Here is a 57,671-nt window from a genome sequence, read left to right on the forward strand (position 1 = left end):
AGATCATCATATTGGTTATCGCCATCAAAAAAATTTAGGCGGCCTGCGGCATACACATGCCGATTCGATTAATATGGCTTGGCACAATAGCTCGTTCCGCGGATATGCCGACTATATGCAAACAAAAGAATTTGAAGATGGGATAAAAGAACTTATTGAAATTGCGCATGAAAAGATCGTGGTAATTATGTGCAGCGAAGCTGTTCCATGGCGATGTCATCGATCCTTGATTGGTGACGCGTTATTAATCCGAAAGATCGATGTTGAAGATATTTATAGCATAACATCAAGTAAACCGCATACATTAACCCCTTGGGCTTTGGTACAGGGAACAACCATAACATATCCAGCGATACCGGAGAAGAATGATGTCTAAAAATTTTAAAATTGGCGATCTTGTAGAATGGAATTCAGAAGCAGGATTGGTGCGCGGTAAAATCAAAAAAAAGATTACATCCGAAATCATTTTTAAAGGTTATACGGTTCACGCCTCAAAAGAGGAACCGCAGTATTTGATAGAAAGTACTAAGACAGATCACTTAGCCATGCATAAAGGCTCTGCACTCAGGAAGATAAAGAAAGAAAAATAGAGACCTAAATGTCACTTTAAAATGTTCTGTTAGGCTGAAAGCAGGTTTCAAAAAAAACATTCAATTGTTATCTCTCTCTGCTATCAATAAATGGGGTGCAATTTCAACCGTCGACAGATTATCGACGGTTCATATACTTCGCCAATACCCCTAACTATTCCCCCCCCAACCCATCATCATTTAAGTCCATTCGCATAATTTTCAAACAAAGTTGCATGTGGCTCCCAGAATTGTTCACCATTTCTCAAATCATCTTTGATGATTGAATCGATTGCTTCCAGAGCTTTGATGGCCGCTTGCTTATTATGAGTTTTTTCAACCGTCATTTGAATGATCTGTATGTCATGCCTGATGCCAAAGTATTGTATCACTTTAGCTTGCATGGTATTAAGAAACGTTATATTACACACCAAAAAAATTCCATATGCTACTGCCATGCGCGCCCATTTATTTTCAATACGTTGAGTTTTGCCCAGAAGCCAAAATAAGAGAAAGAGTAAACCAAGCGAAAGCAAGATCAACAGGTAAGATACCAGCGTTACAGAAAATGGTTGGAGACCGCCATGTTGCAGCATTAAAAAAGTACGCCCGAGCAAAAACATTTGTTGATCTGAATCCAATGTTTTAAACCAACTATCATTAATAACCAAAAGTGGGTTCTTAGTTTGAGGATGAATTCCTGAAGCAATAAATCGATTCCATGGATTAATTTGAAGCCCACTTTTTTTAGGCATTGCCACTTCGTATGGCTGTTCAAATTCAAATAACTGTGCTGCATTTTCAGTTAATGTAACAATTTCCGGTGAAGCCGGCATTAAATAGCCATCCTCGATAAAATCAACTACTTTTGCAGTTGCTTGTCCAGCCACAAACATGCAGAGAGTTAGCATTATCTTTTTGATATTATTCATACAATATCCTTTGAGTTGTTTTGTAAATTTAAACAATATAACTTTCTTTCTTCACATGAAGGATGATCGGAAAGTAATCCAAAATAAGGATTATGAGCCGGTAAATTAAATTCCTTTTCCCATCGAGCGATGATTTTGGCACAACCTTCGTACGTCTTTAGTACCTGCAATGACCGGCAATCCGCAACTTTTTCTATATGCCTGCGGTAGGCAAGTGCGATCAAGGTAGGAACAAAGAAGCTGGTAAAACCAGCAATACAACAAAACGCTCCGATTATATATTTTTTATGATGCATCGCCTGTGCAATGTTGTGAATTTTTTTGGTTAGAAGATATGAGAGTATGAGGAGTAGGGCAAGGAACAGGTACAGAAATAAATTTAAATACAGCGTATGTGATTCTTTAATATGAATCATCTCATGACCGATAAGAAACCGCTGCTCTTCTGGCGATAGATCTTCTAAAAAACCCTCACTGATAAACAAATAAGGGCTACTATTGGTAGGAATACAAGAAAAAAGCAATGGGAAATAGACGAAGGCATTATGGTATCCAAAGGTCATCATCGCCCTTTGATTCATTTTACGGATAGTGAATGGTTGCGCGACCCCTATTTCTGATGCAATCGCTCTAATTTTTTCCTCTTGGTCGGTATTCAAAGGCAATGCCCCAAAGCTCTTTTCCGTCTTTTGAGAGACATATTCATTGAGTTGTATGGCCAAATGCCTACGAAGCGCCACACACGCACAACCCCCGATAATAAGTACGGTGAAAAGAGAAAACAGTATTTTTGATTTTAAAGACATGATCAATCCCCGCAATTAGTCCCTTTATTTCAGTATAAACTCGCGCAGAGAAGTTGCAAGGGATGCATGGTGTGGGGACGTAAAAAGGACGGGCTCGCCAGTCATTTCCTTCAGAAGACAGTTATTATAATAATCTTTTCTTCCTAAATTCCCTGCCCGAACCAGACTTCAAATATTCCTCAAATGCTATTGCCCTATCTTTATTCTCAAATCCAATGTGTACAATCAACTCCCATGGCATATATTTCGCAGTGTGTGCTGTTGTTCCACTATTGTGATTAGATAGACATTTACTCAGATCTTGAGTACAACCAACATAAATTTCATTCGGATCTTGTTTTGATCTAATGATATATACATAATGCATAAATGGCTTAGTCCTCCTGCGTCAATTCAACCTCCGCTACTGCTTCGGTTGTGACTCCGGCGGACAGCCTTCGCTTTTGGTTCATTTTAATTTGCATGTCTTTTAAGAAACGGGCATGCCAGCCGTAGCTTGAAAAGGGAAGGCTGGTGTGCCCGGCTGGGCTCGAACCAGCGACCTACGGATTAGAAATCCGTTGCTCTATCCAACTGAGCTACGGGCACATATAATCAGATTATTTCAAATCATCTACTCTATCCAACTGCCTGTCCGACGTAGCTTTAGCGGAGTAGGAAGCTACGGGCACATACATTCAGATTAAACTATTTCAAATCTTTACTCTCTTCATATAAACGGCGTAGCCATACGAAGCTTTAGCGAAGTATGGGCGCAAAAGAGAATGTAAGTATACTGCAGCTCGCAGTATATCTCAACCACTTTTATCTATATTGTTCTTGCTTTTTCAGGCAATTCAAACAATTGGCTAAATTCTATTGCGAACTTAGTCAGCTTTTCACGCATTGTATCGGTAATATCTGCAAGGTGCAAAATCGCCGCATAATCATTTTCATACACCGATTTTACGTAACTCACAAATTGTGTTGCAAAAAGACACGCATTCTTAGGATCAACTGCATCCAAAAACGTACCTTGCAATAAAAACAATATTAATGCCTGATCAACAAACGAGTATGTGGTGTGTTCTGGCTGCTTTAAGAGTTCAACCGCCAGCGCACCTCGTGATAATTTTTTACGCGAAATTTCATCTAGCTCTGTACCAAACTGAGCAAAATCAAGTAACTCATGATACTGCGCAAGCTCTAAACGTAACGCCTTTGTCATCTTTTTAACTGCAGCTGTTTGTGCTGCGCCGCCAACACGAGAAACAGACAATTCGACATTCACTGCTGGCCGCTGACCACGATTAAATAACTTTGTATCTAAAAATATTTGGCCATCGGTGATAGAAATTAAATTGGTAGGAATGTATGCAGTGATGTCATCACTTTGTACTTCAACCATCGGTAATGCTGTCAAAGAACCACCGTTGATTAATTTTCCTGCACGTTCCAGCAAACGAGAGTGAAGATAAAAGACATCGCCTGGAAACGCCTCTCGTCCCGGGGCTCGACGCATCAATAACGACATTTCGCGAAACGCAATCGCATGATTACTCAAATCATCATAAATAATTAAAGCATCTCGCCCTTGCTCTTGGAAATATTCCCCAATAGTACAACCTACATAAGGAGCAAGATATTGATTCAGCACCGCTTCACTCGAATCAGCACTCACGACAACAGTATAGGAAAGAGCATCATTATCTTCTAATAACTGAATGATACGTGCTAAATTTGCCTGTCGCTTACCAATCGATACATAAATACAAAAAACATTTTTACCTTTTTGGTGCAAAATCGTATCAAGAGCAATTGCAGTTTTTCCAGTGCCACGATTACCGATAATTAATTCACGTTGCCCTTTACCAACCGGCACCAATGCATCAATAGCAATTATGCCTGTTTCTAAAGATTCATTTACGGGGCTACGCTCTATAATTTGCGGAATACGTGTCTCGACAGGACGCATCTGCGTAGTTGCAAGATCACCCAGTCCATCAAGCGGTGTTCCTACTGCATTGATCACGCGTCCACACAATTCCATGCCAACCGGAGTTTTAAATACACTTCCGGTCCGTTTTACCACTTCTAATTCTGTAACTGGACGTGCTGTATACAAAAAAAACACGGCAACAGAGTCTTCATCTAAATCAAAAATTATCCCTCTATTACCCCCTTCAAATTCAACAAGCTCTCCGTACACCGCATTATTTAAACCATGCACTTTACAAATACCATCACCAACCTGAATAACAATACCAATCTCTTGCAATTGCTCTTCAGGAAGATTTTTTATAGAACGTTCAAATAATGAGACTAAGTCTGTACTTTTAATTTCCATGTTATCCCTAAGAGGTAAGCTTGTCGCTCATACCGTTTAATTGCTTTGCAATAGAATATTCCCATAATCTTGTACCACTCTGCAATCGCATACCTGCAATCAATGTTGGATCTATGCTATGCTGATATATAATCTCAGATCCAAGTTTTCGCTGCAAAAATTGTGCAATCACTGCAACCTGTGCTGTTGGCACCGGATGAGATGTAGCAATGGAAAAAAATTCTATATTTTTTCTCTGTTTATACAATTCACTAATATCTTTCACAACAGCAGATAATAATGCACCTCGACCAGAATCAAGCAAAACATTCACGAGTTGATCCGCCTCAGGCATAACATTACATTGCTTAAATAAATCATGCATATCCTGCTTTTTAACCTCTGTATCAATATGTATCAAGGAAAGAAAAAATAAAATAGAACGATTTTTTTCTAAACAATGCCGCACAAGATCAAATCCCTGCAAATCCTTGATAGTCATACTATCTATAAAACAGTTCAAAAATGCCTTTGCGTATCGACGCGCAAGCAGCATCTCGGCAGGCTTCATACCTTCTCCTGCTGCATATATTCAATCATTTCAGTTAAAAACTCAGCCCCTTGCTGGTCAGAAGCAAACTTACTCACCAACTGTTCACGAGCGCGGTTAATGCTCGACGGCACTAATTGTCGTTGCGCTCGGTCTATAAAAAAATAGTGAGCTTTCTGCTCAGCTTTTTTTCTTAACACAGCGGCAATCCGCTCTTGTTCTTTTTCTCGTTCAGCTTGTTTTTTTGCAAAAGCAGTGCACCAATCCTGCACTTTATCGGCTAGCTCATCGGTAAGCACTTGGTATCGATTGAATCCTTGCTCAACCACCTCTTGCTGCAAAACTAATTCATCACTCGTAAGCCGTAGCTGCTCACGCTCATTTTCATCATATTTAATTTGTTGTACTACAGATGGCAATAAAGATTGCCTAAATTTGTACACCCCTAATCCAACCAAAATAAAAAAGTTAATCGCGCGAAATAATAATGAAAAAACATGAGCAGATAGAACAGTATGCGCACAATACGCAAAAATAATAACCGCACCAATTATCTTATATTTTTCATTACTTACGGACATCGCCAACCTTTTCAATTATAGATTTAGCACAACTCTCAATTAAGCGCTCTTGCTCTGGGCTAGAAAACTCTTGATTATCTAAAGGAGCTGTAATCCCTAAATAGTTTATCTCCTGATGCAAGTCAGATGGAATATTAGATCGTATTGATGTATGAAACCTCAGCCACAACTGCATTACATCTTGCTGAACCTTGATAATCGCACCCTTACGGCGCGCTATCGCACCCAATAACAACATTTCACCCGCACGATCAGATTCAACAGCAGCCATCACCGGTTTAAATAATAGCCAACGAAAAATGCTATAGGCTATAAAAAAATGGAACCCTTGCAGCAGCAAGGTACAATTAATATCCATACCAATACACCTATTCTATCAAGAATAACGTACACTAATCTTTTTACAGTGTTCTGCTTAGAACAAGCAATGCCCCAGAAATAATAAGACAAAAAATTGAAGAAGTATCGATAAGACCCATTGCGATCATCATAGTCATTCTAATCTTACTGGTCGCCTCTGGATATTTACCAGTATTTTCAACCGCACTACTTCCTACAAGACCCCCAGCAATTGAAGGACCGATACTGCCAATGCCCATGGTAAATGCAGCACCTAGTAGCGCAGCAGCCTTTGCGTAAGAGATGCCAACTTCTACGTCCATTGATATCCTTTCGAAAAATATAGTTAGGTATTTATATAAAATTCAAACGTACTATTTTTCCTATTGTAGCGTAATTATTACTAATTTTACAATGAAAAAAATCAAAAAATCTTCTTTTCAAAATAATGACCCTGATAGGGGGTTTTGTAATATAAATAAAATTTAGTAAAATAAAGGTTTGTCGTTGAAAACGATAAACTAAAAAATGCATATGAGTACACAGTATAATCAACGCTCTAAAATCGAAACCAAGAGAGAAACCATATGATTAGAAATGTAAAAAGCTGTATTCTTATTACGATTTTGCTTATTGTATCCTCAAAACCGGTCATTGCTGGGCATCAGTTTGAAGATCCACTATTCGGCAACGAAACAATTGAAAACGATCTGATTAATAATTTTTTAGATAGTACAGAATTTGACATCACCCGAGATCCAACCCCCCAAGATACCGCATCCTTACTCGTTGAACTCGGAGCGGTAGCAATCCTTCAAGAAGATTTCTTTCTCCATACCAACCCATTAGTAACACGTCCAGTAACAACACTCTCGCCATTTTACAATGCACGTATCCCCGCCTACTGCAAAACCGCTAATTTTAATTTTTTTTATAATCAGACAAGCCGAATGAATTTTACCAAAGAAAGCACGGCAATCAGCTCATATTTGGCCATTCAATCGCAATCACTTCTCGATAAGATCAATTCTTCAACCATAACCGATCTTATTAAAAAACTTAAATTTGATCTTTTTCCTGTTGACCTGCTTGCCTTATTTAAAAACACCGCGATCAACGAACGCAGAGCCGGATGCATGTTTCAGTATGATCGACGATGGGACCGGATGCGTTTTCGATCTATGACCCCACTCTACTATCTTGAACGTAATTTTTTCCTCACTGAAAATGAACGAGAAAATATTGAACGAACATTAGGAAAAACCTCAGAAGAAGATGCTTTTAATTTTGCCAAGCAGCATCTCATTTGTGACAAAGTGGGCATTGGCGACACCCGCATCATGATTGATGTCGATCTGTATAGCTGCACAGTCTTTGATAGCAAAATAGGCTTCTGCCTCACCTTACCAACTGCCTTCAGCATGGGCTCTGGTCTTATTGGTTCATCATTTAAAAAAAGTCAGAAACGACCGGTCCTTAACATTACTAACCTCTTAGCGCTTCTTGAAGGGACAACCGCACAACAAGAACAGGCAAAAGAGCTCGCTACTGCGTTTGGACTTGGCATCATTGACTCGTTATCCGCAAACCTTCTTAATGCAGAGCTCGGTAATAATAAACATCTGGGTGTTGGCGTGTATTATGAAAGCGCAACTGCTTTAGAAAATTTTATCAAAATGCCATGGGCCCGCCATTTCTCCCTGAAATCATATGGTATGCTTGAATATCAAATACCAAAAACAGAACGCCGCTATTTTGTTGCATTTGATGAGAGTCAATTATACAACAACCTCCGTCTGAATAGAAGTAAAGAGGATATTAGTAATGATATAGATAATGATCCTATTTACGCACAACAGGTACTCACCTTCCTCGAACAGCAGATTGTTGATAAATTTTATCCATTCCCCTTTGATGTACAAGTGCATCCCATCATTATGGTACATACCGTATCAAAGTTACAGTATGATGCGCCAAACTGGGGATTCTTTTTAGGGTTTGATTTTTGGCTTGCAAGCAAAGAGCAGTTAAAAAATGTTGGCATCGTTCGCACCGATAATAATCGCCCGCCAAACATTGATATTGGTAAAGCCATAAAGCCTCGTGCATATGAAAGCAAAATAATTGCCGGTGCATCATGGAGCATAAAACGGGATAATCTCGATTGGCTTTTGTCCCTGAATGGTGATAGCAGCTACTGGGGATCTGGTATTGGAAACAATTTTACGCTATCATTCAATGTAGCAGTTAATTTTTAAATCGATATTAATACAGGAGTTCCGAATGAAAAAATCTCTTATTATCTTAGCTATGACCGCAGCAACTATACACGGAATCACAACAGCAGAACCAACCAAAATCATTCTTGAATCAGAAGCGCTAAAATTTGGCGATGGAAAATCATTTGGCATCACCGGCAATCATATCGGTTTTACCTTACAAGTTGCTCGTAAATTAGACCAATTACTCTTTGGATCAAAAAACAAAAGTGGTCATTATACCGGTATCTTTACTTTTAGAGGTGAACCACACTCAATCCGTACACTAGCCCTACTAGAAAAAGAACTCTTAGCATTACCTAACCTTGATCAAGCAACCAAAAATGATCTTGCCAACATGCTTATAGAGATAAAAAATACCTTCAATGAAACAGTGCTTCCTTTCATTAAACATACGCATGGCATACGCCCTATGATTCTTACACTCATTGAAGAATCATGTCAGAAAAGAAATCGCATGGACAGCTTCCTATTCACCTGGGGAAAATGTAGAGAAGGAGCTGAGGCTGAAACAATTAACAAATCTTTCCATTCTGTTGTAGAACTCGACCGATTTGTTACTGATCTAATCGGATTTCTTACTGACTTTGCAAATAGCTGTCCAAAAGCCTACAAGCAATTTGTAGATATGGTTAATAACAAGCAAAAATAATCAAATTACATTATGAACAATCAAGAAGAATTAATTGGCATTGTTGATCGGTTTCTTTTTCAAAGCAACGACAATGGTTTTTCTGTGTTCATTTTACAGACAAAAAGTAAAGAGCCGATCACGGTCACCGGACACATGCCCAACATTCAACCCGGTCAGCAGGTTGACCTTGTTGGTTCTTGGGGTATGCATCCAAAATTTGGTAAACAGTTTCAAGCAACACGAGTCACCGCATCACAACCAACGTCTATCGCAGGTCTTAAAAAATATCTTGGGTCCGGCCTCATTAAAGGTGTCGGACCCTCTTACGCTGAAAAGCTTGTTAACGCTTTTGGCCTAGAAGTTTTAGATGTCATTGATAAAAATCCGGAAAAACTGCTCACCGTTCCCGGCATAGGCGCAGGCCGGATGGAAAAAATTATCGCTGCGTGGAAGGACCAAAAAGATATTTCCAAAATTATGGTCTTTTTGCAGGACCGTAATATCTCTACTACGTATGCAATAAAAATTTACAAACGCTACGGACAAGATTCCATCGCGCTGATTACAGAAAATCCTTATCGCCTTGTGCAAGACATCTGGGGAATTGGCTTTAAAACTGCCGACACCATTGCACAAAATCTCGGCATCGCCAAAGATTCAGCACAACGCATCACTGCTGGCATTTTACATTGCATCACCACAGAAACAAGCAATGGCCACCTCTACGTTGAACTACAAACATTAAAAGAAAAAACTACAGAAATTCTTGAACTTGAATTTGCCGCGGTAGAAAGCACAATCAAATATGCGCTACAAGATCTGTATAACAGCGATAAAATCAAAGTTATTTCACATAACCAAGAGCATTACGTAACGCTTACAAAGTATTATTACAGCGAAAAAGGAGTAGCTGAAAAAATAACTCTATTGCAATCACGACCAATACAACACAACTTCGATCTTGATGCAATTTATGCATACATCAAACAACCACGCCATGAAAACGACATTGCATTAAATGACGAACAACAACAGGGCATCATGGCATGCGTACAAAATAAAGTTACCGTTATCACCGGAGGACCGGGAACGGGAAAAACAACACTTATTAAAAAGCTGCTTGCGGTACTTGATGAGGCGAACGTTCTTTATAAACTCGCTGCTCCTACTGGGCGTGCTGCAAAACGAATCACCGAAGGAACCGGCCGCCCTGCAACCACCATTCATCGGCTGTTGGAATTTGATTTTACCAACCATGGATTCAAACATAACGAACAAAATGCACTTCAGTTACATTTTTTAATTGTTGATGAAGCATCCATGATTGATATTTTTTTAGCATATGCAATCATCCGCGCATTGCCTCATGATGCACACTTGATACTCATTGGAGACGTCGATCAATTACCATCTGTTGGTGCAGGAAATTTCCTACATGATCTTATTGCAAGCAACAAAATAGCTACTATTCGTCTGCAACAGATATTTCGCCAAGCACAAAACAGTTTGATCATTGTCAATGCACATAAAATAAATAAAGGGGAATTCCCTACCACATTTTTACCAGATTCAAAACAAGATTTTTTCTTCATTAAAGAAGAATTACCTGAACAATTACCGGTACATTTAGAACGTATTTTCACCAGCGGACTTAAAAAATATGGCATCACGAGTGACAACGCGATTGTACTAACACCCATGAACCGTGGTGGAGCGGGCACACAAAAAATAAATCATGACATACAGCTAATTTTGAATCCCGCGACTTCCGGAAAGCAAATTCCTCATCGGGGGGCAATCTACAAAATTAACGATCGCGTGATGCAAATACGAAACAACTACGATAAAAATGTATTTAACGGCGACATCGGAACGATTTATGATATTAATACCGAAGACCGCATCGTCTTTGTGGCATATGATCAACGAGTTATAGAATATGAATTTAGTGAACTTGATGAACTCGTACTCGCTTACGCAATAACAATCCACAAAAGCCAAGGGTCTGAATATTCTGCCGTTATTATCCCCATTTTTATGCAACATTTCATGATGCTGCAGCGCAACTTAATCTACACTGCCGTAACCCGTGCAAAAAAACTGTGCATTTTCATCGGGCAAGCAAAAGCACTCGCAGTCGCCATAAAAAATAGTAAAGGTGTAGAACGCAAAACATTTTTATATGAATTTCTGACCAGTCCACTCCAATGTCGATAAACGGGAGCAGAACATGAAAAAAACGATCCTTCTTCTTATACTTTCCAGTCTCACACAAATTAACCAACTCCACGCATACAACTTCACCCTCATGATCGATCCAGCAGGAGATGCTAAACATACTGGCAGAGAAATTGGAGATAGCTTTGAGCGCGGCATCACGTTGCAATGTGCAGAAAAACTAAAAACAATGATTGAAGAACGCTATCCAGAAGTCCGTGTAGTACTCACTCGTTTTCCTGGTGAAACGTTGCAACCACTGCAAAACGCAAATTTTAGTAATCGGCTTGATGTAAATTTTTATCTCAGCATTCATTTTTATCATGATCAAGCAACGCGACCATCGCTCTATCTCTACGCCTTTTCTTACGGTGATGATTTTGTTATCAAAACAACCGATTTAACTTTTTATCCCTATGATAAAGCGTATCTCATTTCTACCAACACCACCCATACGTGGGCAACGACGATGCAAAAACAGTTATCTAACGCTTCGTATCAAAAACAATTTGATTGCAAAGGATGTTTTTATCTACCGTTTGCGCCACTCATTGGCGTGAAATCTCCTGCAATTGCGCTAGAAATTGGACTCAAAACAAAACATGATTGGCAATTGTATTTAGAACCAATCATTGCAAGTATTACTCCGATTATTAATAAAGGCGTATCGCAAAATAACTCACCTATTTAGTAAGAACAAAAAATCCCCGATCGTCGTCGCGAGCCGCCGTTGGCGTGCGTGGCGATCCAGGTTAATAAGGTAATATTTATGAAACAACCGATCGTTTATATTGTTGCGAATAAAACAAACGGCACCCTGTATGTTGGAGTAACATCCGATCTTATAAAACGAATATATGAGCATAAAGAAGGTTTGATCGAGGGGTTCACAAAAACTTATGGTTGCAAATTCTTAGTATTCTATGAATCTCATCCCACTATGGAATCTGCAATATTACGAGAAAAACAAATTAAAGATGGATCACGAAAAAAGAAATTATATCTGATAGAAGGAATGAATTCCAGTTGGAAAGATTTATATGAAGATCTTTATTAGCCTGGATAGCCACGCACGCCAATGGCGGCTCGCTAAGACGATCGGGTGTCAATCGTGTTGTGGACCAAGTTCATTGACTGCAATTTTTTCAACATTAATTTCCGAATAAACCCTTACACATAACCACCATGTATAAAAAACTTATTATTTTTTCAGCAATCGCCCTCTGCATAGGCTTCATCACCTACGCCTATTTTAATCACTGGATTATTATTGCATATCCAAGATCACAAACCCATACAACTCATTCACCAATCCCTGGGTATCAGAAGAAAAAAATTACCTTGTGTTATTGGCATAACAACAATTGGCGCACCGAAAACAGCGATCTTTTATGGAGCAACAACAAAGTAGATTGCATCACCTATCTGATTCGCGCATGGCTTTCCTTACTAGAAGAAGAAACGGCGACCAATCGCTCTATCGCCTTGCAAACAGCAATCTTAACATCGTCACAACAAGAGCTGTTTCTTTCTTTTGATCGCAAGCCATTTGGCCCAGAAAGCAACACCCACACAAAATGGATGTGGATCGAAGGACTACTGAAAACAATACGTCTCAACAATCTTGATATCCAGCGCGTTACCTTTTTAGAACATCATCAACCTCTTCAGGATGACCATGTGGATTTTAGTAATCCATGGCCTATCAAAGGCTTTCTTCCTTCGTAAGGATTGCCCTCCCCTAGGAACTATTGCAATATCTACCTCCCTTTTTATACAGTTGTACGAGCATCTACTTTTTAATATCAAAAAAAAGGAGCATTTATGGTAAACATTCAACTTTCTGAAACGCACAAAGGCATTCTATGTATCGTAATGGGAGCGATTCTTCTGCTTTATACCCTTGGAATCGTGGCAATAGGCCTTTTCTATATCATTATTGGATTTGCAGTATACCTCATTGTGCAAGGATGTATGCGCACAGGACTAGATAAACAGATCAAAAAGTACATCAGCAAAAAAGAACGGGAATAACTACATAAAGGGAAAAACTATGAAGAAATCTGCTCATCTACACAAAGGCATTGGCTTAATAATAATCGGCGTACTCATATTGTTATCTATATTTCAGATAATAAGTGGTGACCATTTACTCATTGGTATTGCAGTTGTAAGCATATTACTCGGCGTTAATCACCTCGACCAATATAGGCAGGCCAAAGAGTAATCTAAACATTATATGAAAGGAAAAACTATGTTCATATCCGCAATGCACAAGGGACTCGCGTTAATAGCATTTGGAACAATCTTATTATTGAACGCTCTTGGTAGAATAAGTGGCACACATGTGCTTATTGGTGTTTCCATTATCATCATCTTAATTGGATGCAGCCTGGTTGCTCAACAAATAGTATCCAAAGAATAACCAGCAGCCTAAAGCTTATTCTTTAAACTAAGGAAAAGACTATGATCATATCAAATTTGCACAAAGGAATCGGCCTCGTAATCGCCGGAACACTCTTACTTTTGCATGCGCTTGAAGTATTACCTGCTGGTAAAGGCTATATCATTGGATTCGCTATTGCCGTAATAATAGATGGAATTTGCCATATCGGTAAATATATAATCAAGCAAAGAAAACAATAATCAGCATTAATATAAACAGGAGCAAACCATGTTTTTAATAATTGGCTTTGTTATCATGGGAATCATATTACTATTAAATGTTCTTGGTATAGTTGTGGCAGGAGTTGCCTATATTGCTATTGCTGTTGCGGCTGCTTTAATCATCATAGGACTTGTTACACCTAAATAACTATCATGTAAAAAAACATATCCACAAAATTACTTCTTACTTAAATAGGAGTGAATCGTGCTAATATCCGGAATTGGTCACATAATAATTGGAGCCATCTTGCTGCTCCATGTCTTTAATATAATCAACGCTAAGGCTTTTTTAATTGGCTGTGCAGCGTTTTCAATTGTGTATGGTTTTATCGACATTCATAGATATGTCAGACGCAAAAACAACGTGAAATCACATAAAAAGGAAGATTGAATGCAGAAACCTACTTTGTACGACGTAATAGTGTACATAGCCTTTATAGGGATCGCGCTCTCACTGTATTTTCTTGGGATCATACAAGCCGCTACTGTAATTAAATATTGCATGTGGCTTATTATAATGCACATAATCCTAAGATCGAATGCCACTCATATTCCTATAATTGCTGTTTTTACAGTAGCCGCTGGAATCATCTTGGGATTAGGTCTGTGCAATATCATACCTATCAATCATCCTATCATGAGTTATGCCTCTACCTTAGCAGGGGCAGGAACCGGAGCTATTATTTTTCTATATTTTAAGAAAAAACAATAACGCAACCACTACTTTTTAAAACTAAAAGGGAAAAATCTATGTTTTTATCTGCAACCGTTAAGGGGATAAGTGCAATAGTAATGGGAACGCTATTATTCCTCCATGCCCTTGGCATAATCAAAGGTAATAATTTTGCCATAGGAATTGCTGGGATTGGTTTAATATTAGATGGATGCGCTCACTTAATTACATCTCTCAAAGACCGCAATTAGTAAAATAGTTTCTCCCCTAAAAAACAAAAAAGGACTACCATGCAAGAACTTCCCAAAAAGATGCCAGAGCTTCCTAAAAAATATATCGGCCCTGCGTACCTAGTATTGTCCATATGCTTACTATTGATTATGACCGGATCGGTCATGGCTGCACTTTATCAATTTGCATCAGCCCTGATATTGTGCTTAATACTAAACGGATTAAGACGAATGGAACTCTTTTAATCTTTTTTCATTCAACATCGTATGTGATATCATAAGCATTAATCATCTTCTTTGTTCTTCTCCCGCTAACTAATTGTAATTTTAAGGACACCAATTATGATATTTATGGACCCAACAAGCGACCTGGGATTTAAAAAGCTGTTTGCCAACATAGCTCATAAAGAGATTTTAATTAGTTTTTTAAATAGTGTGTTGGGGCGGGCAGAAGGGGATAAAATTATTGATACTGTTTTGAATGACCCCAGTAATTTGCCTGATTCAATTAAAGCAAAAACTAGCATTGTTGATGTACGCTGTACTGATCAAAAAAATCATCAATATATTATTGAAATGCAAGTTGATTCCCAAATGCATTACGCAGCTCGCGCACAATATTACAGTTCCATCGTGCTCAGCAGGCAGCTTGCAAAAAAAGAACGATACGAAGATTTGGTTCCTGTTATCTTTGTTGGTGTACTCGATTTTACTCTTTTTAGTGGAAACTCACATTATTTGAGCCATCACTTTATTTTGGATAAAGAAACCTATGCACATGAACTTAAACATTTAGAGTTTCATTTTATTGAACTTACTAAGTTTAATAAAGAGGTAGACGAATATAGCGCCATTGTTGATAAATGGATCTATTTCTTAAAACATGCAGCCTCCTTACAAAAAATCCCTGCAACATTAAAAGACCCAGAAATTAAAGAAGCATTTGATATTCTTGAGCAGGGCAATTGGTCAAAAGCTGAATTAGAGGCGTACGATCGTCATTTGGATGATATTCGCTCCTACCATGGACAAATGGATTATGCATATGATAAAGGCAAAATTAAAGGTAAAATAGAGGTAGCACAACGACTTTTACAACTAAATACACTTGATAATTCAGCTATTGCAGAAATAACGGAACTAACAGTAGAGCAAATTGAAGAGCTTAAAAACAAGCAGAACAGTAACAAAACGGATTAAGACGAATGGAACTCTTTGCGAGACATCAGAATAATTTGCCCTTACCAACCATGCTCTGAATATGCAATTCCTTTCAAAACACAATCTATCGCCTGCTTGTGCGCAGGAATGATATTTTCAGGCAATTTGTCCAAAGGGAAAAATCGCATATCATCATGTTTATGCGGCTCATTGTTAATCGGCTTGAGTCCCGTTATATCCGCTTTAAAGCATAAGGCAACCAATGTTTCTGTATTACCTTTGCGATGAAAGGTATGCACTAATTCAAATCGTTCTTCGGGCAAATCGAGCCCCACTTCTTCTTGTACTTCACGACGTACCGCTTGTCTCGCTGTTTCTCCCATTTCTACTTTACCACCAACCATGCTGTATAAACCTGATGCAAAGTCAGCATTGTAACGACGTACCAACACAACCTCATTATTTACGCATAATAAAGCAACAGCATATAAAGTCGTCATAATCATGTGTAATCCTCTGAAAATATAAAAATTTGCTTTTGTACATCACCATCCATGTTCTGAATAAGCAATCCCTTTCAGCACACAATCAATAGCCTGTTTATGAGCGGGAACTATATTTTCAGGCAACTGTGTAATAGGGAAAAATCGCACATCATCATGCTTGCTCGGCTCATTATTAGTTGGCTTTAGTCCCGTTATATCTGCTTTAAAACAAAGTGCGACCAGGATTTCCCCTTGGCCGTCACGGTGAAAGACATGCACCAATTCAAAAGCTTCTTCTGGAATATCAAGCCCGGTTTTTTCCTGTACTGTACAACGAACGGCTTCGCGTGCTGTTTTTCCATGCTCAACTTTGCCACCAACCATGCTGTAAAGTCCAGACGCAAAATCAGTATTATGGCGTCGCGCTAAAAGAATTTCATCGTTTGCACATAGTAATGCGACGGTGTGTAAATTAGTCATCTTATCAGTTAACATGCTGCTCACTCCCTATATTTTTTATTCTCGATGATCATCACGCGATGACATCATCGGTCCTTCAACGTTACCAATACGGTCTGCTCCCACCGTATCTTTCTGAACAATAATGCGTGTTGGTACTGCAATCGTAATGCCATGCTGTCTGAGGACCTGTACAATCGCAAGACGCACATCACTGGCAATATCCCACTGGTCTAAGGTATAGTTTGAATTAATATATCCACGAACCATAAATTCAAATCCGTTCTGGGTAAAATTATCAAGACGAACAACCGGCTTAGGGCTTTTAAGAATATATTGATTTGCTGATAAAATTGCTAACAAAAGCTCTTTAACCTGCGTAGGATCTTCTTTATATCCCACGGTTACTACAATATCATTAAATGCAATAAATCCGCGTAAGTAGTTCCAGTTCGTTACCGGCTGATTAATGATCTGCGAGTTCGGTAAAATAATTGTGGTACTGTTTTTTCTGCGTAAAATAACTGACCGTGGTGTAATTTTACGCACAACGCCATTCACTTCCTCATTAATCTGCACGTAATCACCAATCTTTAATGGCCGCTGCACTAACAAAATAAAGTATGCTATAAAGTCTCCCATTGGCTCTTTTACCACCCAACCGATACCGATTGCTAACGCAGTGGTAAGACCCCAGACGAATGCAACCAAATCGATCGATTGGAAACCCAAAATAACAGCAATGATGATAATGATATAGCGCACAATACTTGAAATAGTATCCTGCACTCCTTGTTCGATTAACAAAACATCAAAGATTTTATCCAATACAAATCGATTGAGTAAGAACGCAATAATAAAGCCCATCAACACAAAAAACAAAACCTGTAATACTGAAAAGACTGAAATCTTTGCGGTCTCTGGCAACAGAACAGGCGTTTTTAGCCATCCGATAATATCTGACCATTGCCCAATAGCTGCAAGTGTACGTGGCCACGCCCAGATTTTAGCACCTATAATAGCGCCTAAAAATATAAAGCTCAGGAAGACAGCAATCACACAAAAACTGTAAATACTTTTCCCGTAATTAAACCGTTCTCGCGCAACCTCGTATTCTGTTGTAAAAAAAACGTGGTACATACTTCGTCGCAGAAAAATGTTAAGCCAATAGAAAATAGTTATCAATGCGCCTGTATACAGTAATCGAGAGAACACATAAATCACCAATTTACCAAATCCGACAAATGGATTACTCATAATAATAACGGCAACAGCCAGCATCAAAATAAGATAATAATACTGATCGACTTTCAATCGTACTAAACTCCAGACGTCCCCACGCTCTGGAATAATCCCCAAAATCTGCTCTTTGGTAAGCAAAAAAATCAACGAAATTTGTAAAATAATAATCCACAGTAAAAACAATACATCCGGCAACTCAGAATGTAGATAGCCGGCCAAGATATACGCTTTTCTAAATAATAAAATAACAATCGTTGCATATAACGATGTGCAACATATCATGATAAACCGACGTTGAAACTCCTGCGCAAAAAACAGATCATCATTATGTTTATTAAAACTTTTAAAATAATGGATAAAATGAACCGCTACATACAATAAATACGGTATGGATCCAAGATAAAATAAAACATACATATATGGATCAAGTAACAAGAAAAAATTACCAAAAATAAATATATACATCCATGGCGCAATAACCAGGTAATATGCTAACAAAAACTCAATTCCAAGCACGATTAACAAACAGATAAACCGCAGTCCTTTATATTCTCTTCCCACCGAACGTAAACGTCGCGCAACAATAGGAAGCAGTTTCCAAGCAAACCACAATACAAAAAGCAAAACCAATGCTTGAATCATAAATAAAATAAAACTAAAGGGGGCATTCTGGCTCTGCTGCACATGAGATACCGTAAAGGTAAATAATGCTTTACGCAGGTCAGATAAGAATGTCAAAATGTTTGGCACAATATTTTGAATGCCATCCCACGTAATTGCATATTCTGGACGTTGCCAAATCGTTGCTAATTCCAACTCACTCACAATGAACTTGAGCTGCTTATTTGTTTTTTGCAGTACCGCAAGAACATCTTCATACGTACTAATCAGTACGCCAATCGCTTCAAGATGCTTTTTGATAAACGTGTCTGCACTATTAAATAATGCCACAACGCCTGCGTATTCTTTTAAATCTTGCTCAAATAATGTTTCTTTTTTTTCCTGCAATAATGCTCTCATTGCAGTGCAATTTTCTTGCGCCTGCTTTTTAATCTTGAGAAGCTCTTGCGCAGAACTTAGGCGCTCTTTATAGGAAGAAATATTGGCCCAAACATCTGCCCGCATATGGTCATACTGCACGATCTCCTGCGCAGCTTCTAATTCCGATTTTAACTGCTTGGTAATAATTTTATAAAATGAACGCATGATCGCAATGTGTACCGATTCATAGCGTATTTTTTCATTTTCTAAAGTACTTTTAGCTTCAAGTCCGTTCGCTCTACTTTGCAATAACTGCACTGCATCATTAAAACTTGCAACCTCCACAAATTTACGATATCCAGCTGCAGTCTGAATCGGTTTATGTTCCCAACTATCAAGCTCTTTGCTGAGCAAAATTCCATGGTGCTCACTCAATGCTTTCAACTCACTGCTTTTTTTATTTTTATTAACTCCAATGTACTCTGCTTCTTTTGCATATTGCTCTTTTTTTACTGCAGCTTCCTGCTTTTTCTTATTAAGCTCAATAACCGCAATCGCAATATCATCTTCACTCACACGAACCGCTGGTTTAATCTCAGAAAGTACATTCTTAAGGACATCTATCTGCAACTGCTGCACAAACAATCTATTTTTAATCAATAACTGTTTATACTCTATCTCTTTTATTCGTAACGAATCCCGCTTACGCTCATCGGCATACCGCTGATCATCCAAGGCAAACAGTTCCACTTTTTGTTGTGCATCAAATCCACCAAAGTCACAACTCGTTTGCTTATTGCGTTCATCCTGACTTTTTTTATGAGCTTGCTCTGCAAGCGATACAATCTGTTTACGATTTTTCAGTTCGACCGTAATGTTTTTTTCCAGCTCTTTTAACTGCTCTGCATTTCTATTACCATCCGCAATCAACTGGTTAAGGGTCTGCAAATTATCAAATGAATGAAGGTCTACTTGTAGACCTAGCTTTTTTTTATATTCTGTCTGATTAGGATCTTTTAAGTAATCCTCTAAGAGCGTTAATAGTTGATTAAGAATAGAGCCAATACGCTCACGCAATTGCTGCCAATGGCTCACCGCATCTGCATTATCATTTATAATCAACAGTTTTTTGGCAAGAAAGGGATTCGCTGGATCAATCTTTAAATCTCGCTTAGTTGCATCCACAGCTACTTTTATTTCCTGCAATCGTGCAATGCCTTCTTCTTGCAACATCTGCTGGGAATCGTACCAAGTTTGACTCTCTTTTTTAAGTTCCGCAAACAGCTCCGTTTTTTCTGCTACTGCGGTAAAATGAATTTTCTCCCCTGCTCCACCACCAAGGAACGTTTTTTCCAATGTTTCAACTAAATTACTCGCACATAAAAAAGTTGTCTGCGTCAATAGAAATATTACTATTGCTTGTAGCCGTAGATTCATACGATCCTACTTTCGTCTAAAAAATGTATCGTTTTAAATTGTTCAATATTTGGATGCAACATAATACATCCATGCAACCATCGATCGAGTTGCGCTTCAAATCCTAAATTTATGCTTCGATGCATCATGATGTCAATAGGTTCATATGCAATCCTATGAAGATATGCAAGAGGGAAGTCGCTGTCTTCAGGATACATCCCGAAGTAAAGTAAAATTTTTGCGATAAAAAGTTTTTGATGCCAAGCCGTGACCAGCAATCCTTGTCTTGTGTATAGCTGTTCAAGTAATGCAAATAATTCTTGCGCTGGTGCTTCCATCGGTAAGAAATGAAAACAGATTTCAAGAACATGATGAAAAAATAAAATATTAATATGCGTTACATCATGTGGCAATGCAATCACTTCAGATATAGTTATCAGTCGTGATCGCTGAGTAACCCGTTGATACTGTACCAACGCTCCCAAACACACATCATAACTAGTCGGAGTACATTCCATTTTACCATTATCTTTATCAAATAAAAAAATGGTACGACTCTTGGTGAAATCTTTGCGTAATACAATACCAATCTGCTGTTTCACTACCTTTAATATCCTTTCGGCACCCTTATTATACAACCACATCTAGCCTACTTATTCTTACACAATTTCGCTACTGAAACATACTATTGCAAAAAACATTTACATATCGATACACTGTAAAAAAAATAAAGGATAATCATGAAGCAAACAAAATATATAGTTCTCCTATTCATACAGTTTTTTCTCTCCACATCGGGCGCTAGTGCCGTTGAAAAACCGCAACTCACCATCATCTGCATCATCGATCAATGGGCATATCATTATATCCCTTTGCTCCATCCTTACTTTAATGCAGCATTTAAATATTTTCTTAACAATGGCATTGTATATCATAATGCATACCATCCCCATGCATGCCCAGAAACTGCAACAGGACACGCTACTCTCAGCACCGGCACCTACGCACAAAATCATGGTATTATTAGTAATTCCTGGGTTGATGAAAATGGTAATTCTATAAAAAGCGATAAAGATAGCGCGGAAAATGCAGCAGTTTTTTCTCCCACAGAACTGTATCAATATGGAAAATCAGCTGCAAACATTATGGTTGACGGGCTCTCTGATCAGCTTGTCTTACAACAACCAACTGATCAAAAACGACATGTTTTTTCTATCTCTTTAAAAAGTCGCGCTGCAATCGGAACAGCCGGAAAACTGGGTAAAGCAATCTGGTATGATACGCCAACACGCTGCTTTACATCAAGTACTGCATATTTTAAAGAGTTACCTCATTGGATTACACAATTTAATAGCAACAAAAACCTTCAATCTCTCCATTCCATGTTCTGGAAACCACGATACAAATTAAATTCTCCTGCATATCAATTTAAAAATATTCATAATTATGAATATGCAGGCTCACCACAAATTATTGGCAAACAGATTTCTTTACAAAAAAAAGTTGAATTGCCTTACAAGGATCCAATCCAAAAAAGTCCTCTCGGCAACCAAATATGCCTCGATCTTGCTGTTGAATGCATCAACACGCATCTGCCAAAAAACAGTACTGATTCTATGGTACTTTGGTTAGAACTCAGCGCGTTAGACTATGCAGGTCATATGTATGGCCCGGAATGCATGGAAACCATCGATATCATCTACCACCTAGATAAGCAACTGCAACAATTTCTAAAACAAGTAACAAAAACAGTCGACAAAAAAAAGCTACTTTTCATTCTTACCGCTGATCATGGCATCGAGCCAATACCTGAACTACTTGCTAAAAGAGGTATTCCTGCACGCAGATTAATGCTTAATGAATGGATCGATGATATGAATAAACAACTTGCCGAAACAGTGGGAGTTACCAACGTATTATTCCCAAAAGTAGTTCCTCCGTATGTGTACTTTGACATGCAACAATTTAATGCGCTCGAGCAAGAAGAACAAAATACCATTATAAAAACAGTAAAAGAGTATCTCATGAAACAACCTGGCGTTAAGCAGGTGTGGTATCATACTGAACTTGAGCAAGCTTGTTTTCATGAAAATCAACTAGAAAGTTATTTTAAAAATCAGTTTTACCCAGGCCGTAGCGGGCAGATTATCATCCAAACCGATCCTTATAACATATTAACTGAATTCAAAACAGGCGCTTCACATTGCACGCCGTATGAAGCGAACACCCATGTACCAATAATTATTTACCAAAAAGGTGTATACGAAAAACAAGCAGTGAATGAGAAAGTTTCGACAACGCAACTGGCAAACACCGTTGCACATATATTGAATATATCAAAACCTTCTACATCCACTGGGCAATTGTTACCGGGGATTACTCGTTCATAACCTAACTAAAAAGAGGTAATGATGTATCACCAACGACATGTTAGTCTCCTACTGACGTTATTTTCACTCGCTCTATTTAATTTTACGCAAATAATCAAACCACATGGTTTTGGTCTCGAGACACTCATCACCATGAAAAATGCAAAAGAACGGCTGCCTCTTTTGCAACTTGCTCGCTTGATCGTTGCGAAAGGACGCAGAAGCGTTCGCGCATATGAAGAAGTTAAAAAGAGATGGGTGAATAAGCACATAGAAGGAGTCGGATTTAGCGAGACAGATTCTTATTGCCGTCTTTTATTTGCGCAAGATCCCGCACCGATTCTTTGTACTCCTAAACAACGTTTTTATCGCATGCCTGATCAAAGATGGGTACCTGCGCATCAACTTCGTATAGGAGACCAACTACTCTGCTCTGGTAATCGAACCGCCACACTTTCAGACATTATATTGGTTCAAGAAAAGCTTCCCGTTTGCACGTTGCAAGTTAATGCAGCGCATACTTTTTTAGTCGGCAGGCTCGAAATTGTGACCCATAATGCGGCGCTGCCACTCCAAGCATTTTTGCGTTTTACCTGGAAATGGGGTGCTGCTGGAGGAGCCGCCGGGGCAAAGACCTTAAACCCGGTAAAGATTGCTGGTGGCCTTCTCATCGGCAGTACCGTTGGCCTTATCTATGATCTTTACACGAGAAAAACGTATGTAACGTATCATTCAGCAGAAGGACAGAAAACAGTTGAACTATACGCAGAAGAAATTAATAAAAATAATACCCCGGTAGCATCAGCGCGTTATGAAAAAACGTCTGCTGCTGTAACAAACAGTGCACATATGGCGACGGAAAGTGAAAAGCCGACTGAAAAAGCTAATACATGCGAAGATGCATCTGACAAAACAACCGAATCATACGTATCAGACTTTTCATTAGATGAAGCGCCTGTGCATGATACAGCAAATAGTTATTCAGATACGGCATTTGCAATGACGTCAGAAGCTGACTTTCGTTGTGAGTTACGTGCTGCACCTCCTGATGACATCGTAGACATCGTTCAAGGAGCATCTCAGCGATATATCGATTCTATTGCGCCTTCAATGAATACAGTTCCTGCACGTTCTGCTCTTGCCAAAGCCATCTATCACTATGCACAAGAATCTGATCACCAAGAACAGTCAAACGGTGAAGAAACATCACACTCACTTGCGATGACATATCAAGAAGAACTTACCCAGGTGAGAACTGCATTATTTGATGCTGAATGTGATGATGTTGAACGCTATCAAGCACGAATTGCCGCCATTGAGCAAACGCAACAAGAACATGGTGCGTGCATACAGAGAGATTTTGATTGCAGTCAAGCCGCATGTGACTTTGCAGAGCAATACGGTATTTCAACTGCCGGATTAACAACTGGTTTCATGAATGCATATACAAGCCAATTACATACCGAATTTTTAGAACAATTGCATGTAGCAGAACAATTGCACAATTCATTTGGCAATGCAGCGTATGGAGCACCATTTTTTGATGTGATTGGTTGCGGAGTAGCGTTTGGTATTGATGCCAATGAGAAGCAACAAGCCGCTCTAGCAACTCACTGGGCAGATATGGTTTGGCAGGCGATTGATATTGCATCTGCGGTGGCAGAAGGTGTTGGTAATGGGTTTTGGAATCTAGGAGTAGGTGGTGTACATCTTGCACAAGGTGCAGTATACGTTGCGCAAGGAGCGGTACATGCTGCAGTACATCCGCTTGACACCATAGTTACTGTTGTTAATGGATTTGAAAAAGTGATCTCTTTATGTGCATCCGCTACCAAAAGCGCAGTGGAGTTTGCATTCTTTAATGAAGAAGCTCCCATTGATTCTCTCATGCGCAAAGTGAATACATTAATAGGTCAGACAACGGTTCTTGTAAAAGCTTGCCGCGCCAAAATAAACGCAACTCCCACGCGTGATAAGGTAAAATGCGTTGCTACGATTATTACTGAGTTTGCACCAGGAAAGGTGTTGCGAATGCTCAATCGAATCCAGAAAAGCATGAGCCCTTTTTTAACAACACTATTACGCGCGATGCGCCAAGAAGGTGCGGCAACAGAATTGGCGGCAGTTGCAGCAAAAGCGGAAGCACTTTTAATGCATGGAGCTCAAACTGCGACCGCAATGGGTGGCCCGGGTAAAGAGATCGTACAAGATGCGCTTAAAATGTATCATGGTGACTTGATAAAAAATCTTGATTCCCAAATGTTGAGGCTAAAGACATTATTTGATAATAAAGTACAGGGGTTCGCTGAGTGTGCGAAAAAATTTATTAAAGTTGATTATGAACATATTTTTGGTATGGAGTTATCGTGGAATCGCAAGGGGACTACAAAAATTGGTGGTTTTCATCAGGATTTTATGAATAGCTTGGAGAAAAGTGGCCTTGCTAAGTTTGCTAATAAAGTTATGCATGAGACAGGATTCTATAAAGCTGATTTGGTTGTGGACGGGACCGTTGCTGCATACGGTAAAAGTTTCTTTCCAGCCGATTGGTCCCAGGAACAAATAGTTAGTGCAATCTATGAAGCATATGCAAATTTTATACAAAATGGTGCCTTATACAGATGGGATAAAGGCGGTAAGTATATAGCAGAAGGGCTTTGCGAAGCAAAAGTAAAAATAGAAATGTTTATAACCAAAAATGGGCTGATAACTACAGCTTACCCAATATTGCAGGAGCTTATATGAAATTTGGTAAATTAGAATATTACCTTCAGCGTTACCGCTATAGCGATAGTAGCGGTATAGAGATGTCTATCCTAGGCTGTTTTTTATCGAGTGATGTGGGATGCAGCTTTTCTTTATCGCATAAAGACTGGATACCGGATGATCATCTTGGATACCGTTTCAGCAATAGAACCTTTCTAGAAAAACAAGATGGTTATATATATTTAAGCGATCTTCATTCGGAAGAAGACGTTCCTACAAAACTTAAAATGTGTATAGAACAATTTGTTCAACTTCTTGATGATTGGAATCAAAAAGTATGCAAACTCAGACCACAAGTAGTAATTATTAAGCAAGAAAACAATCAATTTATTATTGAGACTCACCATGAATCACCTATGATGACATTTGTTAGATTCAGATATGATGATCAACGGTACAATTATTACGGTGGCAATGGTTTAGATACAGATATCGTAGGTTGTTTTTTAGCACATGATGTAAAAGAGAACATCTTATTCTACAAAGATTGGGTTTTTAATAATCCAGATGTACATGTTGCTGAAAAAGCAACCACCCTGCACCAGAAAAATGGAAATGTGTATTTAAGTGGCCCGTATGAGAGAGCGTCCACGGTTAAAATGAGCATCGCACAATTTGTGCAGCTTCTTGATGATTGGGAGCAAAAGGTATGCAAATCAAAACCGGAAGAAGTGATCATCAAGCATGAAGATGGTCAATTTATTATTGAGACAAAAAACGAGACCTCTATTGGGTAACGCCAAATAATGATACCGAACAGTCATTGCTAAAAAAAGTAGACACAAAAACATGCGCTTACTTTTTCTACTAATAACTCACCACGATAAATAATCAGCTCTTACAATCCCAAATCTCTAAAGAACGCATCCTGACTTGGCTCTCTTCCTATTTTGATAACAAGGTCAATCTATTTGCAGATGGTGCAAAAAAATTTATTAAAGTCGATTATAAGCATATCTTGGGCATGGACTTATCGTTTAGTCGTAAGGGAACTGCAAGCATTAGCGGCTTTCACCTCGATCTTATTAATGCTGTCGAAGCAAGCGGTCTTGTTAAGTTTGTTAATAAAGTTGTGGATAAAACGGGATGCTATAAAGCAGATTTATTTATAGAAGGCGCTCTGGCAGCACAAGGCAAAACATTTTTTCCAGCTCATTGGTCTCGAGAGGATGTAGCTAAGGCAATTTATGAAGCATATGAACGTTGTATGAAAAATTGTGTGAAAAGTGGAAAGTTTCCTGAATTACGGTCTGATGGTAAATTTCTAGTGGAAGGACTTTGCGACGCAGGAATAGAAATACAAATGTGGATAACCAAAAATGGTCTGGTAACTACTGCTTACCCAAAACTATAAAGGCATATACATGAACTTTGTAAAATTAATATATGATGGACGACATTACGGCTATAGAGGAGGAAGTAATTTAGAAATGGATATATTGGGTTGTTTTTTATCGAGTGATGTAGGATGCAGCTCCTCTTCATCGCACAAAAATTGGGTACCTGATGATCGAAGCGGATCTCTTTACAGCAATATAACTTTTGTGGAAAAAGAAGATGGCTGTATATATTTAATCGATCTTTATTCTGAAGAAGATGTTCCCACAAAACTTAAATTGAGCGTTCCACAATTCCTTCAATTACTTGACAATTGGAGTGAGAATGTATGCAAATTAAGACCGCAAGAAGTGGTTATCAAACATGAAAATGATCAATTTATTATTGAAACAAACGACTAATTCTGATCTTGATCAGACATTCATTAAATCACATCCTTGCTATAAAAAAGCACTATCATTATCAATATTAAACATTATTATTGATTAAACACATACAAAATTGCAAAGGAGCAACATGCATAAAATTCAGTATCTCAATAAAGTTATGGGCAAAGGAGAATGCTATAAAGGGGATTTTCTTGTAAATGATACGATGCTAGCTCGGAAAAATTTTTTCCCATCACATTGGACACAAGAAGAGGTGATCAATCGAATTGTTGAAGCATATGAAAATTTTATGCAAAGTGGACAACAACCGTTCCTTGAAAAGGGCGGAAAATATAGAATAAATTCTTTCACAAATGATGGAATAGCAATAGAAATATATATACGAGCCGACACGATAACAGTAGCTTACCCAAGATTTTAGAGGTGTACATGAACTTTGTTAAATTGGTGTATAACGGAAAGTATTACAGTTATGTTGATGTATCAAATATGGAGATGCATAATTTAGGGATTTTTCTATCGACTGATGTTGGATATGATATTGAATTATACAAAAATTGGGCCTCTAATGATACATATCCTTCTGTCTCTGGAAATATCACGGTGGTGGATAAAGAGAATGAAAAGGTCTGTGTGTGTGAGATGTATTCAGACGAAGATGTACCAACTGAATTACTCATTGGTATTCCGCAATTCCTTCAGCTCCTTGATGATTGGAACGAAAAAGTATGCAAATTAAGACCGCAAGAAGTGGTTATCAAACATGAAAATGATCAATTTATTATTGAGACAAAAAATGAGACATCGATTAGTTAATACAACACAAGTTAATTGCATCAACCAATTATTATTACTTAAAAAGGAGGCACAAGCATATGTGCCTCCTTTTGTATTAACAACCCGTCACGATAAATAATCAGCTCTTACAATCCCAAATCTCTAAAGAACGCATCCTGACTTGGCTCTCTTCCTAAAAAGTTGAAAAGCAACTCATTAGGATCCTTACTGCCGCCAGGTTGCAAAATTTCTCGGATATATTTTCTACCAATTTCGCTGTTAAGTAATCCGTATTTTTTAATCTCTCCAAACAGATCATACGCAAATACATTGGCAAACAGATATCCTCAAAAGTAGTCCCTCCTTACCTCTATTTTAACATGCAACAATTTAATGAGCTTGAAGCATCAGAACAGACTAACGTTATAAAAACAGTCAAAGAACATCTCATGAAACAACCCGGAGTTAAACAAGTCTGGTATTATACAGAACTTGAACAAGCATGCTTTCATGAAAATCAACTAGAAAGTTATTTTAAAAATCAGTTTTACCCAGGCCGTAGCGGGCAGATTATCATCCAAACCGATCCTTATAACATATTAACTGAATTCAAAACAGGCGCTTCACATTGCACGCCGTATGAAGCAAATACCCATGTACCGCTGATTATTTACCAAAAAGGTGTGTACGAAAAACAAGCAGTGAATGAGAAAGTTTCGACAACGCAACTGGCAAACACCGTTGCTCATATATTGAATATATCAAAACCTTCTGCATCCACTGCGCAGTTATTACCGGGAATTACTCGTTCCGCTGACAAGCAAACTGTAAGTGGTTTACCTGTCTAAAATTATCCTTTTAATAAGAATATTGAGTAACTTTTCCATACTCCACTCCACCGATCTTCTCATATTTGGCGGTGGGTACCAATTTCATACTCTTTCTTATAATGCGAAAGCTAGGCCACCAATTATTATTATCCGCAGGGTTTTTTACCGGCACGACGGATAATTCAAAGTATTTTCCTACTGGAAGAGTATAGAAAGTTGGTGAAATACCCCAATATTCTCCTTTATCATTCAACATTGTTTGAGTAAACCCAAGCGATTCTCCCGTTTCAGGATTCTTTCCCCACGCTTCTCCCACTTTTACCCCTACGGCGCGCACAGAAGAAAAACCTGTAGAAAGGCGATGCTGCCTATCAAACCCAGCTACTCCGGGAGTCAAAGAAAACACCTCTCCGTTTTCTCCCACTGTCATACTATATATCGCAGCAGGTACAGATTTTTCGACGGGACCATGGCTCGTCTCCCATTTTGATTTGACCTCAACTGGCATCATATTACGAACCACCATATCTATCGGAGCATCATATTTACCCACTTTGAACCTCGGTTCAACTATGCTCTCATAGCGAGCACCCTTCTTCAGCTCTACCTCCTCTCTTTCGATATCAAATTGCAGCCACCAGTTATTATTATCGGCAGGATTTTTTATAGGAACAGCCAATAATTGAAAATACTCTGCCACAGGAAGAGAATAGAAAATTTTTTCTGTTCCCCAATATTCTCCCTTTTTATTAAGCATTTTTGCCGTGAAGACAAGCGGCTCACCCGTTTCCGGATTTTTACCCCACACATCCCCTACCTTTGCTCCCACAGCATGGACATCAGAAAACCCATGGTGAGAACGCCACGTCTCAAAACTATTTACACCAGGCGTTACTACACTTGTTCCTTTTTCTGATGCAGTGGTATACACTGCCGCTGGTAGATACCTTCTGTAATAATCACCCCGACATTCTGCCCTCACATACATTTGCACTGGTATAGTATTAAGTACTATTGTTTTGTAATCCGCATTACTCCATCGCGCTACAAAAAACAATCCAAACACCAGCAACTTTTTTGTCATCTTTCGCTCCTTTTTGACAAGATAAATATATTATTCATTGAAGCATGGTAGCAAAATAATAATCTCGTTTTCAAACATTGAATTATTTTCTACTAACCGTTCATCATCAGCAATAAGCTCTTACAACCCCAAATCTCTAAAGAACGCATCCTGACTTGGCTCTCTCCCTAAAAAGTTGAAAAGCAACTCATTAGGATCCTTACTGCCGCCAGGTTGCAAAATTTCACGAATATATTTTTTACCAATTTCGCTGTTAAGTAATCCGTATTTTTTAATCTCTCCAAACAGATCATATGCAAATACATTAGCAAATAGATATCCATAATATTGCGGGCCATACCCATTAAGATGCCCGAATGAGGCATACATATGATTCTGTTCCACATATTTGGTCATAAGCATTGATTCGTACAAAGTACGATAAATAGCTTGCACATCCTTATCTGCACCTGCTGTAAAATAATTGAGTGAAAGTTGTGATAAAAATGCCTGAGTTAAAACAGAAAGTCCTGAACCAAAATTCTTAAGTTGCTGGATTTTTTCGATCAATGCATCCGGAAGGGATTCACCTGTTTTATAATGGCAAGAGACTTTACGTAAAATATCCGTATCCCACAACCATAACTCCAACATTTGTGATGGCATTTCTACAAAATCAGTTTTAACATGCGTTCCTGAAGATCCAGCAAGTTCTGTTCGACCCAATATATAGTGAATTGCATGTCCAAATTCATGAAAAAACGTTTTCACAAAATGACGATCCAATAATGACGGTTTATCAACGGTTGGTCGTGTAAAATTCGCAACTACCAATGCAACCGCTGGAGCATCTTCACCAGATTTATTTGTAATCGCAGGAACTATTCCCATCTTACATGCGTGCGAATATTTATTAGGACGCGGGAATAAATCTAACAACAAATATCCCAATAACTTTGTGCGCGCGGGTGATTCGTACATTTCAATGAGTTGCACTTCCTCATGCCACAATCCAGAAATAGGAGCTACCACAAACTCTATTCCCAAAAACTGTCGATAGACATCAAGCAAACTTTCAATTGTTTGCTCCATCGGAAAATAATTTGCTATCTCCTGTTCATCCACAGCTAGGTATTCTTTTTTATACTGATTATTCACAAAACTACTATCCCAATGATACAACTTCCCATCGGCCGTTAACGTTACCGATTCTGGTAACACTGATAATAGCTGCGCAAATTCCTGCTTCGCCTTTTTAGTGGAACGAATAATGAGCTCATCCAAAAATTGCTGCGCCCGTTCAGGAGTTTTAATCATCGCATCATCGAGCGTAAGATGGGCATAACTTGGAAATCCAAGTAACTGCGCAAACGCATCCCGCTTTGCGATCATTTGCTTAAGCGTTTGTTCATTGGCTGGATAAGCTCGATTATTAAATGTAATATACAAGCGCTCTCTTGTTTGAGCAACTGCACAATTATCCATCACTTTCATATAGGTTGGATAATCAACACCAAGAATATAAAAACCATCTTCATCACGCTTAAGCGTTGCAATAAAATCATCGTCGAGCCCAACCAGCTGCTCACGTGTGGCCACAATAGTGCTACTATCACCCGCTATAGCAGCAGAAAACTGCTGTGATAACTCTACAAGTTCTTTTTTAAGCTGGACTATTTGCGCACGTTCATCTGCCGGTAAATCATGCCCCGCACGTTTGAAATCATCCAACGTTTCTTGCAAATAATAGTTCTGTTCTGGCGTTAATGCTGTTTCTTTTTGCATCGCATCATATGATTTTAATGCTAAATAGAGCGGCACATTATCACTAACCTGCACCACTCTAAATTCTTTCATCGCACGAACAGCTTTTTGCGCTGCTTCGCGCAATGCATCATCAGAAGCTACTAATGTTAATCCATAACTAGTCGTGAAAGTAAGCGCCAAATCAGATGCGCCGATAATATAATCAAATGCCGCTACCGTATTTTCAAAGGTACGCTCACTGTCTGGAATATTAATAATATCCTGAAGAGCTGCGCATGCTTCCCTTTGCACCCGCTCTACCCGCTCATTAAGCTCAGCCACTGTTTTGGGAAATAATATTGCAATGTCTTCGCGCGATTTAACCGAATGCATCATATCAGTTGTACCCTGTAATACCGCCATCTGCGCAACTGCTGCTGCGCATACTCCTAACATAGTTGTTTGTTTCATATCTCTTCCTTCCTTCTGTTTTTAAATTCCTAAATTTCTGAAAAACGCATCCGAATTTGGCTCTCTTCCTAAAAAGTTGAAAAGTAACTCATTCGGATCTTTACTCCCACCCGGTTGCAAAATTTCTTTAATGTATTTTTTGCCAATTTTGCTATTGAGCAACCCACCTTTCTTGATTTGTTCAAACAGATCATACGCAAATACACCCGCCAAAAGATATCCATAATATTGCGGTCCATATTCTGTTAAATGACTGAACGATGCATAATGGTGATCTTGTTCCACATCCATGAACATAGGAAGGATCCGTCCATTAAGCGTATGAGATATCTCTTGCACATCTTTATCAGCACCTGCGGCAAAATAATCAAGGGAAAGTTGTGAGCCAAGCGTCTGGAATAACACGAAAAAACCTGAATTAAAATTCTTCAGCTGCTGAATTTTTTCAATCGACTCATATGGCAATGGTTCACCTGTTTTATAATGACAAGAAACTTTACGTAAGATTTCTGCATCCCATAGCCATTCTTCTAGCATTTTTGATGGCATCTCCACAAAATCTAACTTAACATGCGTACCTGCGCACACCGCTAGTTCTGTTCTGCCTAATAGATCGTGAATTGCATGACCAAATTCATGGAAAAACGTACTGACAAACCACCGACTCAGCAAAGATGGCTTATCTGCAGTTGGCCGGGTAAAATTGGCAACCACCACCGCAATTGCTGGCGTATCTTGCCCAGATTTGCTGATAACCGCAGGTATGAGAGTTTCCATACAAGCATGAGAATATTTATTTGGACGCGGAAACAAATCTAACAATAAATATCCTAATAACTTTTTACGCTCTGGCGATTCATACATCTCAACCAAACGCACCTCTTCATGCCACAGTCCAGAAATTGACGCAGAAACAAACTCGAGTCCCAAAAACTGTCGATAGACATCCAACAACCCTTCAATGGTCTGTTCCATCGGAAAATAGTCCGCTATCTCCTGCTCATCAACAGCCAAGTGTGTTTTTTTATACTGATTTAGTACAAATCCACTATCCCACGGCTGCATCTTGCCATCTGTAGTAAGCGTTACAGATTCAGGTAAATCTGATACCCGTGCTGCAAATTCCTGTTCCGCTTTTTTAGTTGCACGAATCATCAGTTCATCTAAAAATTGCTGCGCTCGTTCAGGGGTTTTAATCATTGCATTATCAAGAATAAGATGTGCATAACTTGCAAATCCAAGCAATTTTGCCAATTGATCTCGTTTGGCAATCATCTGCTGTAATGTCTGCTCATTTTCTGGATAGGCACGATTATTAAAAGCTGTATACAGCTGTTTTCTTGTGTCAGCAATTGTACAATTCTGCATCACATTACCGTATGTTGGATAATCAACACCAATAATACACCGCCCCACATCATCCCGCTTTACATTCGCTATAAAATCATCGCTCAGCCCTGCAAGCTGCTCTTGCGTTACGTAAATCCTGCTTGCATCACTCGCTATTGCAGAAGAAAACCGCTGACATAGCTCCACCAGCTCTTTTTTGAGTTGGACAATTTGCGCACGTTCTTCTGCTGATAGATCATGTCCTGCTCGTTTAAAATCAGCTAAACATTCTTTTAAGTAATAATCTTGCTCCGCTGTTGTTTCTCCCCGATTGTTACTTGCATCGTAGGTTTGCAATGCGCGACACAAATCCACGTTATCACTAATCTGCACGACTTTAAATTCCTCTAATGCACGCGCAGCTGCTTTTGCAGCCTCACGTAATTCATCATCAGCAGCAACTAACATTAAAACTTTTGCTATCCAAAGATGTATTGCAAAATCAGATGCGCCAATAATGTAATCAAACGCCGCTACGGTATTTTCAAAAGTGCGCTGCTCGTCTGGGATTTGAATAATTACATCCAGCGCTTGTTGCGCCTGCTGTTGTACATCCATTATGCGCTCGTTAAATTCTTGCGCCGTTTGGGGAAACAGCGCTGCAATATCTTCACGCGATTTCACGCGGTGCATCATATCGGTTGCCCCTTGCAACACTGTCATCTGCGCAACTGCCGCTACGCAAAAGCCTAATAGTGTTATGTGCTTCATAATTGGCAACTCCTTTATTAAATACCTAAATCTTTAAAAAATGCATCTTGACTTGGTTGGCGACCCAAAAAGTTATACAACAACTCGTTCGGATCTTTGCTGCCACCTGGTTGTAAGATCTCGCGAATATATTTTTTTCCAATCACTGAATTTAATAAACCTTGTTTTTTAATCTGTTCAAATAAATCAAGCGCATACACTTTTGACCACATATAACCATAATACTGTGGACCATAATCAGTTAAATGACCAAACGATGAAAACATATTGTTGTTATCAACATATACAAACATAGGAAGCATTGATGCATACAGCGTACGGAATATTCCTTTTACATCCTTATTGGCACCCGCTTTGTAATAATCAAGAGATAACTGCGCATAAAATGCTTGCCGTAACGCATGCACGCCCGTATCAAAATGCTTTAAATTTTGAATTTTAGAGATGAGTTCATCAGAAAGTGGTTTACCTGTTTGATAATGAGAGGATATTTTACGTAAAATTCCCGCATCCCATAACCATTCTTCCAGCATTTGTGACGGCATCTCTACAAAATCCATCTTAACACTTGTACCAACCTGACGTGCAAACATCGTCCTACCAAGCAATTCATGCAACGCATGACCAAACTCATGAAAGAATGTTGCCACAGAATTTCGGTCAAGTAATGCTGGTTTACTTGCTGTTGCACGGGTAAAATTAGCTACAACAAGCGCAAGTCCTGGTCCACCACCAATCACACTTGGTACAATCCCCATTTCACAAGCATGAGAGAATTTATTCGGACGGGGGAACAGATCGAGCAACAAATATCCCAGCAACTGCTTTCTATCCGCTGCTTCATATACTTCAATGAGTTGCACCTCAGAACTCCACAACCCAGAAATAGGAGCAGTAACAAACTCTAAGCCCAAAAATTGTCGATAGACATCCAAAAGTCCTGCAACCGTTTTTTCCATCGGAAAATAGTTTGCGATCTCCTGTTCATCCACAGCTAAGTTATTTTTTTTATACTGGTTACTCACAAAACCATAATCCCATGGATTAATTTTACCATCAGCCGTTAATGCTACCGATGATGGTACATTACTCACAAGAGCTGCTGATTCTTGTAGCGCTTTTTTAGTTGCACGCACGATTAATTGATTTAAAAATTGTTGCGCCGCTTCCGGATTTTTGACCATAGAATTATCAAGCAGTAAGTGCGCATAACTTACAAATCCAATTACTCGTGCAAGCTCATCACGTTTTGCAATAATTATTTTAAGCAATTGTTCATTCGCAGGATATGCACGATTATTATACTGCTCATATAACCGTTTTCTTGTATCAGTCACCGTGCAGTTTTCCATTACTTTTGTATAGGTTGGACCGTCAACACCAACCACGTATAACCCTGCATCATTACGTCTTAATGCCGCTATAAAATCTGCATCCAGTCCTGCAAGCTGTTCTTGCGTTGCGGCAATAGTACTTGCATCCGTTGCAATGTTCACCGCAAACTGCTGCGTTAATTGCGCTAACTCTTTTTTAAGCTGAATAACTTTTGCACGATCAGGCCCATCAAGATCAAGTCCTGCCCGCTTATAATCTGCTAACGTTTCTTGTAAAAAATAGCGCTCACCAGCATTCAATAATGAAACATTTTTATTTATATCATACGTTTTTAACACATTATACAGCTGCGCATTATCAGATATATACACCACGATAAATTCTTTAAGATCAATGTCCGCCTTTTCCGCCGCTTGACGCAATGCATCATCTGGACACACCAATGTTAACGTATGTATAACATTGGTGGTAATCATTAAATCAGAAAACGCCGAAGCACGATCAAATGCTAATGCGGTATTTGCAAAAGTACGCTCTGTATCAGGAACCGCAATAATTGCATCAATATCCTTTGCTGCACTTTTTTTTGCATGCTCTACTAATTGATTAAGTTCTATTACTGTTTTAGGAAAAAGCGCTGCAATATCTGCACGCGACTGAATTACATTGTTCATATCACCCCGATCAGAAATTTCACCATATAATAAAACACCGCCTATCATCATAACCCCAAATGCCCCCACTACATATATCATCTTCATATCGTCACTATCTCCTTTATGTATAAAACATGAACTTCCCAATCAGAGCAGCAGTATATCAACAAAGCAGTCTCAAGGGAAAAGGTCGGAATTTATTGCATCACCTATATTGATTTTTCATCTCACTTAAAGTTAAAAAATCTCAACGCAATCAATACACTTTTTCATTCTAATGCCAACAGATTGCATTTCCAATTTCCTTCATGCTTTACTGCAAAAAAATAGATATAACGGTAGCAATAAAGCGGATCATGATACATAAAAAGATACTCATTATTTTTTGGTTTTTAGCAGGCATAACATCTTTTGCACACTTAAAAGCCACCGATCGATCAGATTGGGAAAATTATAAACTTTGTTGTGAAGGTAACATTCCCCCTGAATATACAGCACATCAGCAAGAGATCATTCATGCAATTGAATATGAAATAAATATTGAGATTGAGTATGAAGTTCATTCTTTTGAATTTCCCCAAAATTGTGATTATCCACCACATACTAATGAACATACTCCTGCATATCCATCATCATATTCAGACAACAATAGTCAGTCCAGTTTTTCACTATGCATAGGATCACTACCACCAAATATTCCTTATCATCAACCAGTCAGAGATCGATTGTCCAGGCTCTCGGCGAGTTTTAAAGATCCTGAACTTACTAACGTGATGTATTACCACAAAGGATGCGCATCATGGGATCAACACAAATATTGGGATGCTGCATTCAAATTATTTGGCGACTGGTGCCCAAAAAACTTACAACTAAAGGCACCCGTTGAATACCAATATGTATACACAATGGGGTCCCATAAAGCGTACATTCACAATGAGCACCGCTATAAAATTATGCAACAATGGGGCTTATATGATCATGCAGGTTTTTGGGATTTTTTAAAAAGTAACTTTGATTACAACGATTGGATCCTAAATCTGGATAACAAGTTAAAACAGAACCCAGATTTGCGTGAAAAACTATCTCAAGATGCAAGAGACAAAATAGGCTCTCAAGCAACAAAAATAGGACTAGCGCAAGCAAAGGTAATGCAAACACAACGGCATGAAAAAATGCAGATGAATTTTGTTGAGCAACTCCCTGATTATGATGATGGCATTGTGTATGATCAAGAACTTCAAGAATTTTGCGATGCTTACGAATATGGCATTAGCAACCATTTTGAACGGCGACAAAAAGCATACGAAGATGTGCAACAAAATGGGGCTATATATGCCACACGCGCTTATCAAGTTTCAAAAGAGGCACGCAAGCTGGTTAGAACACATATAAAGCCGTGGACTCTTGAGGGTCACTATGTTAGCTGTTATGGCAACCAACTTCAACAAGCCGCCCATCAAGATTGCCTCTATCTTTTAGACAAAGCTGTAGAAGCTCATCAAGACTCATTCATGAAAAAAAATGAGGAAGCGCTCGTACAAACCATTGATGCTGCACGTGAATACAATCATGTTGGTCATACAAAAAAAGCATTTCATATCATCGATTTTTGTTATTCATTATTGGACTATAGCAATGCCATTGTTGAAGGCATAGAACAGGGAATTACTGGAGCAATAGTTGATAGCGTCATGCATCCCGTACAGACCAGCTTATACTTAGTAGCTGGCAAATATGTACTAGGATATCAACTCTGTAAACTAGCTTGTAACGTTCTTGATATTGCATACACCGATTTTTACGATCCTGTAAAAGGAAAAGAAAAATGGGACACCTTTATTGAACCCATTGACAACCTTATAAATGCATTTATTTCATCAGAAATTTCTTCACGCGATAAAGTAAAAACAACTTCACAACTCATGACGCAATGGCGAGCGCATGGTCAACTGACAAAAGGGCTCGGTGGCTTATTTGCCAAGGCAAAAACCAGTGTACTTGCTTGGATGAAAAAAAATCCTCTTGCCCCTCCTGAAGGTTTTTTAGCGACACCAGAAGGAGTTCTTTTTAATGCATCTCATGATGTTGGTAAGAGTGGGGGAAAGCCGCAAAGAGTATTGGCGAATGCTCGTAAAAAGGCTGCTAAAGGAAAACAGGAAAAGAAATGCACTCCAGTTCAAACATATGAACAAGCTCGTAATGAAGTGCTTGAAATACTGAAAGATATTGATTGGAGTAAATCAAAACCACATGTTGGTAAAGTAGGTGGTAATTCTAAAAACATTACAAAAAATTTAAAAGGACAAATTACTGGTCGATCTTTCCATGATGATAAGGTTACTGTGCGTGTGGATTGGGATCCAGATAAAGGTGCACATATTAATATTACGGATTGGAGACTTGGTAGAGGAGCGAATGGTCAATCAATTGTAATTCAATTTGAAGGAGGTGAACAAGATGTGTTAAATTTATGTAAAAGTTTTAATACAAAAGCATCTCTTGAAGCTGCCCTTACTATCTTTAAACAAAGCGCACAAAAGAATCATAGTGAAGATATAATGCATCTACAAGCATTAGCTCTCAAAAAATATAGAACAACTATTTAACAAGGCATTTACTAATGGATCCTAGAATAAATTATAGTGAGTTTTTTCGAGATTTCGTAGAAATATCCAATGCTTCAATTATGTCAATTGAATATGGACAACATCTAGATAACCTTTTTGAACAAATGTGTCCAAAAACTAGCTGGGGTAGGGTTAATTGGTCACGGTTTTATAAAAAAACTGAACCTTCTTTTGATTATAGTACACTCATTCCTAATTTGCTTTTATTATTTGGTCATGAGTTTGATAGGAATGTTTATGTCTCTTGGAGTACATATGCTCCTGTTATAAAAACTACTCTTGATAACATTATAAAATATGAAGATTACTTTGATGCTGCTGTTCCTTTTGAAAAATTTATATTTAATCCTACCGCTAATTATGTTATTGAAATAAAAAGTTCAATGGAAGTTACCGCCGGAATACCTCCTATATCTCATAAATTTTTCCAAGCAGAAACATACATTGATCCTAAAATTTTGGATCATAACTCTTTATTTAAAAAGTGCATTGATACCCTCAATGTCACATTGTTACCGCCTGAAGAAGAAAAACAACTTGATGTCTGGTTTAAAAATAATATACCAATAACGCGATGGGGACGCATCGATTGGGAATTTTTTAAAGATAATGATGTTATAGGAGCTTCACCAAAAAGCATTCGGTCCAAAGTAAGTAAATTATTCGATTTAAGAGGGCCTCTTACCAATACAACAGCATATATTGAATGGAGCACAATTGGCATTCCGATAATAAAAACAAATCTTGAAACAATTGCACGTCACTTTGATGTAATAGCTTCAGTGTCTTTTGAAAAATTTATATTTAATCCTGATATTGGATATGTTGCAGAAATTTGTGACACAGAAGATACTATTATCGCACGCATACCTAAAAAAGAGTGTTTGTATGGACTATAGAAAAACTTATGATGTGTTACTAAATGACTATATCAAACTTTCACATGCTACAATTATATCATTTAAAGATGAAATATCAGATTTTGCACAAGAAGCGATTTATACTATCGATTTTAATGACCCTGATTCTGCAATAAAACCAAAAGATTCAAGCATTAATTTGGATGTTACTCCTTATGTGATAATAAAAGTCTTTAAAGCACTCAAGAACAATGACTTTCCTGAGTACCTTGATTATTGCGCATGAAGGTTTACAAATTTTAACAAGAGCATTACATGTTGTGCCGTCTTGTAACGCAGTGCAAGATATAGCCCACCGTCATCGCGAACAAAACATAAGCGTAATACGGCAATCCACACTATAAAATAGGTAATATATTTATGGAGTCCAGCGCTGATTTTTTTGATTCAAGGCATGACAAAGTTAAAAAAACGCCGTAGAATACTAGTTAAATAATATTCCTTATCCAATACATATGGAAACTCAATGCAAAAAACTATAGTTACAGTACTATTGTTATCAGTGACAGCCTCCGCCTATTGCCTAAGACCACCTGATGATTATGTACCGATGCCCCCCATCCTACCAATGCCTGTTCCGATCCTGCCAGTTGCCCCAGCTGCAGTTCCAGCCCTTGGTGTGAATTCGAACACACCAAAGATCACCCTATCTGATCTTAGCCATAGCGCTACTATCATCAATGCTCTCAACAAAGTTCGTAAAGGAGAGCTCTCCATTTCAGAAGCTCAGCAATACCTTAGAAACCAATTGTATCCCCAGCCTAGAGCGGTTGCCCGAAAAGAAACATCGTCAGAAGATGTACCTATGCCGTATACTAAAGCGGCTTTTATGCTATCGGCAGCTGGATCTACTTACCTCTGCGGTCGGCACTACTTAAACTACGATCCCTCTGGCACAGCTATTATAGCTTTTACATGCATTACGGGCAGCACATTATGTATAGGGACGGGTGTTCTTGCTGATACTTTAGCATATGCTCTGCGACAAAAAAGCCCCAAAAACACGGTCCCAGGGAATGCCACTAAAAAAGCTTTAGACGAATAAATCAATTCATCGTCAATAAAATTCCTATGCCTCGATAACTAAGCATATATTTGTGCTGATTATCGAGGCATATAATTTTTTACATATTTGAATCTCACGGTACATTAGTTACCATATAATAATCGAATTCCAATATGGTAAAAAATATGAATACACCTGTCATAAAACATACACTCGATAATGGCCTTACTCTTTTAATCTTGCCAATCAACACCATTCCAAAAGTATCCACGCAACTATGGATTGCTGCCGGCTCTGCTGATGAAAAAACGGGACAGCGAGGAATCGCACACCTACTTGAACATCTTCTTTTTAAGGGCACACAACGCCTTTCAGAAACTGATATTACCCATTTGGTAGATAAGCTTTCTGGGTACTGCAATGCGATGACATCTCATGATTACACCGTCTACCTCTTTGATTTTCCTCGTCAACATTGGACCACTGGTTTTGATTTACTTGCAGATATATTCAATAACGCACGCTTTGAACCCGATCTTTTAAATTCTGAACTGTTTGCGGTTCTCCAAGAACTCAAGCTGTATAAAGATGATTACATCACCACTTTAGAAGAAGAAATCATCGGCATGCTGTTTGCCGGACACCCCTATCATCATCCGATCATTGGATACAGCTCTGACCTCTGGCAGATGACCTGTGCCAATATTGCTCGTTTTTATAAAACCCATTATGTACCAAATAATGCCACGTTGGTTGTGGTAGGAGATGTACAGCCCGATGAAGTCATTGAACAAGCAGAAAAACATTTTGGTCCTTTAGCTTCTAAAACAATTGAAATCACGCACCGCTATTTGCCTGCAAAAGATACCGTACAGCAATCTATAACCCTGTATCGAGATATTGATCAATCATCAGGTATTATCTGTTTTACCATTCCTGGCCTGCGTGAGAAAAAAAGTTACTATCTTGATCTTTTGCTATGGGTCATTGGCAAGGGAAAATGCTCACGTCTGTATAAAAAAATAGTGGATGAACATCAATGGGCTGCAGATCTGGACACATATATTTATGACACCTTTGATAGATCTGTACTCTTTATTTCATATGAACCAATCGACAACACGTTAATCCCCAAAATAGAAAAAACTATCATTGCAGAGCTACAGCTCATTTACCAGATCGGCCTTACCGATAATGAAGTAGAACGAGCAGTACGGCAACTACACAAAGAACATACTTTGTCCATGCAAGAAATAACGATACTAGCAGAGAAAATCGGTCTCTCTTATTTAGCAACCGGAGATGAACAATTCATTTTTACGAGTATCGCAGAAACTGATCTTGCGCGCATTAAAAAAGAAATAGAAATCATCGTAAAAACTCATTGTAGACCAATTTTTGCAAATAGTGGACTGCTGATGCCTTTTGCAAAAGGAGATTTAAAACAGTGGGAAAAAGAACAACATAAAACAGATACATTTGACAGCAAAATGCATGCTAAGCGGTTACGCACGTCAATGCTAGAAGAACCAAATTACAGCCACACAATCACTGCTCAACCGGCAATCCCGTTTACCTTTCCTCGCTGCCATCAAACGCAACTTGCAAACGGACTTGATGTACTTTGGTATGAAAAATCAGACACCCCAATAATCTCCATCGTACTTGACCTCGCAGCAGATTATTTTTTTGATCCGAGCACAAAACAGGGTCTTTATAATTTCCTCTCCCGCATGTTAATAGAAGGCACTCGTAACTACAACCAAGAGCAACTTGCGTATGCATTTGAACATGCTGGTGCTGACATGCACATAGAAGCTGGGCGTATCACCATACAAACAGTACCAAGCTCTTTAAAAACAATATTAAAACTACTCAATGAAATTCTCACTGCATCCACATTCTTAGCTGAGAACGTAGAAAAAGTACGCACTCAAATTTTAACGGAAATTAAGCAGTACTGGGATGATCCATCAGAATATATTTGGCAGTATACTCATGAGCATATTTATAAAAATCATCCCTATGCAAAAAATGAGCTTGGAACCATCAAAAGCGTACAGTCAATTACTCGAGACGATCTGATTGATTTTTACACCCGCTATATTAGCCCACAAGGCGCAGCACTATGCATTGTTGGTGATATTAAAGAATACGACATTCCATCATTGTTAGAAGAATCTCTGGGCACCTGGCATGGCCCCATGATTACCCCGCTATCATTTCCAGCAATACAACAATTACAAAAAAATGAATATCTCTATCCGCTCAACCGGGATCAAATTGTATTGGGATTTGCAGGGGCTTCTGTCTCTCGCACCGATCAGCGATATGACGCACTGGCTCTATTCGATCATGTTTTGACCGGAGGAGTACAAGGATCCATGGGGTCAAAACTATTTTCTCTCCGCGAACAATCAGGACTGTTTTATACAATAGGTGGCTCCCTGATTCAAGATGCAGATGAACAGCCGGGTATGATTTTTATTAAAACAAATGTATCAATTCCCGTGCTATCACAAGCGGAACAACTTATTGAAAGCACTCTGGATCATGCAATAGACAGCTTTACTGATAATGATTTAATACGCGCAAAAAACGCTCTCATCAATGGGCTGATTGATTACGCCAGTTCCACTCAAAGTCTAGCATTATCTTTCCTCCTACTCAGACGATACAAATTAGGGGCAGACTATTTTGATAAACAACCAGAACACCTGTCTACCATTTCTCTATCTGAAGTAATAGACGCAGTGCGTAGTATCTTATCAACAGATAAACTTATTAAAATTAAAATTGGAAAAGTATAATATATATTTGTATGGTAAACAGTATTCTCTTAACTTTTTGTCTACAGAGGAAGTAATATGAAGAAACTTATCGTAACGCTCGCCATGCTTTTATCCATCTCTCACTCGTTATTCGCACGGCGACACAAAAAAATAGATCATAAAAATACCATAGAGGTCACCATGGAAACAATTTCACAGTCAGTTAAAAAATATGCACTTGATAACGGTATGACCGTTTTAGTACTGGAATCACATCAAATACCAATCGTTTCGATACAAATATGGTATAACGTTGGTTCAAAAGATGAACAAACTGGAGAGAAAGGAATTGCACACTTAATTGAACATATGATTTTTAAAGGAACTGCAGGAGAATCATCTCTCAATTTGGCAGAATCAGATATCAATTTGATCGTGCGCACACTATCTGGCAGCTGTAACGCATTCACTACACAAGATTTTACGGGTTATAAATTTGATCTTCCAACACAAAACTGGCAACAAATTTTACCAATCATTGCAGATTGCATGACCAACTGCGCATTTAAGGATGATCATCTTAACTCTGAAATGAAAGCGGTCATTCAAGAACTAAAAATGCGTAAAGATAATTACCTATCAAGCCTTGCTGAATCAATGATTACTGCAATGTTCCCTGATCACCCATACCATTATCCAATTATTGGATTCAAACAAGATTTGTGGAACGTTAATGGACAAGATTTAAAACAGTTTTACCAAAAACATTATGCTCCTAACAATGCAACATTAGTCGTTGTTGGCGATGTAAAAGCAGATGAAGTAGCACAACTAGCAGAACAATATTTTGGCCATATTCCCACTGACACCAGCTACACCCGACCTGAATTTTACTTAAACAAAGATATTTCATCTAAATCAGTAACCATCTACCGAGACGTAGCACAACCGACAGTGCTACTCGGATACACAGTCCCTGGACTCACAAATCCATCTTCCCATATTATTGAATTACTCTCCTGGGTTATAGGACTTGGCAAAGGATCACGTCTGTATAAAATATTGGTTGATGAGCAAAAATTAGTAACGTCTCTTTCTGCATATCATTGGGATATTTTATTTGATCACAGTGTTTTCTTTATTCTTTTTGAGCCAAAAAATATCGATGCTACACAAGAAATTATCGATATTATTCAAGATGAACTTGATGACTTAACTAAAAATGGTGTGACCGATCAGGAATTAAAACGAGCAATCAACCAAACAAAAATGCGGCTTTATTCAACATTAGAAAGTACCGACGACCAGGCTTTTGATATCGGTAAATTCTTTTTAGCAACCGGCAACGAAAATTATATTTTCAATTATATGAACGATGCGCCGGAAACAATCAAAAAAGAGATGCACTCTATCTTAAAACAATATTTTAGGCCATCGGTAACGCATAAAGGCATGGTACTGCCAATTCCAGAGGAAGAAAAATCATACTGGGTTGAACTACAACAAGCATCTGACGCACAAGATAAAGAAATTTTATTCGCTCGCGAACGCACATCTCCGTTGGAAGATCCTTCGTATGCATTATCTGTACATTCAAACAAAACAAAACAATTTTCGTACCCTAAGGCTAATACATACACAACCGATAATGGCATCACCATCTTTACATATCACAATCCAAAAACTCCAAAAATAAACATCTCCCTTAAATTTAAAGCACAGGGCCATTATGACCCAGTAGAACAACAGGGGCTGTATAACTTTGTAGCTCAAATGATGTCTGAAGGCACAAAGAACTTCAGCGCAACTGCATTGGCACAAGAACTAGAAACGCGCGGCATGAGCCTTAGTGTATCTCCAGGATCCATTTCACTGAGCATGTTAAACAGCGAACTAGAACGAGGACTCGAGTTGTTGCTTGAAATTCTTACTAACGCAACATTCAACGAAACAGAAATAGAAAAAATTAGAGATCAAATCCAATCAGAAATCAAAAACTTCTGGGACAACCCCTCATCATTTGCAGGCCAACTCATTCGAGAACATGTTTATCAAGGACATCCATACAGTAAAAATCTGACCGGTAAAGCGGAAATCATAGAAACAATTTCACAGCAAGATTTAATCAATTGCTACCGCAGTTTCATTGTTCCTGATCAAACACGTATCGCTATCGTTGGTGATCTTGCTGGATATGATGTCCAAAAGCTCATTCAAGAGAAACTAAAATCGTGGACAGGCAAAGCCGTTGAAACTATTCAGTGTCCGGTACTACAAACTCCTGAAAGCAAGCAGATCAATTATCCAATCAATCGCGATCAAGTTCTTTTATGCTTTGCTGGCTTATCAATCAACCGTACCCATCCTGATTACGATAAATTGATAATCTTTGATCAGATTCTTGGCGGTGGAGCTTTAGGTTCGATGAGTTCACGACTCTTTAAATTACGTGAGCAAAGCGGCCTGTTTTACTCTATCAATGGTTCTCTCACTGCTGCCACTGACAAAGAACCCGGCATGGTTTTAGTGCAAACATTAGTCTCTCTTGATCGACTACAAGAAGCTGAACAGGCAATTATTGAAACATTAAAACACGTTGCTGACCAGATTACTCCACAAGAGTTTGAAGAAGCAAAACAAGCATTAATCACTGCTTCAGTACAATATTTTGAATCTAACAGTAAAATCGCATCCGCATTTTTATTCTTAGATAAATATAACTTCCCTGCTGATTATTTTGATACACGCGCTGCTAGACTAGAAAAGATCAGCATCGCTGATGTACAAAAAGCCGTACGCAACATTTTAAAAACTGATTTGCTATCCGTGTTCAAAATAGGACGTGTGTAACAAGGTCACGCCCATACTGGGCGCACAATTTCTGGATTACCATATTTCGCCTCACGAAGCTTTGATATGCAGTTTAGCTTCATATGGCTCCTGGCATGGCCCTTCGTAGCCAACCGAAGGTTGCGTAGTAGGGCTACATTTCGCTTACGCTCCATTCATAATGACGGTGAGCAATGCTTTATGTTCTGAATCAGGTGGCAGTGAAGGTAGATGACATCTTTGAAAAGTAAAACTATGAAGTAGAGATAAATATTATTAGCACTACTGACATTCTCCAACCGTCATTGTGAGCGAAGCGTAGCAATCCAGAAATAAATGCGCCGAAAAGGCGCAACAGATGGTTTCTTTATTTGGAGGTAACTCATATTATTTACACAGCACTCGCAACTGCTCAGCAGATTCTTGCAATAAAGCTCGTTCTTTAAAATCTAAAGGAGTTGGAATAATACGTTCAACTCCTTTAGCTCCTATTACCGCAGGCATACTCAAACAAACGCCAAATTCTTCCTGATAATGGGATACCGGCAATACCCGTTTATGATCAAAAATAATTGTTTCGCATAATGCTGCCACACAGGTCGCAATTCCATAATACGTTGCACCTTTACATTGAATAATTTCATAAGCACGATCACGAGCAGTGCGCGGAAACTCATCAAGATCCTGCGCTGTTATGCCTGGAAATTGCGCAATTGGAATACCTGCAATGTGTGATATCGATTGCGCAAAAAACTGCGAGTCACCATGCTCCCCTAAAATGTATGCATGCACCGACTGCTCCGCAACATTCGCTTTTTTTGCAAGCAAATTTCGTAAACGTTGTGAATCTAAAAATGTTCCAGAACCGATAACTTGATTACGAGGCAATCCAGAAATATCCTGTATAAGAAATGTCATTAAATCTACTGGATTAGAAATAACAACAATGACTGCGTTTGGATTAAGCTTACCCATGCTACTCATAATCGAATTAATAACTGCACGATTTGCATGTAACAATTCTACCCGCGACTGTCCTGGTTTTTGTGCAATGCCCGCAGCGATAATAATAATATCTGCAGATCCCGCCTCTTGAATAGTCGCTGCACGCACATTTGATGTTACAGAAAATGAAAGTGCGTCTGATAAATCCAAAATTTCTCCATGACAGCGACGCTCATTAACATCAACAAGTAATAATTCAGTGACAATATTTTTCATGATGATTGCATATGCTGCTGTAGATCCCACTGCACCCGCCCCAATAATAGCGATTTTACCGTAATTCATTCACAATCCTTTTCTTTAGATTTATACTATACGTACGATTTATCTTTGTAATATATCATGAACTTATCAATCAGGAATCCACATGAACAAAACATTAATAATCTCATTCTTCTGTATATCTTCTATAATGATGAAAATCAATGGTGCAGCGCCATACGATCCGACGCAACAACCGCTGCAACAGGCAATTGGCCGATGCGATGCTCCAGCGGTGGTAGCATGTTTACAAGCAAATCCACGCGTTACTACAGCCACGATGCAGACCTTGCATAAAAAAATCGCACAAGTGCAGCAAGCCACAGCGAGTATCAACACTTTCTTAACAGCATCCGGTCCTCGATTAGATCGACAGCAATTGAATGAGCTACAGGCAATGACACAAACGGCCGAATACTGTAATCGTGCTATCAGTACCATGCTTCCCCTGCTTACACGTGCATATAAAGCAACAGTAGAGTAATAATACTGTAATTCACAATCCTTTTGGTTAGATTTATGCTATCGGAAATCCACATGAACAAAACATTAATAATCTCATTCCTCTGTATATCTTCTATAATGATGAAAATCAATGGTGCAGCGCAATACGATCCGATGCAACATCTACTGCAACGAGCAATTACCCGATATGATGCTCAAGCAGTTATAGCACATTTACAAGCGAACCCATACGTTACTGGGACCACTATAGATGTGTTGCATCAAGAAATTAAAAGCATACAACAAAGGAACAATAATTTTTCAGCACTCTTGCCATTCTTGCCTAGTCTAAATGACCATGAAGTTAATACAGTAGAGCAAATGGGAGAATGGCTCACAACGCAGAATAATGCTATAGATATAATGTATCGCCCTCTTCTAGATGCATATAACGATTCAATACAAAAAGGGAGCCTATTACAACAATATGACGCGTTTTTCAAAAGACTTTTATCCTATCCTAAACTAAATAAACTCTATCCTAAACGCTATTCTAAACTCAGTAAACGCACATTGCATGCAGCATGTAAAGCGCAAATAGATATCTGCCTAGAGGAGCACTATGCTATACAGACAATGCACTCGCCACTAATGAATGCACCTAGAGCATCAACGGCATCATTTCCTGAGAGAGGATCACAATATAGAACGAAGCAGTTGACTAACAAGATACAAATGAAACCATGCAGCTAAATAACGAAATCATAAACAACTTTCAAGATCAAATATGGCATTTTTATAAAAATAATGGACGTCAGTTTGCATGGCGCAATATCGACAATCCCTATGCAATTTTTATTTCTGAGGTAATGCTACAACAAACACAAACACAGCGGGTTGAAACTAAATTTGAACAATTTATGGCAGAACTTCCTACCTTTGCAGCGCTTGCTACAGTATCTACGCGAGATCTGTTAACAGTATGGCAAGGGCTTGGATATAATCGTCGCGCACTGTATTTGCAAAGAAGCGCACAAATCATTGCGCAACAATACGCAGGTATTTTACCCAATGATCCAGAAATACTCGTCACACTCCCTGGCATTGGTAAAGCAACGGCGGCCTCTATTTGCGCATTTGCGTTTAACACACCCACCATATTTATTGAAACAAATATTCGCACGGTGTTTATTCACAGTTTTTATAAAAATGAAATAGATATTTCTGATGCGCAACTTATGCCGCTTATTGCTGCAACGGTCGATTGGGATAACCCGCGTGAATGGTATTATGCACTGATGGATTTCGGCGTGTATCTGAAAAAACAATATCCTAACCCCAATAGAAAAAGCGCTCATTATGCAATACAATCCCGTTTTAATGATTCCGATAGGCAAATTCGCGGAATGATTATTAAACTGCTGACCATGCAAAAATCAGCCACGCTTCAAGAGATAATTATGCATACGCAGAAAGATCCGGAACGTGTCGAAAAAATTATTACCGGATTATGCAAAGAAGGATTTATTGCCTGCAACAAAATGATATACCACATAGTATAGAATCTTTATAACCTCTTTATCACGGGACTTTTTATGAAAAAATCTATCTTTATACTACTTTTATCACAAATGACAATGATATCTTTCTGTGCTGCACCACAACGTTGGAGTGCACAAGAATCTTTAAACAAAGGCCTCGAAACAGGAAGTACCGGGATGATTCACAATGCCGTCGTACACGGCGGTGCTCGCGTCGATCAGCATACTCTCTATAGGCTTACCACTCTATTCATTGAACGCAATGCAAAAAAAGATTATGTATTGCCACGAGACGTAAAAGAATTGTGGCAGACGAGGGTGTTACTTACAGAAGCAGAAGCATTACAATTTGCTCAAAAACTCCTTATAGAATGGAAGCAAGCCTCTGCCTCAGGAAATCCACAATTGCTTGCTCAATGGTGCGAAAAAACATCTCGAGAAGACAAACGAGCTATACCATTTTTACATATCTTAATGCAACCCTAAATAGAAAGATTGCCTCATGAAACAACTATTGTTTGTATTACTATTTCTTTTTTCCCTTACACAAATAAAAATCACCTGTGCTGCTGCAGAACTGCCAAGGAGGGACCCACTACTAGATGCTGTCTACCGTGCGGATATAGCAGAGGTGCAAGAATATATTCGCCTCGATTGGCCAGTGACTGGGTACGTGGTTTCACAAGCCAAAAGTAACCGGGCCCTCTGCGGCGGAACATCTGAGAAAATATACTGCGCACTCGCCGAAACAGAGCAACGCCAATTTGAAAGACGACTGACACAGGAATATGAACACATGCATTATGAATACATCCATCATGACGGCCCAAGCAAACTCCTCCCATGGTATATAGATCGGTGCAAAGACGAACGCGCAGAGGAATTCTTGATGAATACTTTCATCCCGCCTGTTTCAAAAATAGGTGCACGGCGAAAACCACCGCTTTACGGGACAAAGAAACGGCTGCGAATGACTAACCCTCCAGACGAAAATAAAGAATAAGGAAACACATACCCATTATTGAAGATAAGCAATGAATATGTACATATTACTTTTAATTTTCTTATTACCTAGCTCAGTATTATTTTGCGCAGCACCTGAGGACGAACAGCATCAACAATACCTCAAGTTCCAAGCTGAATACCTATCTTTTCTGGCGCCCAAACCTCCATATGGGCTACAAGGAGCACTGTTCTTTAAGCAATGGTATCGTCAGCAGGGCAAACGCGCGCAACCTATATTAGATCACTGGATACGAGAAGATTATAAATGCGTTAGTCCCAGAAGAATATTGGTGACCAATTGGTATCACGAATATAATCACCACAAAACTGGTGATGCTGAAAAAGTAATGCGCCCGTGGTACGCAAGTCGCTGTGCGCAAGATCCACGATTTGATTATCTGATAAGCATTTGGATACAACAAGATCAAGATGATTTCATCCGTATGCTCAATGGATACTAATGCACCATATAATCACAACTAATTACCAAACAACCAATATAAGGATGATACATATCATGAAACTATATCCCCTCTTACTTACGCTCTGCATCCTACAAAATGCCTCCATATCATTTTGTGCGGCAGCTGATCCGCAAGAGACATTACGCCTTGCAATTAGCAACTCAATTGTTCCTGAGGTAGAAGAATGTTTACGCAGGAATCCTGAAGTCAGTGCAGTGATTGCACATCATTCTAAAATGATAGTGGGTTTTTGGAAGCGGCGACACTTAATGATAAAAAACAATCCAGAACAGTATAGACCAGAAGATCTACGCCAGACTATTATACGCATTAGTGCATCGCGTGATGTTGACGATATGATATATAATTGCCACCGTGAAACATATCGTCGTGAGCTTTACCGAATGCAGCAATGTCTTCTGACCCATCATCCAAAACAGTATGAAGCATGGCATAGTGCAATGGAACAAATACCCCTTGCTGCAGAGCTTCTTGCAGGTATGAACGATCCTGCAGAAAAACGACGGCGCCTCAACGATTAATGTACACGACGCAAAAACCTTGCAATCTCAGCATTTAAAAATCTATGCTGAGATAAAAATAGGTTCTCTTTTTTTATGTGAAAGGATTGTTATGGCACCGTCAAATAGAAATATGCTTTTAATTGGAGCAATTGTCTTTGTTACTTCGATTGGTTATTACATGCAATGGCGTACAACATGCGTTGTTCCTAGCTGTCCAAAATGCCCACAAGCTGCACAGTCCATTGCAACTATCCCCTCGGACGAAATCGTAACAGCACAAGCCTCAACTGAACCAGTCAAACCAGCCCCTGTTGCTGCTGAAATCGCAACAGAAACAGCACCGGCTGCTCAACACGGTGTTACAATGATCACGACGCAGCAAGAATTTGACCAATTAATTGCAGCAAATGATAAGCCCGTTGTTTTTAAAATATTTGCCCCTTGGTGCGGACCATGCAAAGGCATGAAGCCAGTCTTTGAAAAAGCAGCGCAAGAATTTGGCGATCGCATCACCTTTGTTGAAATTAATCAAGATGAATTTGATAATGCTGATGCGCTCAACACCCCATCAATCCCTGCAATTATCGGCTATAAAAACGGAAAAGAAGCAGCCCGACTTGTAGGAAGCCGCTCGTTACCGGAATTAAAAAAGGAACTTACTGCGCTGATTTCAGCTGAATAATTAATCAGATAATGCAGATTTATTTCTGAATCAACAAAAAGAGGGACATTCGCATGTCCCTCTTTTTATTCTTATGAACAAAAGTTTTAAATTTTGTATATTATCGTGTAGCAGTAACAGTAAGCATTAGAACATCTAAATGTTCCCCTTGCTCATTTGTTTCTTCACCAATACACAATGTACCTGGTTGACCCCAAGCCATTACCATTGTTGGCTCTGAATAAATAACTTCTTGTCCATTTTCGTCAGTACCAGAGATACACATAGCTACCGCTACTTCTTCTCCTAGATCCTGAACAGTTGCTTTGATTGCAAAACCATCTTGTTGGCAAGACCATGTTCCCGTTGCTTCATCAACTGTCACTACCTCTCTTACCAGCTCTTGATTCAATACACTCAACTGTATATCAAGATTAATTGCTGCTTGTGCAACCATTGAAGACAATGCTGCCATGCAAACCAACATGAATTTATTCATCATAATCGTTATCCCTTTCTTCGCCTACTGTTCATAAGAATTGTTTCTATTTTACAACAAAACTTATAAGCCTGCTAGGCACAAAAATAACTTTAATAATCTCTTTACCAGCAAGCCATGATGCCACCTGCTGTCTGGCCATTTGTTCAACAACTTCTTGCGATGCATTTTTATCCACGCAAATATTGGCTCTCACTTTACCATTCACCTGAACAACCACCGTGCACGTAGTTTGTGTCAACAATGCTGGATCATATGTTGGCCATGGACAATCAACAAGTCGCTTGCCTAATTTCTTCTCAAGCAGTTCACTCGCCATATGCGGCGCTAAAACCGACAATGAAACAACAATATATTCAAATAATGGTGCATTCAATTGCATGTGACCAGCAATCGCATCATTGAGCCATTCCATCGCTGCAGATATTGCAGTGTTTGGTTTAAAATGATCCAGTCGCGTTTGGAACTCTTTTAAAAACAGATGTACTCGTCGTGTTGTCTGCTCATCCTGCGTATCAACAATGTGCATCTCAGCCATGTATCGCCAGAATTTATACAAAAATCGCTTAATACCTTCAAGACCGGCATCTTGCCATTCACAATCCAGTTCTGGCGGCCCCATAAACATCATGTACATACGCAGAGCATCAGAACCATATGATGCTACAATTTCATCAGGATTTACTACGTTGCCTTTTGACTTAGACATCTTTTCAACACATCCAGATTTTTCTGAATATTTAAGAACCATTCCTTGATTAAAGAGATGCGTAAACGGTTCATCAAACGGCAAATGTCCCAAATCATACAAAACTTTTACATAAAACCGTGCATATAGAAGATGCAAAATTGCGTGCTCGATACCACCGACATACAGATCTACCGGCAACCAATACTGCATATCCTCTGCACTCCATGGACGATCTGACAACGTCGGATTTGGATACCGTAAGAAATACCAGCATGATCCTGCCCACTGCGGCATAGTATTTGTTTCACGTTTTGCACAACCGCTACATTTTGGACATGTTGTATTCACCCAATCGGTCATTGCTGCCAATGGTGATTCTCCTGTTCCCGTCGGTGCATAGTGCTCAACATCAGGCAATGTTATCGGCAATTGGTCTTCAGGAACGGGCACTATTCCACAGGCATCACAATGCACAAGCGGAATTGGCTCTCCCCAATATCGCTGACGAGAGAAAATCCAATCACGTAATTTATAATTTATTTTTTCAGTCGCCACACCACGCGCAACCAAATCTTTTATGATCGCTTGTTTACCATCAGTAAACGCAGACAGTCCATTAAACGTACCACTATTAATAAGTGTTCCATCACCCATGTATGCGTGCAGTATCGTACCATGCGCATCATACTGAATTTCTGGTGCATCAATTACTTGCACAACGGACAACCCAAACTGTTTTACAAATGCAAAATCCCGCTCATCATGAGCAGGAACTCCCATTACCACACCAGTGCCATATGAGCTGAGAACATAATCAGCAATATACAAAGGAATTTGGCCGTTAGTAGCAGGATTTATTACATACACACCAGAAAACAACCCGGTCTTATGCTTGCTACTATCATTCTCTTTACTCTGCTTGATATACCATTCGACTTCTTGCTTTTTTTCATTTGACAACAAAGATTTTAAAAGCGGATGATCTGGCGCAATCACTATGAAAGTCACCCCAAAAATGGTATCCGGGCGCGTTGTATATACGGTCAATTGCACTGCAGAACCCTGCTGATCATGAGTAGCAAAATTAATTTCTAAACCTTGCGAACGCCCAATCCAATTCTTTTGCATCAATTTAATATTGTCTGACCATGCAAGTTTATCAAGACCATCCAATAATTTTTGCGCGTACTGCGTAATGCGCAACATCCATTGTCGAATATTTTTCTGCTCAACTATGCTACCACATCGCTCACACCCACCATTGACCACTTCTTCATTTGCAAGCCCAGTCAAACAAGAAGGGCACCAATTAATCGGCATCACCGATTCATATGCTAGCCCTGCATGAAACATCTGCAAGAAAATCCACTGGGTCCATTTATAATATTGCGGGTCAGTAGTATCAAGCTCTTTAGTCCAATCATATATCGCTGCAATATGCTGCAACTGCTCTTTAAAAACCGCAATATTTTTTGCAGTTCCTTCTTTGGGGTGTATACCCTTTTTAATCGCATCATTTTCAGCAGGCAACCCAAATGCATCCCACCCCATTGGATGTAGTACGTTGTATCCTTGCAGCCATTTAATCCGTGCATAAATATCTGAGAGCACGTATCCACGCCAATGCCCTACATGCAGGCCCGAACCTGATGGATACGGAAACATATCTAAACAATAATATTTCTTATCCGTTTTACTATTTTTAGACGCAGCAGGATTAGCATCCTTCCACTGTTTTTGCCATTTTGACTCGACCGATTTAAAATCGTAATTCATATAATCCCTTACAAGAGCATGATATACAACAGTCATTCAATTATACCAAAAAACAACGAAGATAACATGACCGATTATCCCATTGCAGAGCGGATCCAAATTACATAGACTTAAGACTCACCAAAAATTTCTGGCCATATTATTTTGCCATATTTAAACACTAATCGAAGCAAGAAACCTACGATCGTCGTCGCGAGCCGCCATTGGCGTGCGTGGCGATCCAGGTTAATAAGGGAATCTTTTAATGAAGACAATGAAAAAAATTTATTTAGTCGCGCCTTACCGGCGCACAACTGCCTGGATGGCCACGCATACGCTCGCCACGACGATCGGGTGCCAACCGCTCTATGACTGTTATTTGTTAATCAATGCTGTTGTTACTGTTTAACGTGCATAAAGAAGGACTTACCATGCAACAATCAACCACACAACCAATGATCATCCCAACCGTATCAGATGAACTAATTTTAGTCGTTCCCCGCGCTGACATACTTCCCCACGGATCATTTCATGGATTACAGGCAACGACAATGCAAGAGATAACCGGAATAATCGCCAGTAAAAAACAGTTTTTGCCGCGATCTATCATGGAAACCGATCCAACATACAAGCAGATCATTCCTTACTTAATCTACACACACAACGAAAAATATTTTTTAATGCAACGACACGCAAAAGCATCAGAATCGCGATTGCGTAGTAAATTTTCATTCGGAATTGGTGGCCACATACGCCAAGAAGATATGCAAACCGATTCTATTTTTGACTGGGCTCGCCGCGAGTTTCATGAAGAAGTTAATTACAACGGTAACCTTACCATCCAACCGATTGGCCTACTCAATGATGATTCTAACGAAGTGGGTAAAGTACACATCGGCCTGGTCATGCTTTTGATGGGAGACCGTGAGGATATTTCTGTGCAATCGGAACTACAAAGTGGTGAGCTCATTTCACTTGCTGATGCGGAAATATATAAAGATCACATGGAAAGCTGGAGTCAGATTGTGTTTGAATATCTGAAAAATGCTGCCCCTAAAAACGACTAATCAATTATGATAATGTCATCACCATAATCATCATACTCATCTACGATTATAATATCATCCGGTTCATCTATAATTATCACGTCAGGCTCATAATGATGGTCATGCACTACAATTACTTGGTCGTTATGATGATGTTGATAGTGATTGGTTTCTTCGTATGAATCATATGAATCACGCGTCAACCAGTATATCGTAAGCAACGCTATAACTGCGGTCCCTAACACTATCATCGCTTCATGCGGACGCATCACATATGATGAATGGTGTGCAAATACCAATCGAGGGGGACGCGGGGCAACATGCACAACATGTGGCGCAGACGGAATATGTATCACTTGTGGATGAGAAGCATGATTCTGTGGTACGTGCACTATTCGCTGACGAACAGGAACCCGATTTCTCCTGAGATCTATAACTGTTCTATTAGCCTGAAGAGACTGACCAAAACTGATAACGCTCAACAGAAAAAACAGTATTTTTTTTTGGCATTTAACCATATCAAACCCCTTGATAATCTCATTAATATCCTAATCATTGTATCGCAAGAACCATATCACGCCAACTGGGTATATAGCAACATATTGCGCTACACAAAAACCATCTGCTATGATCCCCCTGATGTCCTCATCTTAAAAAGGAGTTTTTTTATGTCCTATATCAATAGATTTTACCAAGGATTTTGGTTATCGATTTCTAGCTTTTTACTTATTTGGAAGGAAAAGATACCATTTTTACATTTCCTTATTATTGAAACAACTGGACTGCGATTGTATGCAGCAATGAGCAAAATCAGTAAAACATCGGGCGGATCTCACATACTCATGAAAGCTGCCGCTCTCTGGCTCATCATCACCATACTGACTTTTTTTAACGCTTGTATTGTGTATCTCACCATGCAGCACATCAAAGGCAACATGCCAACATGCGGTGATGCGTTCCAAGCATGCCTAGCAAAAAGAAAACCACTTATCATATGGACGCTACTATCCGCAACTATAACTACAACAACCTGCATGCTCCTTGAGCGCGCAATAACCATGCCGCTCATTTGCTACATAATTTTAGCGGTTCTGGTAATTCTCTGGCATCTGGTTACCACATTTGTGCTACCCATGATTATGTTTGAACGAAAAACAATAGTGCAAACGATTATTGCATCGCATGCACTGTTTCATGAACAATGGGTAGAGATTGTTGCTGGAGGAAGCTCTTTCGCGGTGATAATTTTACTGTCA

Annotated in this window: 58 protein-coding genes and 1 tRNA gene (2 of these 59 cut by a window edge); 39 read left to right on the forward strand and 20 right to left on the reverse strand. The window is 39.0% G+C overall.

Annotated elements, in window-relative coordinates:
• Both VGT41_00970 and VGT41_00975 read left to right on the forward strand, forming a co-directional pair.
• Positions 1-376, forward strand: the 3' portion of a protein-coding gene (locus VGT41_00970; GenBank protein ID HEV2600845.1) for a DUF488 domain-containing protein. 170 nt of this gene lie to the left of the window's left edge; 376 of the gene's 546 nt are visible here — the last part of the coding sequence; its start codon lies beyond the left edge, outside the window; the stop codon is at positions 374-376.
• A complete protein-coding gene (locus VGT41_00975; GenBank protein ID HEV2600846.1) occupies positions 366-590 on the forward strand; it encodes a DUF2945 domain-containing protein in 225 nt (74 codons plus the stop codon). Before VGT41_00970 ends, VGT41_00975 begins: the two co-directional genes overlap by 11 nt.
• Positions 591-766: 176 nt before the next feature.
• On the opposite strand, the gene VGT41_00980 is transcribed toward VGT41_00975, so the two are convergent.
• The 8 genes from VGT41_00980 to VGT41_01015 form a co-directional block, all read right to left on the reverse strand.
• Positions 767-1,501, reverse strand: coding sequence for a hypothetical protein (locus VGT41_00980; protein ID HEV2600847.1), 735 nt, complete (start codon positions 1,499-1,501; stop codon positions 767-769).
• A complete protein-coding gene (locus VGT41_00985; protein HEV2600848.1) occupies positions 1,498-2,307 on the reverse strand; it encodes a M48 family metalloprotease in 810 nt (269 codons plus the stop codon). The genes VGT41_00980 and VGT41_00985 overlap by 4 nt, the downstream gene beginning before the upstream one ends.
• 511 nt (positions 2,308-2,818) lie before the next feature.
• A tRNA-Arg gene (locus tag VGT41_00990) sits at positions 2,819-2,895 on the reverse strand.
• A 220-nt stretch (positions 2,896-3,115) separates the two neighbouring features.
• Entirely contained in the window at positions 3,116-4,633 is a 1,518-nt protein-coding gene (gene atpA / locus VGT41_00995) for a F0F1 ATP synthase subunit alpha (GenBank protein ID HEV2600849.1), read from the reverse strand.
• A 7-nt stretch (positions 4,634-4,640) separates the two neighbouring features.
• Complete coding sequence (atpH, locus tag VGT41_01000; protein ID HEV2600850.1) at positions 4,641-5,183, reverse strand: ATP synthase F1 subunit delta; 543 nt, start codon at positions 5,181-5,183, stop codon at positions 4,641-4,643.
• Complete coding sequence (locus tag VGT41_01005; GenBank protein ID HEV2600851.1) at positions 5,180-5,743, reverse strand: hypothetical protein; 564 nt, start codon at positions 5,741-5,743, stop codon at positions 5,180-5,182. Before VGT41_01005 ends, atpH begins: the two co-directional genes overlap by 4 nt.
• Positions 5,730-6,101 (reverse strand): hypothetical protein, encoded by a 372-nt coding sequence (locus VGT41_01010; protein HEV2600852.1) that lies wholly within the window; start codon positions 6,099-6,101, stop codon positions 5,730-5,732. Before VGT41_01010 ends, VGT41_01005 begins: the two co-directional genes overlap by 14 nt.
• Before the next feature lie 43 nt (positions 6,102-6,144).
• Entirely contained in the window at positions 6,145-6,405 is a 261-nt protein-coding gene (locus VGT41_01015) for an ATP synthase F0 subunit C (protein ID HEV2600853.1), read from the reverse strand.
• A 264-nt stretch (positions 6,406-6,669) separates the two neighbouring features.
• Here VGT41_01015 and VGT41_01020 point away from each other — a divergent pair, with 264 nt between their 5' ends.
• The 13 genes from VGT41_01020 to VGT41_01080 all read left to right on the forward strand — a co-directional run bounded on the left by VGT41_01020 (position 6,670) and on the right by VGT41_01080 (position 15,982).
• Entirely contained in the window at positions 6,670-8,340 is a 1,671-nt protein-coding gene (locus VGT41_01020) for a hypothetical protein (protein HEV2600854.1), read from the forward strand.
• Between the two features lie 25 nt (positions 8,341-8,365).
• Positions 8,366-9,013, forward strand: a complete 648-nt coding sequence (locus VGT41_01025) for a hypothetical protein (GenBank protein HEV2600855.1) — start codon at positions 8,366-8,368, stop codon at positions 9,011-9,013.
• A 12-nt stretch (positions 9,014-9,025) separates the two neighbouring features.
• On the forward strand, positions 9,026-11,212 hold the full coding sequence (locus tag VGT41_01030; GenBank protein HEV2600856.1) for an ATP-dependent RecD-like DNA helicase: 2,187 nt from the start codon (positions 9,026-9,028) through the stop codon (positions 11,210-11,212).
• Between the two features lie 13 nt (positions 11,213-11,225).
• Positions 11,226-11,903 carry an N-acetylmuramoyl-L-alanine amidase gene (locus tag VGT41_01035; GenBank protein ID HEV2600857.1) on the forward strand — a complete coding sequence of 226 codons (678 nt, stop codon included), beginning with the start codon at positions 11,226-11,228 and terminating at the stop codon, positions 11,901-11,903.
• Positions 11,904-11,981: 78 nt separating this feature from the next.
• On the forward strand, positions 11,982-12,269 hold the full coding sequence (locus tag VGT41_01040) for a GIY-YIG nuclease family protein (GenBank protein ID HEV2600858.1): 288 nt from the start codon (positions 11,982-11,984) through the stop codon (positions 12,267-12,269).
• 128 nt (positions 12,270-12,397) lie between these two features.
• Positions 12,398-12,940, forward strand: a complete 543-nt coding sequence (locus VGT41_01045; GenBank protein HEV2600859.1) for a hypothetical protein — start codon at positions 12,398-12,400, stop codon at positions 12,938-12,940.
• A gap of 96 nt (positions 12,941-13,036) precedes the next feature.
• Positions 13,037-13,246, forward strand: coding sequence for a hypothetical protein (locus VGT41_01050; protein HEV2600860.1), 210 nt, complete (start codon positions 13,037-13,039; stop codon positions 13,244-13,246).
• Positions 13,247-13,265: 19 nt separating this feature from the next.
• Entirely contained in the window at positions 13,266-13,439 is a 174-nt protein-coding gene (locus VGT41_01055; GenBank protein HEV2600861.1) for a hypothetical protein, read from the forward strand.
• Positions 13,440-13,466: 27 nt separating this feature from the next.
• Positions 13,467-13,637 carry a hypothetical protein gene (locus tag VGT41_01060; GenBank protein ID HEV2600862.1) on the forward strand — a complete coding sequence of 57 codons (171 nt, stop codon included), beginning with the start codon at positions 13,467-13,469 and terminating at the stop codon, positions 13,635-13,637.
• Positions 13,638-13,678: 41 nt separating this feature from the next.
• On the forward strand, positions 13,679-13,858 hold the full coding sequence (locus VGT41_01065) for a hypothetical protein (protein HEV2600863.1): 180 nt from the start codon (positions 13,679-13,681) through the stop codon (positions 13,856-13,858).
• A gap of 28 nt (positions 13,859-13,886) precedes the next feature.
• On the forward strand, positions 13,887-14,027 hold the full coding sequence (locus VGT41_01070; protein ID HEV2600864.1) for a hypothetical protein: 141 nt from the start codon (positions 13,887-13,889) through the stop codon (positions 14,025-14,027).
• Between the two features lie 602 nt (positions 14,028-14,629).
• Positions 14,630-14,803 (forward strand): hypothetical protein, encoded by a 174-nt coding sequence (locus tag VGT41_01075; protein HEV2600865.1) that lies wholly within the window; start codon positions 14,630-14,632, stop codon positions 14,801-14,803.
• Positions 14,804-15,124: 321 nt separating this feature from the next.
• Positions 15,125-15,982 carry an Rpn family recombination-promoting nuclease/putative transposase gene (locus VGT41_01080; GenBank protein HEV2600866.1) on the forward strand — a complete coding sequence of 286 codons (858 nt, stop codon included), beginning with the start codon at positions 15,125-15,127 and terminating at the stop codon, positions 15,980-15,982.
• Positions 15,983-16,023: 41 nt separating this feature from the next.
• Here the strand turns inward: VGT41_01080 and VGT41_01085 are convergent, their stop codons facing one another.
• The 4 genes from VGT41_01085 to VGT41_01100 are packed head-to-tail and all read right to left on the reverse strand — an operon-like array spanning position 16,024 to position 21,128.
• A complete protein-coding gene (locus VGT41_01085) occupies positions 16,024-16,449 on the reverse strand; it encodes an NUDIX domain-containing protein (protein ID HEV2600867.1) in 426 nt (141 codons plus the stop codon).
• A gap of 39 nt (positions 16,450-16,488) precedes the next feature.
• Positions 16,489-16,923: an NUDIX domain-containing protein gene (locus VGT41_01090; GenBank protein ID HEV2600868.1), complete on the reverse strand. Its 435-nt coding sequence runs from the start codon at positions 16,921-16,923 to the stop codon at positions 16,489-16,491.
• A 21-nt stretch (positions 16,924-16,944) separates the two neighbouring features.
• Positions 16,945-20,547 carry a mechanosensitive ion channel domain-containing protein gene (locus VGT41_01095; GenBank protein HEV2600869.1) on the reverse strand — a complete coding sequence of 1,201 codons (3,603 nt, stop codon included), beginning with the start codon at positions 20,545-20,547 and terminating at the stop codon, positions 16,945-16,947.
• Positions 20,544-21,128: a hypothetical protein gene (locus VGT41_01100; protein ID HEV2600870.1), complete on the reverse strand. Its 585-nt coding sequence runs from the start codon at positions 21,126-21,128 to the stop codon at positions 20,544-20,546. The genes VGT41_01095 and VGT41_01100 overlap by 4 nt, the downstream gene beginning before the upstream one ends.
• Before the next feature lie 138 nt (positions 21,129-21,266).
• On the opposite strand from VGT41_01100, the gene VGT41_01105 reads away from it, so the two are divergent.
• The 8 genes from VGT41_01105 to VGT41_01140 all read left to right on the forward strand — a co-directional run bounded on the left by VGT41_01105 (position 21,267) and on the right by VGT41_01140 (position 29,013).
• A complete protein-coding gene (locus VGT41_01105) occupies positions 21,267-22,916 on the forward strand; it encodes an alkaline phosphatase family protein (GenBank protein ID HEV2600871.1) in 1,650 nt (549 codons plus the stop codon).
• An 18-nt stretch (positions 22,917-22,934) separates the two neighbouring features.
• Positions 22,935-25,640 carry an EndoU domain-containing protein gene (locus VGT41_01110; GenBank protein HEV2600872.1) on the forward strand — a complete coding sequence of 902 codons (2,706 nt, stop codon included), beginning with the start codon at positions 22,935-22,937 and terminating at the stop codon, positions 25,638-25,640.
• A complete protein-coding gene (locus VGT41_01115) occupies positions 25,637-26,398 on the forward strand; it encodes a hypothetical protein (GenBank protein ID HEV2600873.1) in 762 nt (253 codons plus the stop codon). Before VGT41_01110 ends, VGT41_01115 begins: the two co-directional genes overlap by 4 nt.
• Positions 26,399-26,625: 227 nt before the next feature.
• Positions 26,626-27,015 (forward strand): EndoU domain-containing protein, encoded by a 390-nt coding sequence (locus VGT41_01120; GenBank protein ID HEV2600874.1) that lies wholly within the window; start codon positions 26,626-26,628, stop codon positions 27,013-27,015.
• Positions 27,016-27,025: 10 nt separating this feature from the next.
• Positions 27,026-27,400, forward strand: a complete 375-nt coding sequence (locus tag VGT41_01125; GenBank protein HEV2600875.1) for a hypothetical protein — start codon at positions 27,026-27,028, stop codon at positions 27,398-27,400.
• A gap of 115 nt (positions 27,401-27,515) precedes the next feature.
• A complete protein-coding gene (locus VGT41_01130) occupies positions 27,516-27,809 on the forward strand; it encodes an EndoU domain-containing protein (protein HEV2600876.1) in 294 nt (97 codons plus the stop codon).
• Between the two features lie 8 nt (positions 27,810-27,817).
• A complete protein-coding gene (locus VGT41_01135) occupies positions 27,818-28,204 on the forward strand; it encodes a hypothetical protein (GenBank protein ID HEV2600877.1) in 387 nt (128 codons plus the stop codon).
• Between the two features lie 410 nt (positions 28,205-28,614).
• Positions 28,615-29,013, forward strand: a complete 399-nt coding sequence (locus VGT41_01140; protein ID HEV2600878.1) for a hypothetical protein — start codon at positions 28,615-28,617, stop codon at positions 29,011-29,013.
• 10 nt (positions 29,014-29,023) lie between these two features.
• On the opposite strand, the gene VGT41_01145 is transcribed toward VGT41_01140, so the two are convergent.
• The 4 genes from VGT41_01145 to VGT41_01160 all read right to left on the reverse strand — a co-directional run bounded on the left by VGT41_01145 (position 29,024) and on the right by VGT41_01160 (position 36,471).
• Positions 29,024-30,079, reverse strand: coding sequence for a hypothetical protein (locus VGT41_01145; GenBank protein HEV2600879.1), 1,056 nt, complete (start codon positions 30,077-30,079; stop codon positions 29,024-29,026).
• 120 nt (positions 30,080-30,199) lie between these two features.
• Positions 30,200-32,275 (reverse strand): M3 family metallopeptidase, encoded by a 2,076-nt coding sequence (locus VGT41_01150; GenBank protein ID HEV2600880.1) that lies wholly within the window; start codon positions 32,273-32,275, stop codon positions 30,200-30,202.
• 21 nt (positions 32,276-32,296) lie between these two features.
• A complete protein-coding gene (locus tag VGT41_01155) occupies positions 32,297-34,375 on the reverse strand; it encodes a M3 family metallopeptidase (GenBank protein HEV2600881.1) in 2,079 nt (692 codons plus the stop codon).
• Between the two features lie 17 nt (positions 34,376-34,392).
• On the reverse strand, positions 34,393-36,471 hold the full coding sequence (locus VGT41_01160; protein HEV2600882.1) for a M3 family metallopeptidase: 2,079 nt from the start codon (positions 36,469-36,471) through the stop codon (positions 34,393-34,395).
• Between the two features lie 251 nt (positions 36,472-36,722).
• Here VGT41_01160 and VGT41_01165 point away from each other — a divergent pair, with 251 nt between their 5' ends.
• The 6 genes from VGT41_01165 (at position 36,723) to VGT41_01190 (ending at position 46,540) form a co-directional block, all read left to right on the forward strand.
• On the forward strand, positions 36,723-38,972 hold the full coding sequence (locus VGT41_01165; GenBank protein HEV2600883.1) for a hypothetical protein: 2,250 nt from the start codon (positions 36,723-36,725) through the stop codon (positions 38,970-38,972).
• A gap of 14 nt (positions 38,973-38,986) precedes the next feature.
• Positions 38,987-39,892 (forward strand): hypothetical protein, encoded by a 906-nt coding sequence (locus VGT41_01170; protein ID HEV2600884.1) that lies wholly within the window; start codon positions 38,987-38,989, stop codon positions 39,890-39,892.
• Positions 39,882-40,139 (forward strand): hypothetical protein, encoded by a 258-nt coding sequence (locus VGT41_01175; protein ID HEV2600885.1) that lies wholly within the window; start codon positions 39,882-39,884, stop codon positions 40,137-40,139. Before VGT41_01170 ends, VGT41_01175 begins: the two co-directional genes overlap by 11 nt.
• Before the next feature lie 240 nt (positions 40,140-40,379).
• Complete coding sequence (locus VGT41_01180) at positions 40,380-40,958, forward strand: hypothetical protein (protein ID HEV2600886.1); 579 nt, start codon at positions 40,380-40,382, stop codon at positions 40,956-40,958.
• 146 nt (positions 40,959-41,104) lie between these two features.
• Positions 41,105-43,729, forward strand: coding sequence for a pitrilysin family protein (locus VGT41_01185; protein HEV2600887.1), 2,625 nt, complete (start codon positions 41,105-41,107; stop codon positions 43,727-43,729).
• A 57-nt stretch (positions 43,730-43,786) separates the two neighbouring features.
• Entirely contained in the window at positions 43,787-46,540 is a 2,754-nt protein-coding gene (locus tag VGT41_01190) for a pitrilysin family protein (protein ID HEV2600888.1), read from the forward strand.
• A gap of 366 nt (positions 46,541-46,906) precedes the next feature.
• Here VGT41_01190 and VGT41_01195 read toward each other — a convergent pair whose 3' ends face one another.
• Positions 46,907-47,809, reverse strand: coding sequence for an L-lactate dehydrogenase (locus VGT41_01195; GenBank protein HEV2600889.1), 903 nt, complete (start codon positions 47,807-47,809; stop codon positions 46,907-46,909).
• 82 nt (positions 47,810-47,891) lie between these two features.
• Between VGT41_01195 and VGT41_01200 the strand changes: the two genes are divergently transcribed.
• From VGT41_01200 to VGT41_01235, 8 genes are all read left to right on the forward strand, one after another.
• The gene (locus VGT41_01200) at positions 47,892-48,269 is read left to right on the forward strand and encodes a hypothetical protein (GenBank protein ID HEV2600890.1); all 378 of its coding nucleotides are present in this window, start codon (positions 47,892-47,894) and stop codon (positions 48,267-48,269) included.
• A 53-nt stretch (positions 48,270-48,322) separates the two neighbouring features.
• Complete coding sequence (locus VGT41_01205; protein HEV2600891.1) at positions 48,323-48,982, forward strand: hypothetical protein; 660 nt, start codon at positions 48,323-48,325, stop codon at positions 48,980-48,982.
• Positions 48,973-49,791, forward strand: coding sequence for a hypothetical protein (locus VGT41_01210; GenBank protein ID HEV2600892.1), 819 nt, complete (start codon positions 48,973-48,975; stop codon positions 49,789-49,791). The genes VGT41_01205 and VGT41_01210 overlap by 10 nt, the downstream gene beginning before the upstream one ends.
• Before the next feature lie 33 nt (positions 49,792-49,824).
• Complete coding sequence (locus tag VGT41_01215; GenBank protein HEV2600893.1) at positions 49,825-50,256, forward strand: hypothetical protein; 432 nt, start codon at positions 49,825-49,827, stop codon at positions 50,254-50,256.
• Between the two features lie 16 nt (positions 50,257-50,272).
• Entirely contained in the window at positions 50,273-50,773 is a 501-nt protein-coding gene (locus VGT41_01220) for a hypothetical protein (GenBank protein HEV2600894.1), read from the forward strand.
• A gap of 31 nt (positions 50,774-50,804) precedes the next feature.
• A complete protein-coding gene (locus VGT41_01225; GenBank protein HEV2600895.1) occupies positions 50,805-51,236 on the forward strand; it encodes a hypothetical protein in 432 nt (143 codons plus the stop codon).
• Between the two features lie 56 nt (positions 51,237-51,292).
• Positions 51,293-51,781: a hypothetical protein gene (locus tag VGT41_01230; GenBank protein ID HEV2600896.1), complete on the forward strand. Its 489-nt coding sequence runs from the start codon at positions 51,293-51,295 to the stop codon at positions 51,779-51,781.
• 91 nt (positions 51,782-51,872) lie between these two features.
• Positions 51,873-52,445, forward strand: coding sequence for a thioredoxin family protein (locus VGT41_01235; protein HEV2600897.1), 573 nt, complete (start codon positions 51,873-51,875; stop codon positions 52,443-52,445).
• 100 nt (positions 52,446-52,545) lie between these two features.
• On the opposite strand, the gene VGT41_01240 is transcribed toward VGT41_01235, so the two are convergent.
• Entirely contained in the window at positions 52,546-52,926 is a 381-nt protein-coding gene (locus VGT41_01240; GenBank protein HEV2600898.1) for a hypothetical protein, read from the reverse strand.
• A gap of 43 nt (positions 52,927-52,969) precedes the next feature.
• Positions 52,970-55,390, reverse strand: a complete 2,421-nt coding sequence (gene leuS, locus VGT41_01245) for a leucine--tRNA ligase (GenBank protein ID HEV2600899.1) — start codon at positions 55,388-55,390, stop codon at positions 52,970-52,972.
• A 410-nt stretch (positions 55,391-55,800) separates the two neighbouring features.
• Here leuS and VGT41_01250 point away from each other — a divergent pair, with 410 nt between their 5' ends.
• Positions 55,801-56,436 carry a hypothetical protein gene (locus VGT41_01250; protein HEV2600900.1) on the forward strand — a complete coding sequence of 212 codons (636 nt, stop codon included), beginning with the start codon at positions 55,801-55,803 and terminating at the stop codon, positions 56,434-56,436.
• Here the strand turns inward: VGT41_01250 and VGT41_01255 are convergent.
• Positions 56,433-56,933, reverse strand: a complete 501-nt coding sequence (locus VGT41_01255) for a hypothetical protein (GenBank protein HEV2600901.1) — start codon at positions 56,931-56,933, stop codon at positions 56,433-56,435. The genes VGT41_01250 and VGT41_01255 overlap by 4 nt on opposite strands.
• A 150-nt stretch (positions 56,934-57,083) precedes the next feature.
• On the opposite strand from VGT41_01255, the gene VGT41_01260 reads away from it, so the two are divergent.
• On the forward strand, positions 57,084-57,671 hold the 5' portion of the coding sequence (locus tag VGT41_01260; protein ID HEV2600902.1) for a DUF6159 family protein. 159 nt of this gene lie beyond the right edge of the window; 588 of the gene's 747 nt are visible here — the first part of the coding sequence; the start codon lies at positions 57,084-57,086; its stop codon lies beyond the right edge, outside the window.

It is taken from the genome of Candidatus Babeliales bacterium (assembly GCA_035944115.1).
Taxonomy (GTDB): domain Bacteria; phylum Babelota; class Babeliae; order Babelales; family Vermiphilaceae; genus DASZBJ01.

What these genes read in the sequence shown, in the direction of transcription:
- VGT41_01230 (HEV2600896.1), top strand. Translation starts at nt 51,293, where the DNA reads ATGAAACTATATCCCCTCTTACTTACGCTCTGCATCCTACAAAATGCC.
- VGT41_01195 (HEV2600889.1), bottom strand. Translation starts at nt 47,809, where the DNA reads ATGAATTACGGTAAAATCGCTATTATTGGGGCGGGTGCAGTGGGATCT.
- VGT41_01130 (HEV2600876.1), top strand. Translation starts at nt 27,516, where the DNA reads ATGCATAAAATTCAGTATCTCAATAAAGTTATGGGCAAAGGAGAATGC.
- VGT41_01030 (HEV2600856.1), top strand. Translation starts at nt 9,026, where the DNA reads ATGAACAATCAAGAAGAATTAATTGGCATTGTTGATCGGTTTCTTTTT.
- VGT41_01155 (HEV2600881.1), bottom strand. Translation starts at nt 34,375, where the DNA reads ATGAAGCACATAACACTATTAGGCTTTTGCGTAGCGGCAGTTGCGCAG.
- VGT41_01095 (HEV2600869.1), bottom strand. Translation starts at nt 20,547, where the DNA reads ATGAATCTACGGCTACAAGCAATAGTAATATTTCTATTGACGCAGACA.
- VGT41_01080 (HEV2600866.1), top strand. Translation starts at nt 15,125, where the DNA reads ATGATATTTATGGACCCAACAAGCGACCTGGGATTTAAAAAGCTGTTT.
- VGT41_01070 (HEV2600864.1), top strand. Translation starts at nt 13,887, where the DNA reads ATGTTTTTAATAATTGGCTTTGTTATCATGGGAATCATATTACTATTA.
- VGT41_01190 (HEV2600888.1), top strand. Translation starts at nt 43,787, where the DNA reads ATGAAGAAACTTATCGTAACGCTCGCCATGCTTTTATCCATCTCTCAC.
- VGT41_01205 (HEV2600891.1), top strand. Translation starts at nt 48,323, where the DNA reads ATGAACAAAACATTAATAATCTCATTCCTCTGTATATCTTCTATAATG.
- VGT41_01025 (HEV2600855.1), top strand. Translation starts at nt 8,366, where the DNA reads ATGAAAAAATCTCTTATTATCTTAGCTATGACCGCAGCAACTATACAC.
- VGT41_01200 (HEV2600890.1), top strand. Translation starts at nt 47,892, where the DNA reads ATGAACAAAACATTAATAATCTCATTCTTCTGTATATCTTCTATAATG.
- VGT41_01220 (HEV2600894.1), top strand. Translation starts at nt 50,273, where the DNA reads ATGAAACAACTATTGTTTGTATTACTATTTCTTTTTTCCCTTACACAA.
- VGT41_01040 (HEV2600858.1), top strand. Translation starts at nt 11,982, where the DNA reads ATGAAACAACCGATCGTTTATATTGTTGCGAATAAAACAAACGGCACC.
- VGT41_01225 (HEV2600895.1), top strand. Translation starts at nt 50,805, where the DNA reads ATGAATATGTACATATTACTTTTAATTTTCTTATTACCTAGCTCAGTA.
- VGT41_01105 (HEV2600871.1), top strand. Translation starts at nt 21,267, where the DNA reads ATGAAGCAAACAAAATATATAGTTCTCCTATTCATACAGTTTTTTCTC.
- VGT41_01170 (HEV2600884.1), top strand. Translation starts at nt 38,987, where the DNA reads ATGGATCCTAGAATAAATTATAGTGAGTTTTTTCGAGATTTCGTAGAA.
- VGT41_01020 (HEV2600854.1), top strand. Translation starts at nt 6,670, where the DNA reads ATGATTAGAAATGTAAAAAGCTGTATTCTTATTACGATTTTGCTTATT.
- VGT41_01240 (HEV2600898.1), bottom strand. Translation starts at nt 52,926, where the DNA reads ATGATGAATAAATTCATGTTGGTTTGCATGGCAGCATTGTCTTCAATG.
- VGT41_01165 (HEV2600883.1), top strand. Translation starts at nt 36,723, where the DNA reads ATGATACATAAAAAGATACTCATTATTTTTTGGTTTTTAGCAGGCATA.
- VGT41_01235 (HEV2600897.1), top strand. Translation starts at nt 51,873, where the DNA reads ATGGCACCGTCAAATAGAAATATGCTTTTAATTGGAGCAATTGTCTTT.
- VGT41_01125 (HEV2600875.1), top strand. Translation starts at nt 27,026, where the DNA reads ATGAACTTTGTAAAATTAATATATGATGGACGACATTACGGCTATAGA.
- VGT41_01110 (HEV2600872.1), top strand. Translation starts at nt 22,935, where the DNA reads ATGATGTATCACCAACGACATGTTAGTCTCCTACTGACGTTATTTTCA.
- VGT41_01250 (HEV2600900.1), top strand. Translation starts at nt 55,801, where the DNA reads ATGCAACAATCAACCACACAACCAATGATCATCCCAACCGTATCAGAT.
- VGT41_01210 (HEV2600892.1), top strand. Translation starts at nt 48,973, where the DNA reads ATGCAGCTAAATAACGAAATCATAAACAACTTTCAAGATCAAATATGG.
- VGT41_01140 (HEV2600878.1), top strand. Translation starts at nt 28,615, where the DNA reads ATGAAACAACCCGGAGTTAAACAAGTCTGGTATTATACAGAACTTGAA.
- VGT41_00980 (HEV2600847.1), bottom strand. Translation starts at nt 1,501, where the DNA reads ATGAATAATATCAAAAAGATAATGCTAACTCTCTGCATGTTTGTGGCT.
- VGT41_01035 (HEV2600857.1), top strand. Translation starts at nt 11,226, where the DNA reads ATGAAAAAAACGATCCTTCTTCTTATACTTTCCAGTCTCACACAAATT.
- VGT41_01135 (HEV2600877.1), top strand. Translation starts at nt 27,818, where the DNA reads ATGAACTTTGTTAAATTGGTGTATAACGGAAAGTATTACAGTTATGTT.
- VGT41_01120 (HEV2600874.1), top strand. Translation starts at nt 26,626, where the DNA reads ATGGACTTATCGTTTAGTCGTAAGGGAACTGCAAGCATTAGCGGCTTT.
- VGT41_01075 (HEV2600865.1), top strand. Translation starts at nt 14,630, where the DNA reads ATGTTTTTATCTGCAACCGTTAAGGGGATAAGTGCAATAGTAATGGGA.
- VGT41_01005 (HEV2600851.1), bottom strand. Translation starts at nt 5,743, where the DNA reads ATGTCCGTAAGTAATGAAAAATATAAGATAATTGGTGCGGTTATTATT.
- atpA (HEV2600849.1), bottom strand. Translation starts at nt 4,633, where the DNA reads ATGGAAATTAAAAGTACAGACTTAGTCTCATTATTTGAACGTTCTATA.
- VGT41_01090 (HEV2600868.1), bottom strand. Translation starts at nt 16,923, where the DNA reads ATGTTAACTGATAAGATGACTAATTTACACACCGTCGCATTACTATGT.
- VGT41_01045 (HEV2600859.1), top strand. Translation starts at nt 12,398, where the DNA reads ATGTATAAAAAACTTATTATTTTTTCAGCAATCGCCCTCTGCATAGGC.
- VGT41_00985 (HEV2600848.1), bottom strand. Translation starts at nt 2,307, where the DNA reads ATGTCTTTAAAATCAAAAATACTGTTTTCTCTTTTCACCGTACTTATT.
- VGT41_01160 (HEV2600882.1), bottom strand. Translation starts at nt 36,471, where the DNA reads ATGAAGATGATATATGTAGTGGGGGCATTTGGGGTTATGATGATAGGC.
- VGT41_00975 (HEV2600846.1), top strand. Translation starts at nt 366, where the DNA reads ATGATGTCTAAAAATTTTAAAATTGGCGATCTTGTAGAATGGAATTCA.
- VGT41_01175 (HEV2600885.1), top strand. Translation starts at nt 39,882, where the DNA reads ATGGACTATAGAAAAACTTATGATGTGTTACTAAATGACTATATCAAA.
- VGT41_01010 (HEV2600852.1), bottom strand. Translation starts at nt 6,101, where the DNA reads ATGGATATTAATTGTACCTTGCTGCTGCAAGGGTTCCATTTTTTTATA.
- atpH (HEV2600850.1), bottom strand. Translation starts at nt 5,183, where the DNA reads ATGAAGCCTGCCGAGATGCTGCTTGCGCGTCGATACGCAAAGGCATTT.
- VGT41_01050 (HEV2600860.1), top strand. Translation starts at nt 13,037, where the DNA reads ATGGTAAACATTCAACTTTCTGAAACGCACAAAGGCATTCTATGTATC.
- VGT41_01065 (HEV2600863.1), top strand. Translation starts at nt 13,679, where the DNA reads ATGATCATATCAAATTTGCACAAAGGAATCGGCCTCGTAATCGCCGGA.
- VGT41_01055 (HEV2600861.1), top strand. Translation starts at nt 13,266, where the DNA reads ATGAAGAAATCTGCTCATCTACACAAAGGCATTGGCTTAATAATAATC.
- VGT41_01015 (HEV2600853.1), bottom strand. Translation starts at nt 6,405, where the DNA reads ATGGACGTAGAAGTTGGCATCTCTTACGCAAAGGCTGCTGCGCTACTA.
- VGT41_01145 (HEV2600879.1), bottom strand. Translation starts at nt 30,079, where the DNA reads ATGACAAAAAAGTTGCTGGTGTTTGGATTGTTTTTTGTAGCGCGATGG.
- leuS (HEV2600899.1), bottom strand. Translation starts at nt 55,390, where the DNA reads ATGAATTACGATTTTAAATCGGTCGAGTCAAAATGGCAAAAACAGTGG.
- VGT41_01215 (HEV2600893.1), top strand. Translation starts at nt 49,825, where the DNA reads ATGAAAAAATCTATCTTTATACTACTTTTATCACAAATGACAATGATA.
- VGT41_01180 (HEV2600886.1), top strand. Translation starts at nt 40,380, where the DNA reads ATGCAAAAAACTATAGTTACAGTACTATTGTTATCAGTGACAGCCTCC.
- VGT41_01150 (HEV2600880.1), bottom strand. Translation starts at nt 32,275, where the DNA reads ATGAAACAAACAACTATGTTAGGAGTATGCGCAGCAGCAGTTGCGCAG.
- VGT41_01255 (HEV2600901.1), bottom strand. Translation starts at nt 56,933, where the DNA reads ATGGTTAAATGCCAAAAAAAAATACTGTTTTTTCTGTTGAGCGTTATC.
- VGT41_01085 (HEV2600867.1), bottom strand. Translation starts at nt 16,449, where the DNA reads ATGATTATGACGACTTTATATGCTGTTGCTTTATTATGCGTAAATAAT.
- VGT41_01115 (HEV2600873.1), top strand. Translation starts at nt 25,637, where the DNA reads ATGAAATTTGGTAAATTAGAATATTACCTTCAGCGTTACCGCTATAGC.
- VGT41_01060 (HEV2600862.1), top strand. Translation starts at nt 13,467, where the DNA reads ATGTTCATATCCGCAATGCACAAGGGACTCGCGTTAATAGCATTTGGA.
- VGT41_01185 (HEV2600887.1), top strand. Translation starts at nt 41,105, where the DNA reads ATGAATACACCTGTCATAAAACATACACTCGATAATGGCCTTACTCTT.